At 32.4% G+C, this 43,525-nt stretch carries 44 protein-coding genes; 27 read left to right on the forward strand and 17 right to left on the reverse strand.

The window, feature by feature from the left end; all coding sequences use genetic code 11:
• The first annotated feature begins 53 nt into the window (after nucleotides 1–53).
• From uvrC to B8T70_RS11495, 15 genes are all read left to right on the forward strand, one after another.
• Nucleotides 54–1,853, forward strand: coding sequence for an excinuclease ABC subunit UvrC (gene uvrC / locus B8T70_RS11425; RefSeq protein ID WP_086894929.1), 1,800 nt, complete (start codon nucleotides 54–56; stop codon nucleotides 1,851–1,853).
• Between the two features lie 4 nt (nucleotides 1,854–1,857).
• Complete coding sequence (locus B8T70_RS11430) at nucleotides 1,858–2,358, forward strand: hypothetical protein (protein WP_086894930.1); 501 nt, start codon at nucleotides 1,858–1,860, stop codon at nucleotides 2,356–2,358.
• A gap of 73 nt (nucleotides 2,359–2,431) precedes the next feature.
• A complete protein-coding gene (locus tag B8T70_RS11435; protein WP_086894931.1) occupies nucleotides 2,432–4,801 on the forward strand; it encodes a patatin-like phospholipase family protein in 2,370 nt (789 codons plus the stop codon).
• Between the two features lie 256 nt (nucleotides 4,802–5,057).
• Complete coding sequence (locus B8T70_RS11440; RefSeq protein WP_039113171.1) at nucleotides 5,058–6,215, forward strand: homogentisate 1,2-dioxygenase; 1,158 nt, start codon at nucleotides 5,058–5,060, stop codon at nucleotides 6,213–6,215.
• Between the two features lie 125 nt (nucleotides 6,216–6,340).
• A complete protein-coding gene (locus B8T70_RS11445) occupies nucleotides 6,341–6,703 on the forward strand; it encodes a four helix bundle protein (RefSeq protein WP_039113172.1) in 363 nt (120 codons plus the stop codon).
• Between the two features lie 85 nt (nucleotides 6,704–6,788).
• A complete protein-coding gene (hppD, locus tag B8T70_RS11450; protein WP_039113173.1) occupies nucleotides 6,789–7,949 on the forward strand; it encodes a 4-hydroxyphenylpyruvate dioxygenase in 1,161 nt (386 codons plus the stop codon).
• Nucleotides 7,950–8,241: 292 nt separating this feature from the next.
• Nucleotides 8,242–9,009, forward strand: a complete 768-nt coding sequence (locus B8T70_RS11455) for a DUF3108 domain-containing protein (protein WP_039113174.1) — start codon at nucleotides 8,242–8,244, stop codon at nucleotides 9,007–9,009.
• Entirely contained in the window at nucleotides 9,009–9,950 is a 942-nt protein-coding gene (locus B8T70_RS11460; protein WP_039113175.1) for a tryptophan 2,3-dioxygenase family protein, read from the forward strand. The genes B8T70_RS11455 and B8T70_RS11460 overlap by 1 nt, the downstream gene beginning before the upstream one ends.
• Before the next feature lie 46 nt (nucleotides 9,951–9,996).
• Nucleotides 9,997–11,190, forward strand: a complete 1,194-nt coding sequence (locus B8T70_RS11465) for a peptidoglycan DD-metalloendopeptidase family protein (protein WP_369827398.1) — start codon at nucleotides 9,997–9,999, stop codon at nucleotides 11,188–11,190.
• 35 nt (nucleotides 11,191–11,225) lie between these two features.
• Nucleotides 11,226–11,846: a hypothetical protein gene (locus tag B8T70_RS11470; protein WP_086894932.1), complete on the forward strand. Its 621-nt coding sequence runs from the start codon at nucleotides 11,226–11,228 to the stop codon at nucleotides 11,844–11,846.
• Entirely contained in the window at nucleotides 11,846–12,598 is a 753-nt protein-coding gene (locus B8T70_RS11475) for a hypothetical protein (RefSeq protein WP_086894933.1), read from the forward strand. The genes B8T70_RS11470 and B8T70_RS11475 overlap by 1 nt, the downstream gene beginning before the upstream one ends.
• 134 nt (nucleotides 12,599–12,732) lie before the next feature.
• Nucleotides 12,733–14,376, forward strand: a complete 1,644-nt coding sequence (gene pgi / locus B8T70_RS11480) for a glucose-6-phosphate isomerase (protein WP_086894934.1) — start codon at nucleotides 12,733–12,735, stop codon at nucleotides 14,374–14,376.
• Between the two features lie 320 nt (nucleotides 14,377–14,696).
• On the forward strand, nucleotides 14,697–17,513 hold the full coding sequence (locus B8T70_RS11485) for a TonB-dependent receptor (RefSeq protein ID WP_086894935.1): 2,817 nt from the start codon (nucleotides 14,697–14,699) through the stop codon (nucleotides 17,511–17,513).
• Between the two features lie 105 nt (nucleotides 17,514–17,618).
• Nucleotides 17,619–18,041 (forward strand): hypothetical protein, encoded by a 423-nt coding sequence (locus B8T70_RS11490; RefSeq protein WP_039117962.1) that lies wholly within the window; start codon nucleotides 17,619–17,621, stop codon nucleotides 18,039–18,041.
• A gap of 85 nt (nucleotides 18,042–18,126) precedes the next feature.
• Nucleotides 18,127–18,636 carry a septal ring lytic transglycosylase RlpA family protein gene (locus B8T70_RS11495; RefSeq protein ID WP_039117961.1) on the forward strand — a complete coding sequence of 170 codons (510 nt, stop codon included), beginning with the start codon at nucleotides 18,127–18,129 and terminating at the stop codon, nucleotides 18,634–18,636.
• On the opposite strand, the gene B8T70_RS11500 is transcribed toward B8T70_RS11495, so the two are convergent.
• Nucleotides 18,629–19,084, reverse strand: coding sequence for a DinB family protein (locus B8T70_RS11500; RefSeq protein WP_086894936.1), 456 nt, complete (start codon nucleotides 19,082–19,084; stop codon nucleotides 18,629–18,631). The genes B8T70_RS11495 and B8T70_RS11500 overlap by 8 nt on opposite strands.
• A gap of 75 nt (nucleotides 19,085–19,159) precedes the next feature.
• Between B8T70_RS11500 and B8T70_RS11505 the strand changes: the two genes are divergently transcribed.
• The 5 genes from B8T70_RS11505 (at nucleotide 19,160) to nadD (ending at nucleotide 22,257) form a co-directional block, all read left to right on the forward strand.
• A complete protein-coding gene (locus B8T70_RS11505; protein ID WP_086894937.1) occupies nucleotides 19,160–19,513 on the forward strand; it encodes an arsenate reductase family protein in 354 nt (117 codons plus the stop codon).
• Nucleotides 19,514–19,571: 58 nt separating this feature from the next.
• Nucleotides 19,572–20,432: a YicC/YloC family endoribonuclease gene (locus B8T70_RS11510; protein WP_039113187.1), complete on the forward strand. Its 861-nt coding sequence runs from the start codon at nucleotides 19,572–19,574 to the stop codon at nucleotides 20,430–20,432.
• Between the two features lie 71 nt (nucleotides 20,433–20,503).
• Nucleotides 20,504–21,076: a guanylate kinase gene (gmk, locus tag B8T70_RS11515; protein ID WP_035617693.1), complete on the forward strand. Its 573-nt coding sequence runs from the start codon at nucleotides 20,504–20,506 to the stop codon at nucleotides 21,074–21,076.
• Between the two features lie 61 nt (nucleotides 21,077–21,137).
• Complete coding sequence (locus B8T70_RS11520; protein ID WP_039113188.1) at nucleotides 21,138–21,560, forward strand: DoxX family protein; 423 nt, start codon at nucleotides 21,138–21,140, stop codon at nucleotides 21,558–21,560.
• A 115-nt stretch (nucleotides 21,561–21,675) separates the two neighbouring features.
• A complete protein-coding gene (nadD, locus tag B8T70_RS11525; RefSeq protein ID WP_039113189.1) occupies nucleotides 21,676–22,257 on the forward strand; it encodes a nicotinate (nicotinamide) nucleotide adenylyltransferase in 582 nt (193 codons plus the stop codon).
• 59 nt (nucleotides 22,258–22,316) lie between these two features.
• On the opposite strand, the gene B8T70_RS11530 is transcribed toward nadD, so the two are convergent.
• From B8T70_RS11530 to B8T70_RS11570, 9 genes are all read right to left on the reverse strand, one after another.
• A complete protein-coding gene (locus tag B8T70_RS11530; RefSeq protein WP_086894938.1) occupies nucleotides 22,317–23,786 on the reverse strand; it encodes a nicotinate phosphoribosyltransferase in 1,470 nt (489 codons plus the stop codon).
• A gap of 16 nt (nucleotides 23,787–23,802) precedes the next feature.
• Nucleotides 23,803–24,534 (reverse strand): metallophosphoesterase family protein, encoded by a 732-nt coding sequence (locus tag B8T70_RS11535; RefSeq protein WP_086894939.1) that lies wholly within the window; start codon nucleotides 24,532–24,534, stop codon nucleotides 23,803–23,805.
• Nucleotides 24,535–24,536: 2 nt separating this feature from the next.
• The gene (locus tag B8T70_RS11540) at nucleotides 24,537–25,079 is read right to left on the reverse strand and encodes an RNA 2'-phosphotransferase (protein ID WP_086894940.1); all 543 of its coding nucleotides are present in this window, start codon (nucleotides 25,077–25,079) and stop codon (nucleotides 24,537–24,539) included.
• A gap of 21 nt (nucleotides 25,080–25,100) precedes the next feature.
• Entirely contained in the window at nucleotides 25,101–25,628 is a 528-nt protein-coding gene (locus tag B8T70_RS11545; RefSeq protein ID WP_086894941.1) for an NADAR family protein, read from the reverse strand.
• Nucleotides 25,629–25,631: 3 nt separating this feature from the next.
• A complete protein-coding gene (locus B8T70_RS11550) occupies nucleotides 25,632–26,453 on the reverse strand; it encodes a TIGR02452 family protein (RefSeq protein WP_086894942.1) in 822 nt (273 codons plus the stop codon).
• Nucleotides 26,450–27,277: a ribose-phosphate diphosphokinase gene (gene prs / locus B8T70_RS11555; protein ID WP_086894943.1), complete on the reverse strand. Its 828-nt coding sequence runs from the start codon at nucleotides 27,275–27,277 to the stop codon at nucleotides 26,450–26,452. The genes B8T70_RS11550 and prs overlap by 4 nt, the downstream gene beginning before the upstream one ends.
• Before the next feature lie 73 nt (nucleotides 27,278–27,350).
• Nucleotides 27,351–28,043: an NUDIX domain-containing protein gene (locus B8T70_RS11560; RefSeq protein WP_086894944.1), complete on the reverse strand. Its 693-nt coding sequence runs from the start codon at nucleotides 28,041–28,043 to the stop codon at nucleotides 27,351–27,353.
• 114 nt (nucleotides 28,044–28,157) lie between these two features.
• Entirely contained in the window at nucleotides 28,158–28,502 is a 345-nt protein-coding gene (locus B8T70_RS11565; protein WP_242667455.1) for a PKD domain-containing protein, read from the reverse strand.
• Nucleotides 28,503–28,596: 94 nt separating this feature from the next.
• Nucleotides 28,597–29,502, reverse strand: a complete 906-nt coding sequence (locus B8T70_RS11570) for a LysR family transcriptional regulator (RefSeq protein ID WP_086894945.1) — start codon at nucleotides 29,500–29,502, stop codon at nucleotides 28,597–28,599.
• An 87-nt stretch (nucleotides 29,503–29,589) separates the two neighbouring features.
• On the opposite strand from B8T70_RS11570, the gene B8T70_RS11575 reads away from it, so the two are divergent.
• The 3 genes from B8T70_RS11575 (at nucleotide 29,590) to B8T70_RS11585 (ending at nucleotide 32,970) form a co-directional block, all read left to right on the forward strand.
• Entirely contained in the window at nucleotides 29,590–30,354 is a 765-nt protein-coding gene (locus B8T70_RS11575) for a type 1 glutamine amidotransferase domain-containing protein (protein ID WP_165763206.1), read from the forward strand.
• Nucleotides 30,355–30,468: 114 nt separating this feature from the next.
• Nucleotides 30,469–31,626, forward strand: a complete 1,158-nt coding sequence (locus B8T70_RS11580; RefSeq protein WP_039117950.1) for an iron-containing alcohol dehydrogenase — start codon at nucleotides 30,469–30,471, stop codon at nucleotides 31,624–31,626.
• A 348-nt stretch (nucleotides 31,627–31,974) separates the two neighbouring features.
• Nucleotides 31,975–32,970, forward strand: a complete 996-nt coding sequence (locus B8T70_RS11585) for an NAD(P)H-dependent glycerol-3-phosphate dehydrogenase (RefSeq protein ID WP_086894946.1) — start codon at nucleotides 31,975–31,977, stop codon at nucleotides 32,968–32,970.
• A 226-nt stretch (nucleotides 32,971–33,196) separates the two neighbouring features.
• Here the strand turns inward: B8T70_RS11585 and B8T70_RS11590 are convergent, their stop codons facing one another.
• The 4 genes from B8T70_RS11590 to B8T70_RS11605 form a co-directional block, all read right to left on the reverse strand.
• Nucleotides 33,197–33,604, reverse strand: a complete 408-nt coding sequence (locus B8T70_RS11590; RefSeq protein ID WP_086894947.1) for a hypothetical protein — start codon at nucleotides 33,602–33,604, stop codon at nucleotides 33,197–33,199.
• Between the two features lie 79 nt (nucleotides 33,605–33,683).
• Nucleotides 33,684–34,703 carry a phenylalanine--tRNA ligase subunit alpha gene (pheS, locus tag B8T70_RS11595; protein ID WP_039113263.1) on the reverse strand — a complete coding sequence of 340 codons (1,020 nt, stop codon included), beginning with the start codon at nucleotides 34,701–34,703 and terminating at the stop codon, nucleotides 33,684–33,686.
• A gap of 182 nt (nucleotides 34,704–34,885) precedes the next feature.
• Nucleotides 34,886–35,335: a hypothetical protein gene (locus B8T70_RS11600; protein WP_242667456.1), complete on the reverse strand. Its 450-nt coding sequence runs from the start codon at nucleotides 35,333–35,335 to the stop codon at nucleotides 34,886–34,888.
• 175 nt (nucleotides 35,336–35,510) lie between these two features.
• The gene (locus B8T70_RS11605) at nucleotides 35,511–35,867 is read right to left on the reverse strand and encodes a hypothetical protein (protein ID WP_039113210.1); all 357 of its coding nucleotides are present in this window, start codon (nucleotides 35,865–35,867) and stop codon (nucleotides 35,511–35,513) included.
• A gap of 288 nt (nucleotides 35,868–36,155) precedes the next feature.
• Here B8T70_RS11605 and B8T70_RS11610 point away from each other — a divergent pair, with 288 nt between their 5' ends.
• The 3 genes from B8T70_RS11610 (at nucleotide 36,156) to B8T70_RS11620 (ending at nucleotide 39,608) form a co-directional block, all read left to right on the forward strand.
• Entirely contained in the window at nucleotides 36,156–36,695 is a 540-nt protein-coding gene (locus tag B8T70_RS11610; protein WP_086894949.1) for a CvpA family protein, read from the forward strand.
• A gap of 248 nt (nucleotides 36,696–36,943) precedes the next feature.
• On the forward strand, nucleotides 36,944–38,740 hold the full coding sequence (gene lepA / locus B8T70_RS11615; RefSeq protein WP_039117945.1) for a translation elongation factor 4: 1,797 nt from the start codon (nucleotides 36,944–36,946) through the stop codon (nucleotides 38,738–38,740).
• 253 nt (nucleotides 38,741–38,993) lie between these two features.
• Nucleotides 38,994–39,608 carry an outer membrane beta-barrel protein gene (locus B8T70_RS11620; RefSeq protein WP_086894950.1) on the forward strand — a complete coding sequence of 205 codons (615 nt, stop codon included), beginning with the start codon at nucleotides 38,994–38,996 and terminating at the stop codon, nucleotides 39,606–39,608.
• Nucleotides 39,609–39,790: 182 nt separating this feature from the next.
• On the opposite strand, the gene B8T70_RS11625 is transcribed toward B8T70_RS11620, so the two are convergent.
• Nucleotides 39,791–40,945: a hypothetical protein gene (locus B8T70_RS11625; protein ID WP_086894951.1), complete on the reverse strand. Its 1,155-nt coding sequence runs from the start codon at nucleotides 40,943–40,945 to the stop codon at nucleotides 39,791–39,793.
• 368 nt (nucleotides 40,946–41,313) lie between these two features.
• On the opposite strand from B8T70_RS11625, the gene B8T70_RS11630 reads away from it, so the two are divergent.
• The gene (locus B8T70_RS11630) at nucleotides 41,314–42,273 is read left to right on the forward strand and encodes a YafY family protein (RefSeq protein ID WP_086894952.1); all 960 of its coding nucleotides are present in this window, start codon (nucleotides 41,314–41,316) and stop codon (nucleotides 42,271–42,273) included.
• Between the two features lie 61 nt (nucleotides 42,274–42,334).
• On the opposite strand, the gene B8T70_RS11635 is transcribed toward B8T70_RS11630, so the two are convergent.
• Entirely contained in the window at nucleotides 42,335–42,835 is a 501-nt protein-coding gene (locus B8T70_RS11635; protein ID WP_039113216.1) for a DinB family protein, read from the reverse strand.
• An 83-nt stretch (nucleotides 42,836–42,918) separates the two neighbouring features.
• Nucleotides 42,919–43,398, reverse strand: coding sequence for a DinB family protein (locus B8T70_RS11640; protein WP_039113217.1), 480 nt, complete (start codon nucleotides 43,396–43,398; stop codon nucleotides 42,919–42,921).
• Nucleotides 43,399–43,525 lie beyond the last annotated feature (127 nt).

A 43,525-nucleotide genomic window follows, 5' to 3' on the forward strand; every position in this document is an offset into this window, starting at 1 on the left:
GAAGAAACTCAAAAGAATTATAAAATTCAAACTCAAAAGTTTAAATTTGTTGTATGCAGACTCCTCTCGAACTTCAAATCCAAACTTTACCAGATAATCCTGGCGTATATCAATATTATGATAAAGATGGAAAAATATTATATGTAGGCAAAGCCAAAAATTTAAAGAAAAGAGTTTCTTCTTATTTCAATAAAATTCATGATACTGCCAAAACCAATGTTTTGGTAAAGAAAATTGTAACTATAAAACACATTGTTGTTCCTACCGAAACCGATGCGCTTTTGTTAGAAAACAACCTTATAAAAACCCTACAACCGCGCTACAATGTATTGTTGCGTGATGATAAAAGTTATCCTTGGATTTGCATAAAAAGAGAACCTTTTTCGCGTATTTTTTCTACACGCAGAATGGTCAAAGATGGTTCAGAATATTTTGGCCCATATACCAGTTTTAAAACCGTACATACAATCCTCGATCTTATAAAAGAGCTATATCCGCTTAGAACCTGTAATTTCGATTTAAGCAAATCAAACATTCATAGTGGTAAGTTTAAAGTATGTTTAGAGTATCATATTGGTAATTGCAAAGGACCATGCGAAGGACTACAAACACTAGAAGATTACCAAAAACAAATCGATGCTATTCGCGAAATCCTAAAAGGAAATTTTAAAGAAAGCATGAAAGATTTTAAGCGCCATATGATCCAATTGGCGCAAGATTTACGATTTGAAGAAGCACAAAAAATAAAAGAAAAAATAGAAGTTCTGGAAAATTATCAATCCAGATCGACTATTATAAATCCTAAGATTACCAACATCGATGTGTTCTCGATAGTTTCGGATGAAAGCGCGGCGTATGTCAATTTTCTTCAAATTTCGCATGGCTCGATTATACGTTCCCATACTTTAGAAATCAAGAAAAAACTAGACGAAACCGATGCCGAATTACTAGAACTTGCTATAATTGAGCTGCGTGAGCGTTTCCAATTATTATCCAAAGAAATCATTGTTCCTTTTGAAGTCGATTTGGGAGAAAACATTAAAGTTACCGTTCCACAACTGGGCGATAAAAAACAGATTCTGGATTTATCGATTAGAAACGCTAAGTTTTACCGAATCGAACAACTCAAACAATTACAAATCGTAGATCCCGACCGTCATACCAAGCGTATTATGGCACAAATGCAAAAAGATTTACGCCTGCCAGTTGAGCCACGCCATATAGAATGTTTTGATAACTCCAACATACAAGGAACAAATCCCGTTGCAGCCTGCGTAGTTTTTAAAGATGGAAAACCAAGCAAAAAAGATTATCGTCATTTTAATGTAAAAACCGTCGAAGGTCCAGATGATTTTGCCTCTATGACCGAGATTGTATATCGCCGTTACAAAAGATTATTAGATGAAAATGAACCTCTGCCACAACTTATAATTATCGATGGAGGAAAAGGACAATTATCATCGGCTTTAAAAAGTATAGACGAACTCGGATTACGTGGTAAAATCACAATAATAGGTATTGCCAAACGTCTCGAAGAACTCTTTTATCCCGGAGATTCAATCCCGTTATATCTAGATAAAAGATCAGAGACCTTAAAAATTATTCAACAATTACGAAACGAAGCCCATAGATTCGGAATCACATTTCACCGTGACAAACGTAGCAAAGCAGCTTTAAATTCGTCTATAGAAAGCATTCCGGGAATAGGCGAAAAAACCATGCTTACATTAATACAACATTTTAAAAGTGTAAAGCGATTAAAACTGGCAACCGAAAAAGAAATAGCAGATATTGTAGGTCCATCCAAAGCAAAAAAAATAACAACATTTTACAGTAACACCAATCAAGAATAACCTCATGAAAATAATCCTTTTAAACATCATTCTATTATTTTCATACCATAGTTATAGTCAGAAGAATATTGAAATTAATCAAAAAGATAACATCCAAATAAAAATAAAAGCGGTTAATGATTTCGAAAAATTAGAAATCACCACTTCTAAAAATAATAAAACACAAATTATAGATAGCATAGAAACTTCAATTTCAGACAGAGAAATGCACTTTGCGATTGAAGATTATAATTTTGATGGCTATCAAGACTTTTCTACCTATCATCTAGACGACGGAATGGGAGTTTACACCATATTTCAACTTTTTATTTACGACCCAATAAGCAGTCAGTTTAAACAATTAAAAATGCCTCGAAACTTCGGACCAGAATGCGATGAGTTTTGCGACGTCCAAATAAACAAAAAGAAAAAGACAATTCAATCAAGTTGTCGAGGTGGTGCACGATGGCATACTGACGTTTGGAAATTCGACAAAAACAAAAACCTTATATTATTGAAGAAATAATGTTATTAAAACAAAAATGACATATAAAGTTCGATAATATTTCCGACTTTTACAGAACAAACCAGCTATTTCTATGAGCCTCATCCAGCTGTCCATTACAAATACTCGATTAAAAAACTTTTTTTCTATTGCAAAAAAAGGAGCTTCTTGGGTCGCTCTTTTTCTACAAGAAAAAATAGCTTTTCTTCACTCGCAGTTTTCCATTCCCATCTGGGGCATAAAAACATTAGTTGTTTTAATAACATTAGGTTTCACTCAGAACACATTTGCTCAGGATACTATAAAAAAAGATAAAAATGATCCCACTTATCGTCCAAAAATTGGTTTGGTATTAAGTGGTGGCGGAGCCAAAGGATTTGCTCATATTGGGGTATTAAAAGTTCTGGAAGAAGCAGGAATCAAAATCGATTATATAGGCGGTACCAGTATGGGATCCATCATTGGCGGACTTTATGCGTCTGGTTATAATGCATCTCAAATTGATTCAATTTTTAAGAGAACCAATTTTGATGATTTAATAAATGACTACATTCCAAGATCATCCAAAAACTTTTACGAAAAAAGAAACGACGAATTATACGCTATAATTTTACCTTTTAGCAATTTTAAAATTGGAATTCCCGAAGCACTTTCTAAAGGAATGTACAACTATAATTTACTAAGCAGCCTTACTCGAAACGTAAGACACATTCGCGATTTTAATCAGCTACCAACACCATTTTTATGTATCGCTACCAATATCGAAACTGGCGAAGAAGTATTGCTTAACAAAGGAAATTTGGCGCAAGCCATGATTGCCAGCGCAGCATTCCCTTCCCTATTCTCACCTGTAGAAATAGACGGAAAACTACTAGTAGATGGTGGAGTTGTAAACAATTATCCTATAAAAGAAGTTCGCAATTTAGGCGCAGATATAATCATAGGTGTAGATGTTCAGGATGATTTATTAGATCGCACAAAACTGAAAGATGCTACTCGTATATTAGTACAAATAACCAATCTTCAATCTATCGATAAGATGAAGAGAAAAATAAAAAACACCGATATATATATCAAACCAGATATTAAAGAATATGGTGTAATCTCTTTTGATAAAGGAGAACAAATTATCCGAAGAGGAGAAGATGCAACCTTTGCGACTTACGAAAAAATTAAAGCATTGGTCGAAAAACAAGGTTATTACAAAAAACCTGAGTTAAAAGTAGCTTCAGACACATTGCAAATCGAAGATATAAATTGCAATCACCTGGAAAATTTTACTCACGAATATATTACAAGTAAATTACGCTTTAAAGCAGGATCAAAAATAACTTATAGTGACCTTTTAAAAGGTGTCAATAATATTAATGCCACCCAAAACTTTAGTGCAATTTCCTATTCATTAGATCCAAATGGAACTCGTGATGACTTAAATTTAACTTTAAAAGAAAATCCAACTCAAACCTATCTAAAATTTGGTTTGCATTATGACGGACTTTACAAAAGTGCAATTTTAGTAAATCTTACCCACAGAAAAACGCTCTTTAAAAACGACATTACTTCATTGGATATCATTTTAGGAGATAATTTTAGATACAATCTTGACTATTATATCGAGAACGGATTTAATATAAGCTTTGGATTCAAATCAAGACTAACACAATTTAATCGAAATATAACTCAAGAACTAAGTAGTCCACTTCTTAAAAGTACAGATCCTAATTTAGTTAATGTTGATTTTCTCGACATAACTAATCAAGCCTATTTTCAAACACTTTTTGTCCAAAAATTCCTGATAGGTGGAGGAGTCGAATATAAATATTTAAAAATACACTCAAAGACCTTAGCCGCTATAGATCCAAACATAGACAAAAGCAGTTACTTTAGTTTATTCGGATATATGAATTATGACACCTTCGATAATAAAGATTTTCCTAAAAGAGGATGGGGTTTTTCAGGTAATATTCAGTCTTATCTATTTTCCTCAAATTACACAAGTGTCTTCGAACCTTTCTCTACTGCAAAAGCAGAAATTGGTGTAGCAAAAACCATATTCAATAAGGCAACTGTAGTTTTTAAAGCTAATGCAGGACTTACTTTTGGTCAAACAAGTGTACCATTTTTCAATTATGTTTTAGGAGGATATGGTTATTACAAATTAGATAATTTTAATTATTTCTACGGATATGACTTTTTAAGTCTTGCCGGAAACAGTCTTATAAAAGCCGAAGCAACCTTTGATTACGAAATATTCAAAAAAAATCATATTAATTTCACAGCCAACTTTGCAAACCTTGGAAACAATATTTTTGAAGGAGTCGAGTGGGTTTCAGTACCAAAATACACAGGTTATGCCGTAGGTTATGGCTTAGAGACAATAATAGGTCCTATAGAAATAAAATACTCCTGGTCGCCTGAAAACACCAAAGGCTATACATGGTTTAAAATAGGTTTTGTGTTTTAATTTAGTTTTTTAGAAAAAATTTATGTTATAAATAATATAATATGTAATTTTGATTCATAAAAATTACGACATTTGTTATAATGAAAACAAAATGGACAGGTTTATTAGAGTATCTTCAATTCCTTATCAAGAGAAATCCTGAATAAAACTACCGAATTGAGATAATTAGTCAATTACACAATATTGAGCTAATTATCTGTTCACACAATTCAAATTTTTCGAATTATCTAATTTAAAATTATCTAATAGAAAAGCCATGCCATTATATCATAAACTTGGAGATTTTCCTCAAAAAAGACACACCCAATTCGAAAAACCTAACGGAGGGTTATACTACGAACAATTGTTTGGAACCGAAGGTTTTCACGGACATTCGTCATTGTCTTATCATGTTCACAGACCAACACAAGTAAAAGAAATTTTAAATTCTTATTCGGTTGAACCAAAAATTGCAATCGGAAAAAACATAAAATCATTACTTTTTAAAGGTTTTGAACTTAAACCTGAAAATGATTTTCTTGACAGTCGTAAAGCCATGTTAGTCAATAAAGACTGTATTATAGGTTTAGCAGCTCCAAAAGAATCCCTTAGAAAATATTACTACAAGAATGCCGATGCCGATGAAATGCTTTTCATCCATAAAGGAAAAGGAAAATTAAGAACCATGCTTGGGAATATCCCTTTTGAGTATGGCGATTATTTAATCATTCCGAGAGGTATTATTTATCAAATAGAATTTGAAACCGAAGAAAACCGCCTTTTTTATGTCGAATCCTTCGCTCCTTTTTATACCCCAAAGCGTTATAAAAACCAATCAGGTCAGCATTTAGAGCATTCTCCATTTTGTGAGCGTGATTTTATTTTGCCAAACGAATTGGAAACACATGACGAAAAAGGTGATTTTTTAATTAAAATCAAAAAAGAGGGCATGATTCACGAAGTGGTTTATGCCACACATCCTTTTGATGTTGTGGGTTGGGATGGATATAATTTCCCATACGGATTCTCGATTCATAATTTCGAGCCTATCACTGGTCGTGTACACCAACCGCCACCAGTACATCAAACTTTTGAAACGGCAACTTTTGTCGTTTGCTCATTCTGCCCAAGACTTTACGATTATCACCCGAAAGCAATTCCGGCACCATACAATCACAGCAATATAGATTCTGATGAAGTACTATATTATGTTGATGGTGATTTTATGAGTCGTAATAATATTGAGCAAGGTCATATCACTTTACACCCAAAAGGAATTCCGCATGGTCCAGCACCAGGCGCAATGGAGCGTAGTATTGGTCACAAAGAAACCCATGAATTAGCCGTAATGGTTGATACTTTCCGCCCACTTATGGTCACGGAAGAAGCAATGGGTCTTGATGATGGACAGTATTACAAATCCTGGACGGAATAGTTAGTCAATGTGCCAATTTGATAATTAGATAATTTAATCAATTAGAAAATTTAATTAATTTGCAACTTTAAACCTACAAATTAATTATCTCATTAGCGAATTTTCTAATTATCAAATTAAAACAAATGACTTTCAACGAAAAATATAAAGACAACGCTCTTTTAATTAAAACATTCAATTTCGCATTAAACATAATTGATTACACGACTGAACTTCAAGAACAAAAGAAATTCGTAATTGCAAATCAGTTATTAAAAAGCGGAACATCAATTGGAGCCAATTCAAAAGAATCTCAAAACGCAGAAAGTAAAGCCGATTTTATACATAAATTAAAAATAGCCATTAAGGAAGCAGACGAAGCAGAATATTGGTTGTTCTTATGTGATGCTCATAAAGGTTATCCTGACTGTAAAGGATTATTAAATGAATTATCCGAAATTTTAAAAATTTTAAACAAAATAATATCAACATCTAAGATGAAAAAATGAGATAATTTAAAAAATGTGTCAATTAGAAAATTAATTTAATTAACACGTCAAAAATTATCTAATTTTCTCATTATCAAATTATCTAATTATGAAACAGGTAAAATCAGTAGAATACGGATTAGAAAAAATCTTTGAAGGAGCACAAGATTTCCTTCCGTTATTAGGAACAGATTATGTAGAATTCTACGTAGGAAATGCAAAACAATCGGCACATTATTACAAAACAGCTTTTGGTTACCAATCATTGGCTTATGCAGGATTAGAAACAGGAGTAAGAGATAAAGCATCTTACGTTTTAAAACAAGACAAAATAAGACTTGTTTTAACAACCCCTTTAACACAAGATTCACCAATACACGAACACCTTAAAAAACATGGTGATGGTGTAAAAGTTGCCGCTCTTTGGGTTGAAGATGCAAGAAGCGCTTACGAAGAAACTATGAAACGTGGTGCACGTTCATTTATGGAACCAACTGTCGAAAAAGATGAATTTGGAGAAGTAGTACGTTCTGGAATTTACACTTACGGAGAAACAGTTCATATTTTTGTAGAAAGAAAAAACTATAATGGTGTTTTCTTACCAGGTTATAAAGAATGGAAATCAGACTATAATCCAGAACCAACAGGATTAAAATATATCGACCATATGGTTGGAAATGTGGGATGGAACGAAATGAATACATGGGTAAAATTCTACGAAGACGTTATGGGATTCGTAAATTTCTTATCGTTTGATGACAAACAAATCACAACAGAATATTCGGCCTTGATGAGTAAAGTAATGTCTAACGGAAACGGAAGAATTAAATTCCCAATCAATGAACCAGCCGAAGGAAAGAAAAAATCTCAAATAGAAGAATATTTAGATTTCTATGGCGGACCAGGAATTCAGCATATTGCCATTGCAACCGATGATATCATAAAAACAGTATCGCAATTAAAAGCGCGTGGAGTTGAGTTTTTATCTGCCCCTCCGCACACTTATTACCAGGCAATTCCTGAAAGATTAGGTGTTCATATGGATATGATGAAAGAAGACATCAACGAAATTGAAAAATTAGCAATTATGGTCGACGCTGACGAAGATGGGTATCTATTACAGATTTTCACGAAGCCAGTTCAAGACCGTCCTACCCTATTTTTCGAAATAATTCAAAGAATGGGAGCTAAAGGATTTGGTGCTGGTAACTTTAAAGCACTTTTTGAGTCGATTGAGAGAGAACAAGAATTGCGAGGAACACTGTAAAAACGCATTTTTTATGCATTATGTGAAAAAATCCTCTTTAAACCGATGCTTTTTTTGCAAATGATATGTTAAACTCACTTTTTTACTATTATTTTTAATGTCTTTATATCTATCTTTGCACTCGCAAAACAGGAGGGGGTGGTTTCCTTCCTAAATTGATATAAATTTCATAATTTATAGTTTTTTGGTTAGTTAATAGCATAAAAACTCAGTCATTCCTTGACTGAGTTTTTTTGTTTTAATACATTTGGAATAGAATTTGCATTTATTTTATAAATTGTCAAAGAATCTTATGAAAAAACTAATCCTCTCCATATTCGTAATCCTTACACTTAGCTTCGATACTCAAAAAGAAGACTCATTTGATGTAGGTGAATGGTTCAAATTCAGAATTCATTATGGTATCATAAACGCTGGATATGCAACACTCGAAATAAAAGATGCTACTGTAAACAACAAAAAAGTGTTTCATGCCGTGGGTAAAGGTTACACAACCGGAATGTCACGTTTTTTCTTTAAAGTAGATGATTTATATGAAAGCTATTTTGACAAAGAAACTGGAAACCCATATCAGTTTGTACGAAAAATAGACGAAGGCGGCTATACCAAGAATCAAGAAGGTTTTTTTAACCAAGATGGGCGTGTTCTTGTAAAAGATTACAAACACAAGACAGAGAAAACAATTGTTATTGGTAAAAACGTACAAGATATTATGTCCTCCTTTTACTATTTAAGGAACCATCCTAATATAGACAAACTAAAATCAGGAGAATCGATAACAATTGACATGTTTTTTGACGACGAAACAACAAAATTTAAGTTAAAATTCGTAGGTCGTGAGGATATTACAACTAAATTTGGAACCGTTCCGACAATGATTTTTAAACCATTGGTACAATCAGGACGAGTTTTTAAAGAAAAAGAAAGCGTAACACTCTGGATAACAGATGACGATAACAAATTACCAGTCCGAATAAAAGCAGATCTTGCCGTTGGCTCTATAAAAGCCGATTTGGACGCATTCAAAGGATTAAAAAATCCATTTAAAGTAAAAAAATAATGAATATCACTGATAATTCAGAATCAATTTTAAAAGAAATTGATAAAAAATACCATGCTATTAACCAAAAAACAGACGTACAATTAGAAGGTCTGCTTTGGTCAAAACCTATTACGTATTGGGATTACATCCAAACTGATGCACTTTTAAATCTTCAAATACAAAGAACAACTCTTCCTGACGAAATGGTATTTATTATGTACCATCAGGTAAACGAATTAATCTTCAAGATGATTCTTTGGGAGATTGAGCAAGTTTCGGAAGTAGAAAATATTCAGACTGATTTTTTTAGTGAGCGCCTTTCCAGAATTACACGTTATTTTGATATGCTAACCAATTCATTTAGCATTATGGAAAACGGCATGGAAGTCGAGCAGTATATGAAATTTAGAAATACATTAACTCCTGCAAGTGGTTTTCAGAGCGCACAATATCGATTAGTCGAATTCTCCTCAACAGATGTAATTAATTTAACAGATCGCAGATACAAAGACCGCTTTGACGCAAATACCGACCTAGAAACTAGCTTTGAACATTTATACTGGCAAGCAGCCGGAAAAGATTATCAAACAGGTCAAAAATCATATTTACTTCAAGAATTTGAGAAAAAATACAAATCTCAATTTCTAACACAAATGAAAGAATACAAGACCAAAAATATTTGGCAAAAATTCAAACAACTTCCCGAAGAAGATCAAAAAAACCCAGCATTAGTTCAAGCAATGCGCCATTATGACCACACCGTAAATATTACTTGGGTAATGCAACATTTAAATACTGCCAGAAAATACATTCTTGAAAGCGGAAAAGGAAATGGAGAAGCAACAGGCGGAAGTGATTGGCAAAAATACATGCATCCTAAATACCAACGCAGGATATTTTTTCCAGAATTATGGAGCGCAGAAGAATTGGCCGATTGGGGAAATGAAAAAGAAATATAATTAATAAAAAAAGAAGAGTTTGAAACAAGTATCAGCAATTATAATAATGTTATTTTTAATAATATCATGTAATAAAACAACGGATAAAATTGAAACTAAAATTACCAAACCAAAACCACAAAAAGTTGATTTTGGGTTTAATTATGCTGACTACAATGTGGTTAATGACACTATAGAAAAAGGTGAAACTTTTGGGACTATTATCCAAGGACAAAACATTGGAAGCAAACAAGTCTATAATATTGTAGAACAAATTAAAGATTCATTTAATGTAAGAACCATTAGATACCATAAACCATACACCCTTCTTAGATCAAAAAACAAAACAAACGATTTACAAGTTTTCATATATCAACCCGACGCATTAAGCTACTACGTAGTCGACTTACGCGATAGTATTGCAAAAGCATACAAAAAAGTAAAACCTGTTACTCTTAAACGAAAAATAATAGGTGGAGTTTTAAAAAGCTCCTTATCAGAAACTTTAGGAAATGAAAGTGTAGAAACTGCACTTGCAAGTCGAATCACCAAAGTTTTCTCATGGTCTATCGATTTCTTCAAACTTAAAAAAGGAGATCGCTACGGATTAATTTTCACAGAACGTTTTATAAACGGCAAAACTTATGATGGTGTTGAAGAACTTGAAGCTGCATTTTTTGAATATAAAGGCAAAATTATATATGCCTTTCCATTTGAAAGAGACACAACTTCAGGAAAAGTTGAATATTATGATGACGAAGGAAAAACACTGAAAAACTTCTTCTTAAAAACGCCAATCAAATTTAGCCGAATCACATCTAGATTTACCGCCAACAGGTTTCACCCGGTACAACATACCTGGAAAGCACACAAAGGAACTGATTATGCAGCTCCAACAGGAACTCCTATTTCAACCACAGCTTCTGGAGTTGTAGAAGCTACTGGATATACAGCAGGAAACGGAAATTTTGTAAAAGTAAAACACAACGGTACTTATTCTACTCAATACTTACATATGTCCCGAATATTAGTAAAACGCGGGCAACGTGTAACTCAAGGACAAACTATCGGATTAGTAGGAAGCACCGGACTTGCAACTGGACCTCACGTATGTTATCGTTTCTGGAAAAACGGCGTTCAGGTAGATGCTCTTCGACTTAATTTACCTACTGGAGAATCTCTAACAGGAAATGAGAAAACCCGTTTCATGAAACAAATAGAGCCTTTAAAGAGAGAATTGGATAGTATTGGGAATATATAATTTTTACTGAAACACATTCTCTAAAAACAGGAACAATGAAAAACACTCGTCTTAAAGCAATTTATAATGAAACTTTTTCGGGTTTAAAACTATTTTACAGAGATACAAATTTGCCCGAAAATTTAATCTCAAATTATAAAGTCGGACAGATAATTCAAGAAAAAGGTTTTACTGACATGAGTACCCTTGGCGGTGGTCTTTCAGGAAATTTCAGATATTTAATTGCAAGCGCTAACGCAAAAGATTTGTCAATATTCAATCCTGATTCAGCAAAGATTGGTCACTATCTATTAGATACTATTGCTTATTTTAAAGTATTAGATATTCAGAAAACTGAAGACAAAACACAAGTTTTTCTTTTAAACATTCCAGACAATTCATTAACACTATTTAAAAATTCATCTTCAAACCTGGAAGAAGAAATTACAGAAAAAGCAAGAGAGAAATTTATTACCAAAAGAAACTCGCCGCTAATTCCTGAACTACAAACCAACGATTGGAAAGAAAGAACCAAAACTCCAATTGGAATGAATGACAATGGCGAAATGTTCTTTGATGATTCTAAAATTAAAACAGAATCTCCAAAAAGAATAGAAATCAATACTGCCAAGAAAACAATTGAAGTAAACAAAAAACCTTGGTGGAAGATTTGGTGATGAAAAAACTACTCCTTATAATTATTATTTTAAGCATCACATCTTGTAAAAATGGCGTTGAAAAAACTGGAACAAAAAAAGCATTCCTAGAGCCCAATCAGATTTCTTATGATTGGCAATTATTCGCAGCTAAGAATGGCACATCAAAAGATTCTGTTTTATCAAATGACATTCAATTTATCAACGATTCTATTTTAAAAGGAAAATTCAAATTAGACATTTCTAAATATGAAGCTGAAAGCAAAATAAAAGAATGCTTGCCTTTTAGACTTAAAAAGAAAATGTTTGATGAATATTATAATGAAGGGTTTAATAATCTAGGAGATTTAAATGGTGACAAAAAAGAAGATTATGTTTTTGTTTTACATGCATTGAATTATTGCGAAGAAGGAGATTCTTATTATTTTACAGATAATAGCATTCCCCGAATTTTAACCGACTCTAATTGTTGCCATCCTTCAAGTATTATAAACATTGGAGACATTGATGAAGATGGTAAAAGTGAAATAGCCGAATATTATTCATCATGCGCAAGTAGATACAAAGCAATTACGATATATAGTTTAAAAGATTCTGAGTGGAAAGAAATAAAATCATTCTCTTTTGTTTTAAACGATAAATATTTCATTGACAAAGATTTTAAAAAGCTATTCAGAAAAACATCTAAAAATAATCTTGAATATTACGAAATTAAAGATGTCAATATAGAAGGCAAACTAATTGCATCATGGGAAAAAATTAAAATCCAATAATCATTATGATAGTATTTAGCCACATAAAACGTTTTCGTAACTATTTGTTATATAATCGTGAAGCGTTACACTATTAAAAACTAATTTCAGTATTTTTGTGTTTTAATAACCAAATTTTCAATTAAGACAAAAAAATGGCTTTAAACACAACAAACCCAACTGGGACTGAAGCGTGGAAAAATCTACAAAACCACTATAACGCAATTCACGAAACTACGATACAAGAATTATTTCAACAAGATGCAACTCGTGTTGAAAAATTCAATTTACAATGGAATGACTTTTTACTAGATTATTCTAAAAATAATATTAATCAGGAAACTATCTCTCTTTTATTAGAGCTAGCAAATTCTATTGGATTAAAAGACGCGATCTCTCAATATTTTTGTGGTGAAATAATTAACCAAACCGAAAACAGAGCTGTTTTACATACTGCTTTACGTGCGCCAGAATCTGCTGTAATAAAAGTAGACGGAGAAAATGTAATTCCAGAAGTTTACGAAGTAAAAAACAAAATCAAAAAATTTAGCCATGAAGTAATTTCTGGAGAAAGAAAAGGTTTTACAGGAAAAGCTTTTACTGATATTGTTAATATTGGTATCGGAGGTTCTGACCTTGGACCAGTTATGGCAGTTGAAGCATTACAGTTTTACAAAAATCATTTAACTACGCATTTCGTTTCGAATGTAGATGGTGATCACGTAAATGAAGTTATCAAGAAACTAAACCCTGAAACTACATTATTTGTAATTGTTTCAAAAACTTTTACTACTCAGGAAACATTAACCAATTCTGAAACTATTAAAGAATGGTTTTTAAAATCGGCTTCACAAGAAGATATTGCAAAACATTTTGTTGCTGTATCTACTAACATTCAAAAAGTAACTGAATTCGGAATTAATCCAGACAACGTTTTCCCGATGTGGGATTGGGTTGGTGGACGTTTCTCCTTATGGAGTGCAGTTGGTTTAAGCATTAGCTTAGCAGTTGGTTTTGATAATTACAACCAATTATTAGAAGGTGCTAATGAAACTGACGAGCATTTTAAATCAGCTGAATTTGGCCAAAACTTACCTGTAATTCTAGCTTTATTAAGTGTTTGGTATAATAATTTTTACGGTGCCGAAAGTGAAGCACTAATTCCTTACACTCAATATTTACAAAAATTGGCTCCGTACTTGCAACAAGCAACAATGGAAAGCAACGGAAAAAGTGTAGGTCGTGACGGAAAACCTGTTAACTACCAAACAGGAACTATTATTTGGGGAGAACCTGGAACAAACTCGCAACACGCATTCTTCCAATTAATACACCAAGGGACAAAATTAATCCCAACAGATTTTATTGGATATGTAGAGCCTTTATATGGTAACGAAGATCATCATAATAAATTGATGTCAAACTTCTTTGCACAAACCGAAGCTTTATTACACGGAAAAACGGCAGCACAAGTTCAGGCTGAATTTGACAAACAAGGACTTGCAGCAGACAAAGCCGCATTCTTATTACCTTTTAAAGTATTTACTGGTAACAAACCAACAAATACTATTTTAATACAAAAACTAACTCCAAAATCTCTGGGTTCATTAATTGCCTTATATGAGCACAAAATATTTGTTCAGGGACTTATCTGGAATATATTTAGCTATGACCAATGGGGAGTAGAATTAGGTAAACAATTGGCCAATTCTATATTAGATGAGATCAATACAAAAACAGTAAAAAATCACGATAGTTCAACCTCTTTCTTATTAAATCATTTTTTGAAGAATAAGTAAGAACTAGAAACTTATAGTAAATAATCCTTAAAAAGCTTATTGATTTTAACAATCAATAAGCTTTTTCTTATAATACTAATCCTCAAGTTATTCGCTTTATCTAAAATTAACATACGCTCGCTTTTTATTGATTTTATTTTTTGATATTTTAACAAAAAACCATCCATAAAATTTAAAAAAATGCCATTTTCCTTACTATAAATCAACAAAATCACTTTAATACTCAAGAGATTACGCAAAACGATATTTTCTTAACGTTTTGATAACATTATCCGATTAATTTGTTATAATTTTGCCAAAAACAATTAACTAAATAACAAATGAAGACAATGAAAAATTGGTTACTCACGGGACTATTGTTCATGATGGTTTCAACCGTATTTTCGCAAGGAAAAATCACAGGTACAATTACCGATGGTTCTAATTCTTTACCTGGAGCTAATGCTGTAGTTAAAGGGTCATCAGACGCTGGCTCAAGCGATTTTGATGGTAAATTTTCTATTACAACTTCAGTAGCCTCTGGAGAAGTAGTTGTTTCTTACTTAGGTTACGACTCTAAAACAATTAAATTTTCTGTTTCTAATGGAGGAACTGTTAATTTAGGAGCTATCGTTTTAACATCAAACTCTAACCAACTAGACGAGATTGTTGTAAAAAGTACTGTAGTTGATATCGCTAAGGACAGAAAAACTCCTGTTGCTGTTTCTACTATTAAAGCTTCAGAAATCCAAGCAAAATTAGGAACTCAAGAATTTCCTGAGGTTTTAAGAAATACTCCTTCAGTTTACGCTACAAAAGGTGGTGGTGGATACGGAGACTCAAGAATCAACATTCGTGGATTTGACCAAAAAAACATTGCCGTAATGGTTAATGGTATGCCAATTAATGACATGGAAGGTGGAACTGTTTACTGGAGTAACTGGGCTGGACTTTCTGATGTAACTTCTGCAATGCAGGTACAAAGAGGTTTAGGTTCTTCTAAACTTGCTGTTTCATCTGTAGGGGGAACAATAAACATTGTAACTAAATCTTCTGACATCAAACAAGGAGGTTCATTTTCTTCTGGATTTGGTAATGCAAATTATTTAAAACTACAAGGATCTTACAATACTGGAAAATTAGATAACGGACTTTCTGCTTCTGTATTATTATCTCAAACAATGGGAGACGGATATATTAACGGAACTGAATTTGAAGGAACTAACTACTTCGTAGCTTTAGGATATGCTACAAAAGATAACAAACACGATTTTCAATTTACTGTAACTGGTGCGCCACAATGGCACAACCAAAGATCAACAAACATATCAATTGAAACTTACCAAAAATACGGTTCTCTTGAAAACCCAAATACAAGATACAACGCTGATAATGGGTACTTAAATGGTGAGAGATACAATATCAAAAAAAATTACTACCACAAGCCTGTTGCATCTATCAACTGGGATTATAAAATAAACGAAACTACTAAACTTTCTAGTGTACTTTATGCATCATGGGGACGTGGAGCCGGAGCAAGTGGTGCAGGAGGAATTAGAGGAAAAGTTTATAGCGATGCAGTTGCTTTTAGAGACGCTAACGGTTTAGTAGATTATGATAAAATTGTAGCATACAACTCTGGTCAACCAGTTTTCATCAATGGTTTTACAGGTCCACAAACTAGAGCAAAAATAGACGGAGTTTACCAAAACGGTTTTAGTTCTGGATCCATTGCTCCTGAAGGTGCTAGTACTGGTACTTCTGGAATTTCACAAACTTCTTCTATCAACTCTCATGACTGGTATGGAGCAGTAATCAACTTGAATAAAAAATTAAGCAATACATTAACTTTAGATTTTGGAGTTGATGCTAGAACTTACAAAGGATATCACTATACAGTTGTAAATGACTTATTTGGTGGTGGAGAATTCTTTGATAACAGTGTTGCCGATTTAAAACCAGACGGTAGACACCTTACTTCTACTTACTCAACTGCTGTACAATGGAATCCTTTCCAAAATAAGGATTATGACAAAATCTCATTTAACAGTACTGGAAATGTAAGATGGTACGGAGCTTTTACTCAACTTGAGTACTCTAAAGATAATCTAACTGCATTTATACAAGGAGCAATTTCTCAACAAGGATACCAAAGAGAAGATGATTTCTTATACAAAACTACAGATCCATTATCTTCTACAGATTTTAAAAACATCTTAGGTGGTAACGTAAAAGGTGGTGCAAACTACAACATTAATGAGAAAAACAATGTGTATGTAAATGCAGGTTATTACTCTAAACAACCATTCTTTAATTCAGTTTACCCTAACAATAAATCTATAGTAAACCCTAACCTTATTAACGAAAAGATTATTGGTTTTGAAGCTGGATACGGATTCCGTTCTCGTTTCTTCAATGCTACTGTAAACGTTTACAACACAACTTGGAATGACAGATACTTAAAAGGTAACGCACTTCCAACTTCTGTTGAATTCCCTTCAAATACAACTTATACAGAATATTTAGGACTTAATGAAGTTCACTCTGGAATTGAGTTTGAAGCAAACTCAAACATTACAGATAAATTAAAAGTTAACGCTATGTTCTCTTACGGAATTTGGGAATACAAAGGAAATGCTACTGTAAATGCTTATTGGCAAGCAGATAACACTCCAATTCCAGCATATACAGGCGTTACCGTTTACATGGACAAAGTAAAAGTAGGTGATGCAGCACAAATGACAGCTTCTTTAGGAGCTTCTTACGAAGTATTACCAAGAGTTACTGTTGATGCTAATTACAATTACAATGACAACTTATATGCAGGATTAAGCCCAGTTAACTTTACATCTCCAGACAACAAAGGAGCATTAGAGTTACCTAATTACGGAGTAATGGATGCAGGTTTCTCATACAAAATGCTTGTAGGTAAAGACAAAAACAGATCAATGAACTTTAGATTAAACGTAAACAACGTTTTAGACAAAATTTACATTGCTGAATCTAGAACTAATTATTTTACTGACGATTTTGTTAATGGAAAAAATGGACCTACTTATGCTTCAGCGGGAAAAATATATGACGGTGTAGCAACAGGTAACCAAGTATTCTTTGGTTTCGGAAGAACTTGGAACTTTACTTTACGTTACGATTTCTAAAAAAATCACAACATAATATTTACAAAAACGGCATTGGCTTTTTAGCTTAATGCCGTTTTTTTATGCCATAATTTTGCTTATATTTGTTAAAAAAACTTTAGTTCTATGTACGAATTCATACAAAAATTTCACTCAGGATGGGCCTATATTGCCTTAATCCTTCTATTAGTTGCAGTTATAAATGCAATTATTGGTTTTACCTCAAAAAAAGATTTTACACCAACAGATCGTAAAATTGGTCTTTTTACATTAATCGCTACTCATACGCAATTACTAATCGGATTAATCCTTTATTTCGTTTCTCCTCTTGGAAAAGCTGCTTTCGGACAAATGTCAAACGCAGACCTTAGACTTACATCATTAGAACACCCATTAATCAATATTATAGCTATCATTTTGATAACTATCGGATGGTCAAAACATAAGAACCTGACTACAAGCGAGTCAAAATTCAAAACATTTGCAATTTTTTACGGATTAGGATTAGTACTGATTCTAAGTAGATTACCATGGAAGTTATGGTTCTAAAAACACAAATCAAGCCCTAATTACAGGGCTTTTTTTAATTTCGGCATATTATTTGTGTAAGTATATCCATCTTAAAAATAAAATTATGAGTAATAAAACAACTACCATACTTTCTATCCTTATCATAACTTTCTTGAGTTGTGGTTTTTCATATTTAAACAGTCAAACCAAACCAGTAGTCTCTAAAGTAATCCAGGATAGTTTAAAAAATCAAAAAAATAAAACTGTTGCCTCTCCTACTAATACAGAAAATGACTCTATAACAATAGATAAAAATTCCAGATTAAAACTTTACAAAAAATCTGCACACGCTTCCTATTACTCTGATCGTTTTAATGGTCGAAAAACTGCAAACGGAAGCCGTTTCTACAACAATAAATATACTGCTGCTCACAAAAAACTTCCGTTTGGTACTAAAGTAAAAGTTACAAACGAAGCCAATGGAAAATTTGTAATTGTAGAAATCACAGATAGAGGCCCATTTGTAAGAACACGTGAAATAGACTTATCAAAACGTGCTTTTATGGACATCACTAAACACAAAGGTGCCGGAGCAATGACTGTAACTATCGAAACAATAGAAAAAATTAAATAAATTTTCGAATACTCATCATGATTCCAACATGGAGTGCTTCGTGGTAGTTGTTAAAAGACAATGCATCTTCAATATTTTTAAAGATAAAACCAAGACTTGTTGTTAACTCATTATATGTTTTAAACGCATTAGCATTATAATCTGCTTCAGTTTTCTTTATAGTTTCAAAAAGCAAAGATTTAATTTCTTGAAGCTCTGCTTGTGATACATCACCTTCAGGCTTGGTGTCTTTTCTATATTTTGCAACCAACTCATCCGACACCATCATTGGCAACCCTGATAACTTATAAACCAGAAGCTGCTGTGTAACAACAATATGCGCAACATTCCAAATTATATTATTATTAAATCCCTGAGGAACTTTGTTTAATTGCTCTAATGAATAATTATCTAAAAATTGTAAAATTAAATTTCTGCTTACTCTAGTTGCTTCAAATGCTTGATTCATGATTATGTTTTTTTTTATAAAAATAAACAATTTAAATATTAAATGAATTTTCTTTGCACTCAAAACTTTGATACTATGAACAAAATATACTACCTCGCTTCTTGCGATACTTGTCGTAAAATTATAAAAGGATTACCTAAAGATAATGACTTGGTTTTTCATGACATCAAGCAAAATCCAATTACTGAAACTGAGCTTGAGGAAATGCACCAACTATCTGGTAGTTACGAGGCTTTATTTAGCAAAAAGGCCCAATTATATAAATCTATGGATTTAAAAAACAAATCCCTGACCGAAGCCGATTTTAAGAAATACATATTAGAACATTATACTTTCTTGAGCCGACCTGTCTTTATTATTGACGAAAAAATATACATTGGCAACTCGCAACAAAATATCTTACAGGTAATGAGGGTTTTAACCAAATAACCATCATCAACAATACACCAAATATTTCATTATCTTTGCCCCTCTATATCCAATTTATATGATACAATCCATGACAGGGTTCGGCAAAGCTTCTTTGCAATTACCAACAAAAAAAATTACTGTAGAAGTAAAATCGTTAAACAGTAAAGGTTTAGACCTTAATGTGAGAATGCCTTCACTTTACAGAGAAATGGAGTTGGGTTTACGCAATCAGATTGCACTGAAACTAGAAAGAGGTAAAGTCGATTTTTCTATTTTTATCGAAAGTACTTCCGAACAAACATCTACGAAAGTAAATGTTCCTATCGTGAGAATTTACATCAACCAACTGAAGGAAGTTTATCCTGAAGCTGATGAAACTGAATTAATGAAAATGGCTATTCGTATGCCAGATACATTAAAAACGGAACGTGAAGAAATTGATGAGAATGATTGGGAACAAATTCAAACTGTAATCGAAGAAGCTTTACAAAACATCTTGAATTTTAGAAAAGATGAAGGTGAATCTCTTGAAAAAGAATTTCAATTACGAATAGGTAATATCCGTCAGTACATGACAGATGCTTTAGCATTAGACCCAGAACGTGTTCAGGCTATTAAAGACCGTTTGCAAACTGCAATTTCTGAACTTAAAGTAAATGTTGATGAAAATCGTTTTGAGCAAGAACTTATCTACTATCTAGAAAAACTAGATATAACTGAAGAAAAAGTACGCTTGACCAATCATCTTGATTATTTCCTTCAAACTATCGATGGTACTGAAGCCAATGGTAGAAAATTAGGTTTTATAACTCAAGAAATGGGACGTGAAATCAATACTATGGGTTCTAAGTCTAATCATGCTCAAATGCAAAAATTGGTCGTGATGATGAAAGATGAACTTGAGAAAATTAAAGAGCAGGTTTTGAATGTTTTGTAAAAACTAGAAACCAAAAAAGATATACTAAATAAAAGCTTAAAGCGTAATGCTTAAGGCCAAAAGCATAAGTAATGAAAAAAGGGAAATTAATCGTATTCTCAGCACCTTCCGGTTCAGGAAAAACAACCATCGTTAGACATTTATTAAGTAAAGAAGATTTAAACTTAGAATTTTCTATTTCAGCAGCCTCACGTGAACCTCGCGGAGAGGAAGTTCATGGAACTGATTATTACTTTATTTCATTAGAAGAATTTAAAAAGCATATTAAAGCCGAAGATTTCCTGGAGTGGGAAGAAGTGTATCGTGATAACTTTTACGGGACTTTAAAAAGCGAAATCGAACGCATTTGGGCTTTAGGAAAAAATGTTATTTTTGACATTGATGTTTCTGGAGGATTACGTATTAAACATAAATTTCCTGAAGAAACTCTTGCCGTTTTTGTAAAACCACCAAGTATCGATGAGCTGAAAATTCGTTTGAAAAAACGCTCGACCGAAAGTGAAGACAAAATCAATATGCGTATTGCAAAAGCATCTGTAGAACTTGCAACTGCTCCGCAATTTGATAAAATCATCAAGAACTACGATTTGGATACTGCCAAAGAAGAAGCTTACCAACTGGTAAAAGAGTTTATTAATAAATAAGATCACGCTCTAAAAAGCAATATAAACGCCAATTATTTTAAAAATAAAAAACAGTACTATTATGAACAGATTATTTCAGGTAAAAAGAAGCGAAAACAAAGTCGATTTTATTATTCTTATAATCCGATTATCAATTGCAACATTGATGATTTTTCATGGTTTACCAAAGTTAAATACACTTTTAGCCGGAGGTGAAATTCAATTTCCGGATCCTCTGGGAGTAGGAAGTACGTTTTCTTTAGGTCTTGCTGTTTTTGCCGAAGTTGTTTGTTCATTTCTTATTGCAATAGGTTTAGCAACAAGATTAGCTTCGATTCCTTTAATAATAACAATGTTAGTTGCTGTATTTGTTGTTCACGGAGCTGACCCAATCGATGTTAAAGAAATGGCGATTTTATATCTATTATTTTATTTACTTCTTTTTGTAACAGGAAGTGGTAAATTCTCGATAGACAATTTCATTAGTAAAAAGAGTCGTTTTTAAGCTTAACAGCTATTATTTTAGAACAATTTGAAAGTAAAAAAGACAAAACCTCATCCAGTTAAAATACTGATGTAGTTAAAGCTATTTAATCTATCAAACAAAAATTACCTTTTTTATGAAAATTGGTCTTTATTTCGGAACTTTCAATCCCATACATGTTGGGCATCTTATCATTGCCAATCACATGGCAGAACATGCCGATTTAGACCAGGTTTGGATGGTAGTTACACCACATAACCCTCTTAAAAAGAAGGATACATTACTAGACGATTACCATCGTTTGCAAATGGTTCATTTGGCTACAGATAGTTTTGATAAATTAAAACCTTCGGATATTGAGTTTAAACTCTCTCAGCCTAATTATACTGTAAATACATTAGTTCATTTACAAGAAAGATATCCTAATCATGAATTTTCATTGATTATGGGCGAAGACAATTTGAAAACGCTTCATAAATGGAAAAACTACGAAGTAATTCTACAAGATTATGACATTTATGTTTATCCAAGAATTTCATCTGAAGTAGAAAATTTAGAACTAAAAAATCATCCTAAAATTCATTTAATAGATGCGCCAATTGTAGAAATATCTTCTACTTTTATTCGTAATAATATTAAAGAAGGAAAAAATATTCAGCCACTATTACCCGAGAAAGTCTGGGAATATATTGACCACAATAATTTTTATAAAAAGTAATTTGTAGTAAAAACAAGAAAGCCTAAATGTAAATTTCATTTAGGCTTTTTCTTTGTTAGTTAGCTTATAACAAGCTCTTCTTTTTTTACATTATTTCGAATCTCAGTTAATGAGTGGTCGATTAATAATTTTCCATCCCTAAAGACTTCTTTTAACTCTCCTTTACCCTCTTCTTCCCAAGAAACATTATCTGTTAATTGATATACACCATCTACTAGGTCAATTTTCATTAATCCTTTAGCCGATTTTTTAGTTCCATCATCAGTAATTGGATCTTTAAAGATCGCTCTTCCTTCTCCGTTTACTTCACCATAAGTCGCTTTCATCGCAAAACCAAAAGTATCTCTGGTATTGTATTGATACGTAAACGATCCAATTCCTAAAACCACATTTGTAGAAGCAAAACCTTTGGCTTTTAATCTTTCGCAAATTTGAGTCGCTCTCGCTACAGTAATACTATCACCATATATTGCCCCAATTTGTGGTACTAATTCTTTATATCCTTTGCTATTTGTAGTTCCTCCAAAAACATCCCAGATTAACTCAATAACACCTTTCTTTTCTTGTTCTGTCTTACCGTTTGGGTTACCACAAATAATGTCAACAGGATCTCCACTATCAGGTCTAATTACTACTTTACCTTCTCTAGAAAGAATCTCTTCTTTTAATCGAGGCAAATAATCAGTTAACACTTTCCATAAATCCCAAGTGTCAGAAACGATAGAAACAATTCCTTTAGGATACACTTCGCAAATTAATCTTTTAAAAGTTTCGCATTCTCCCTCAGTAGTTCCCATACACATTACAGAATGTTCTGTTGCAGCTACAGATCCAGCAACTAGTTCAACATCGGAATTAGCGTTATAATATTCCTCTAGAAAATCAATTGCAGGAATTGTGTCAGAACCTGTAAAGCTTAATAAATGTCCCGCAGATGAAGTTACCGCAGCTTCTATTCCTCCCATTCCTCTCATAGAGAAATCATGTCCTTGCCAATCTACAAACTCTGGAACTGATGAAGTTTCTTGTGCGTATTTATCAAGTACAACTCTATATTGTTTAGCAATTGTTGCAGAGTTACAAGGCAACCAAACTACTGCTGAAAGTAATGTTTCAAAATAATTTGTTAACCAAAAAAACTCTGGGATTGTATTATACATCGTAAACATAGGCACACGAACCGGAACGCTTGCTCCTTCTGGCAATGCTTTAAAAACCATCGGTATATATCCTAAATCATGTAAATCCTCAATATGTTTGGTTCCAACTTGGTTTTCGCCTAAATAATTATTGATTCTACGAGAGTATTTTTTTATAACTTCCTCTTTTGGTTGTTTAAAAAAGTATAAATCGAAATCCTGAATAATATATTTTTTGATAAAATATTGTAATCCAAAAAATACAACCTCATCAACTCCTTCGATTCTAGATTTTCTTGGTGTCCAGTTAGAATATACTAATGATGTTCCTGTTGGATATTGTCTTCTGTGGTCAACTTTGTAACCATCTGTTAATAATAGTGGGTTCATGGTTTTATTGTTATTATTATTTATTTCTTCCTTTTTCGTTCGGATATAATTCCTGAACTATATTACTTTGCCAAACTGTTTTTGTCTCAATATCCATACAGGATAATTTCCCGTAAAAAGCAGCTCCTGTATCAATATTCCAAACATTACAGCCTTGCATAGGAACTTGAATATTGTAATTTAATGTTGGTGTATGACCTATGTATATTTCTTCGTAAAGTAATAATCTTTTGGGGTATAAAAGCGAATCTTTTTTTATTCGTTTATCCATTATCAAGGCCATTTCCCATAATGTTCTGTCCCAAGAATAATTACTCGAATAATGTTCCTTTTCTGGGCCGTGCATAGATGAAAATCCTGCGTGAATAAATAAGCGATTTTGCTCATCGACATGATAATCTTTCATACTTCCGAAAAAGGACAAATGCTCCATTATTTTCTCAGTAGCATAATTTTCATAGCTTTTTATAGTCGCCTTTCCTCCGTGTTGCAACCAAATATTATTTGGTCTTCCTGACTGTAACCATTCTTGACACCAAATATCATGATTTCCTTTAATAAATATACAACTATGTGTTTTATTCAATTCGATAAGAAAATCAATTACCGCTGCAGATTCGCTCCAACCATCAACATAATCTCCTAAAAAAATCAACCTATCATTTGCATGGATATTGGTTCGCTCCAAAAGTTGAATTAAAGCTCTTAATCCGCCATGAATATCTCCAATTACCAAAGTCTTTTTCATGATTAAAACTCTATATATTTTGCAGGAACAGCATCTGTTAACCAAACATTATTTTCAGACAAATAAAATTTAAATCCGTCTCTGTGCATGGCACCGCTTCTAACGCTTAGAATCTGCGGGGTTCCTCTTCTTCCCCCCACTTTAATAGCCGTTTCTCTATCCTGGCTAAGATGTACGTGTTGACGACTCATTTTCTGGAGTCCTTCTTTTTTGATACTATCCATAAACTTCCCAACTGTTCCGTGATACAAAAACTCCGAAGGTTCAGCTTCATTCAGGTTTAACTCAACCGAAATTGAATGCCCCTGACTTGCTCTTATTTTAGTTTTATCTTCATTAAAAGCAAATCTTTTCTTATCGTTATTTTCTACTACATAATCCAGAAGTTCTGAATCTAATGTATTTCCGTTTTTCGAACATTTTGCAATCAATTCTTCTACATCTGCCCAACCATTTTCATCTAGTTTTAAATTTATGGTTTCTGGCGAATGTCTGAGTACTAAACTCAGGAATTTGCTAATGCTTTTTGCTATTTTTTCATTCATGATTTCTATGAGATATTATTTTTACTTCAATTCATCTCTAACTTCCATCAAGGCAAAACCCAAAAGATTCAACCCTTTCCATTTCGCAGGATTCATAACATCTTTATGATCACTCGCCATCCCGATTCCCCAAATTGCATCGACAGGACTTGCTTCTACTAAAACTCTGTCTTTTGTATTTAACAGAAAAGTCTTTAATTCCTCATTTTGACTGAATTTATGGTAGTTCCCTTCTTTTACAATTTCAAATCTAGCGGCTAACCAAAGAGTTTCATTATAATTCTTTACTTCTCTTCCCAACTTTTTAGCTTCGGCTGGAGAATTTGCTTTAATAATTTTTGGTAAAACTTCATTGTCTTTAAACAGTTCGGCTTTTTTAGCCATCATCCAATGTTCTGCCGTTTTGTAAACTACTTTATCAACTTCAAAAGAACTTAACCACCACTGACTGAAACACGTTTTAGAGATACTTCCGTCTTTATTGGGCTGATGTCCCCAGAAAAATAAAAACTTACTTTCCGATGTTAGGTTTTCTATAATGTATTTCATGATTTATTTTTTAAAAGTATCCTCAAAACACTTAAAACTTGATTTTTTTTCGGAATTACTAAATATTGCAAAGACTATTTTTTTAAAAGCACCTGCGTATTTTTCAGTAATAATTTCCTTGAACAAATGTGCTACATCTTTGGTTTCATTTCTAAAAACGCCACAACCCCAAGCTCCCAAAATTATTGTATCCCTTTTTTGCTTTAAAGCAATTGCCAAGACTTTATCCATTCTGTTTTTAAAAACCTCTTCTGTTGCAGCAATTTCTTCTTTCCTATTATGTTGCAGCATCGCGCCTTTGTTTGGCGCTGGAGATGTGATAATGTCTGCAACTAATGGTTTTTCAAAATGATTTCCGCTATCATCATTCCAAAACAAGACATTCGGACTATAAATCATGTAATCTGAATATAGAAATGAAGACTCATTTCTATTAAAATCATACATCGCTTTATTTTTGATCTGTGTTTCATAAAGGTTTGAAGATCTCGCCAGACTTTCTTCCTGAGCCGAAGCACCTCCTAAAAATCCACCGCCTGGGTTTTTTGCAGAAGCAAAATTCAAGACGCAAATTTTGCCGTTTTTCTCTTGAACAATTGCTTCAATTGTAGAACAATTTTTCGTTATAATCTCTGTTTCAAACTTATTTTCAATTGGAGTTTTCAAGATTGCATCCCAATCGTTTGGCTCAATTGTAAACGTATTTTCTATAGATTCTTCAAGTTCTTTATCTATGACAATCTTTTCCCCTTTATATTCATAAAAACCATTCTTTATGATTTCTAAAGTTTTATTTGCTATTTCTACTCTATAATTTTTATTCATAATTCTAATTTTATCACTTCAACACTTTCGCCTTCAAAATCTTTGAAAGAGTTTGTTGTGAATATTTTATCGAAACAATCTAAAACTTCAAAGCCTTTATTGAAAATTCCATGGCTTACAGCTAGATATAATTTCCCTGCGTTTTTCTTTTTTAATTCTTCTGCTAATCCTACAAAGGTTCCCCCTCCATCGCAAATATCATCTACAATAAGACAATCCATTCCTTTTAAGTCTTCTTCATAAACTTTAAAACCAGATAATCTTCCAGTTTTTACATCACGACTTTTGCTACATTCAACAACATCTACTCCACCTAAAAATTCTGAAACTTTGTAGATTTTTTTCAAAGCACCACCATCAGGAGAAATCAATTTTACATCGTTTCCTATCGTTTTAATTACTGCTGCTATAAAAGTATGATTCGGAATTACTTCGCAATTGTTTACCAAAGCTGGTGTAACTTCTGAATGTGCATCAAAAACAAATACTTTGTTTAATTGCATTGCGTTTATAATATCTGCGTATACTTTTACAGATAATGGTTCTCCTTTTATCATTACACGATCTTGTCTTGCTGCGGGGAAATAAGGAATAAACAAATCAATAACTTTTACGTCCATTCTTCTTAAAGCATCAACTGTTAGGCATAACAATCCTAAATCGTTGAATGAATTTAATCTATGTGTGATTGTAATTTTTTGATTGACATCAAAATCAGGATTAATTTTGATATGTGGTTCTCCTCCAGAAAAAGTAAAGCTTTTAAAATCTATTTCTTTTTGTCCTGTAAAAGGGCTAAAATTTGGGTCTAAATTAAGTATCATAGTTTTTTATTTTGCGTTAATTATACGCAAATATACATTTAATATTTATACGAACAATTATTTTGTGTAAAATTTACGCAAACTTAATTTCAAAATGGAATCCTTCCTTCAATAAGTCATTGTATTTCTGCTGATTGAACTTAAATAATTTTGCGGGCCTTCCCGTTTTATTAGGCGAAAAATTATCTGTTTCCTGAATAATCCCGTAGCTTAAAATCTTTTTTCTGAAATTTCTTCGGTCTATTTCTTTCTCCAAGATTGTACAATACAAATTCTCCAGTTCTGAAAATAGAAACTCTTTTGGCAACAAATCAAATCCGATTGGTTCGTAAGTAAGTTTTGCTTTTAAACGCTCAATCGCTTTTTTTAGAATTAAATTATGGTCAAACGCCAAAGCAGGAATAGCATCCACTTGAAACCATTGTGCATTATCTGCATCAGAATCGGCTTTAACTTTTAACTTCGAAGGATCTACCAATGCAAAATAAGCAACAGAAATTACCCTGTTTCTCGGATCCCTGAAAACATCATCACCGAAAGTAAATAATTGTTCAAAGTGATTTACCTTAATATTAGTTTCCTCTTTTAACTCACGCTTTACAGCTTGTTCTAGTGATTCATCATTTTTTACTAAACCACCAGGTAAAGCCCAATACGATTCTTTAGTTCCAAATTTTTGCTGAATTAAAAGCACATATAATTGATTGTTCTGGTATCCAAAAACAATCGCATCAACAGCAACTCTAATATTTTGATTTTCTATCATAACTCTAATGCGTAAAATTTACACAAATATAACAAAGAAGAGTCAATTTTATAATTTATGCTATTGCAATAAATTATAAAATTGACTCTTCTAAATATGTTTTCTTCCTACTTTTTAATTTACCGTTATACTTTTCTTTGGGCTTGTAGTACAACTGCCCCCATCTTTGGAAATAGTTACTTCCGCTGTAACTTCAAATGTTCCGGCAGCACTGTAAGTATGTGCTACTGATCCCGTAGTAGTGCTTATAACTTCAGAAGGAGATCCATCTCCAAAAGTCCATTTTACAGAACTTATCGTTTTACTTCCATAATATTCTATAGAATAATTAATTTTCTTTGAATCAGTTTCATCTTCGGAATGTTTTAATTTCATTAAAATTGAATCTCCTAAGCAATCTACTATTGCCTCATCTTCGCTCTTACTGCATGAATTACTCATAAAGACTACAGCAATCATTATTAAAATTATTTTTAAATTATTCATTTTTCAAAAATTAAGTTGTTTAGCCATCAAAATTATTCTTTTAAAAATAAAAAATAAAGGATTACGGCTAAAATATCTTACTAAAAAACAACTTTAATTCTGTAGCAATAATTTCAAAAATCGGACTCAGGTTACTGTTTTTTCCTGATAACAGGAAAACATCAATACTTGGCATTTCCTTACTATCCCATAATAACTGTAGTTTACCTTCCTCAATCAATTCTTTTGCATTGCAATTCCAGGTTATCCCAATTCCGCTATTTTTAGAGAGTACTCTAAGCATTTCACTTTCATTAGGAATAATATAATTAGGAACCATCGAAGGTCTTTTTTTATTAAAAACATGCAGCCAGAATAATTTAACATGAGGAATTCGTGCATCATGACTATACCATTTTTGCTCATTAAGCCATTGTTCTATTTCAGAGGATTCTTTAGTTTTTAACTTCTGCTTAAACTCATTTACCTCAAGTTGTGGGGACGAAACCATAACTAATTTAATTTTTCCAACAACTTCCTGAATAGTATCAAACGTATCAAATTGCTTGGTAATAATTGCAAAATCAAGTTTTTTGGCATCTACTAATTCAAAAAGAGTATCATTATCATTAAAACTAAAATCGATAAAATCAAATTTAGATATTAAGACACTACCTAAGCTAGCAAACAGGTTTTTAGAAATGCCTACAGAAATTAATCGATTTGCATCGGATGCCTTTGCGCGAAACCCATTCTCTACGTTTTCGAGACGGTCAAGCGCATCTATAATCAAATTATTAAGTAACTTAGCGTAATCCGTTGGTTCGACTCCTTTTGATTTTCTGTTAAAGAGTTTATAACCAACGTGTGCTTCTAACATTGATATCTGCTGGCTAACTGCGGGTTGACTAATAAAAAGCTCTTTGGCAGCCAAAGAAAAATTGCCGTTTTTATATACCGATTTAAACGTTCTGTACCATTCTAGACTAACCATGATATAAATATATTTATCACAAACATAATTTATTTTATTTTTACTAATACCTTAATTGCTCTAATTTTGTATCAAATAAAATACATTATGAAGAAAATCGCTCTATTTGTTATTATCGCATTAACTATAAATTGTGCTAAAACTACTGCGCAAAAAGTAAATAAAAAAAATATGAAAAAAGTATTATTTGTTGTTACTAGTCATGATAAGCTGGGTAACACAGGCGAAAAAACCGGATTTTGGACAGAAGAACTTGCAGCGCCTTATTATGCTCTTGCAGATAAAGGAGTTGAGATAACAATAGCAACACCACTAGGAGGGCAACCACCTATAGATCCTAAAAGTGCAGACCCAGCATCGGCAACCGAAGACACTAAACGATTTGATGCAGATAAAGTTTTATTAGAAAAATTAAAACATACCATAAAATTAACCGATGTAAATCCTGCTGATTATGACGCTGTATTTTATCCTGGTGGTCACGGTCCTTTGTGGGATCTAGCCGAAGACAAAAACTCGGCAGAATTAATCTCCGCATTTTACACACAAAATAAACCTGTAAGTTTTGTTTGCCACGCTCCTGGAGTTCTTAAGGATGTTAAGGTAAATGGGGAATTTTTAGTAAAAGGAAAAAAAGTTACTGGCTTTTCTAATGCCGAAGAAGAAGCAGTAGGATTAACAAAAATAGTTCCGTTCTTGCTTGAAGATGCATTACAAAAAGACGGTGCAATTTATTCTAAAGGACCAAACTGGGAACCATACGCAGTTGAAGATGGATTATTAATTACAGGACAAAATCCTGCATCATCAAAATTGGTAGCTGAAAAATTATTACAAAAATTAACTAAATAAGATACTAAGGCACTATCCCGAGGCTTCGGGACTAAGTTGCTAAGACTTAAAAGTCTTTTTTTTTTAACTTAGAACCTCAGATTCTTAGCATCTCAGAAACTTAAAAAACAAACTATGTTAAACTTTGAATTATACAATCCGACAAATCTAGTTTTCGGAAAAGGACAAATTGAAAAACTAAAAGACCTTGTTCCTCAAGGGGCTAAAATATTATTAGCTTACGGAGGTGGAAGCATCTTTAAAAACGGAATTCACGAGCAAGTGATTAATAATCTAAAAGGATTTGATATTGTAGAATTTGGTGGAATTGAACCAAATCCGCATTTTGAAACTTTGATGAAAGCTGTTGCAGTTATTAAAGCCGAAAAAATCGATTTTATCTTAGCTGTTGGTGGTGGATCTGTAATTGATGGAGTTAAATTTATTTCGGCTGCTGTTAATTTTGACGGAAACCCGATTGATATTCTTCAAAAACGTTTATTGATTAAAGAAAATGCAGTACCATTCGGGACAGTTTTAACATTGCCTGCAACGGGAAGCGAAATGAATTCTGGTGCTGTAGTAACTATCGAGTCTACTCAGGAAAAATTGGCTTTTGGTGGTAGTGCTTTGTTTCCTAAATTCTCTATTTGTGACCCAACTGTTATTGCTTCTTTACCAAAAAGACAATTACAAAATGGTGTTGTAGATGCTTATACGCACGTAATGGAGCAATACTTAACTTATCCTCATGAAGGATATTTACAAGATAGAATTGCCGAAGGTATTTTACAAACTTTAATAGAAATTGGTCCAAAAGTAGTTGAAAACCCTACTGATTATGCACTGGCTTCAAACTTTATGTGGAGCTGTACAATGGCGCTTAACGGATTAATACAAAAAGGTGTACCAAGCGATTGGGCAACTCACATGATTGGTCATGAATTAACTGCTTTGTATGGTATTGATCATGCAAGAACATTGGCAATTGTTGGCCCTAGTTTATATCGCGTAATGTTTGAAACTAAAAAAGGAAAACTAGCACAATACGGAAGACGTATTTTTAACCTAACGGGTTCTGATGATGAAGTTGCAAAAGAAGCAATTAACCAAACAGTAGCCTTTTTCCATACTATGGGAATGGATACTAAACTATCTCAATATACAAACGACTATGATAAAACAGCCGATTTTATAGTAAATCGTTTTGAAGAAAGAGGTTGGAAAGGTTTAGGAGAAAACCAATTGGTTACTTTAGATAAAGTGAAATCGATTGTAGAAATGAGCTACTAGTCGCAGTATTTTGTCTTAGTTAAAAACTGAAAACTAAAAAAAGGCGTTCTTAAAACTTATTAAGGACGCCTTTTTACAATACTAAAACAAAACTAACTAACTCAATTCTTTGTAAATTCATTTAACTAAAATTCTAATTCATAAACTACTACAACGTAAGAATCAGCTACTTATTGTATATTTTGTAAAAAAAAATTATTTTTTTCTTATTAGAATTTAAACTAATAAAAAACGAGATAGTTTCTGTATATTTTGATATGTATTTTTCATACCAAAAGCGTTTGTTAGCATGAATTTTTCGTACTATTCGTATAATATTAGTACTTTTGATAAAAATTAATAATTATAATGAGCGAAAATTTAAAATTTGCAGTAATTGGTGGTGGAAGCTGGGCAACCGCCATTGCAAAAATGTTATGTGTAAATCTTTCCGAAATTTCGTGGTACATGCGTAATGACGCTGCTATCGAACACATTAACAAATACAAACACAATCCGAATTACTTAAGTTCGGTAGAGTTTGATACTACTAAATTAAAGCTTACTAATAATATAAATGAAGCCGTAGAATATGCTGATTATATTATTTTTGCTATTCCATCGGCTTTCCTAAATGCCGAATTAGAAAAATTAACAGTTTCACTAGAAAATAAAGTTATTTTCTCGGCTATTAAAGGAATTGTTCCAGAAACAAGTTTAATTGTTGGAGAACATTTTCATATAAAATATGATATCCAGTATTACAACATTGGTGTTATTACAGGACCTTGTCATGCTGAAGAAGTTGCTCTTGAGAGACTATCTTATTTAACAATTGCATGCGGAGATTCTACTAAAGCTAGTGTTGTTGCCAAGAACTTATCTGGAAATTATATAAAAGCCAAGATATCTGATGATATTATAGGTACTGAGTATGCTGCAATGCTTAAAAATATTTATGCAATTGCTGCCGGAATTGCCCATGGCTTAGGTTATGGCGATAATTTTCAATCGGTTATAATGAGTAATGCCATTCGTGAAATGAAAAAATTCATTAAGAAAGTGCATAAAATGAAACGTAACATTAATGACTCTGCTTATCTGGGTGATTTATTAGTTACAGGATATTCTGTTTTTTCTAGAAACCGAATGTTTGGAAATATGATTGGAAAAGGTTACACTGTAAAAAGCGCTATGATGGAAATGAGCATGATTGCCGAAGGGTATTATGCTACCAAAAGTGCCTATAAACTAAACCAAGGTTATGGTGCAAAAACACCAATTATCGATGCCGTTTATGCTATTTTATATGAAGGTAAAGATGCTAAAACTGTTTTCAAGAAACTTACTGATGTATTGGATTAGTATTTAGTTACAGTTTTCAGTTTCTGTTTGCGGTGAAAAATAGTAACAGTAAAAACAGTGGAGGTTTTCAGTCTCAGTTTGTGGTGAAAAATAAAAAATATAGAGTATCTACTACTTTAAAAGAATAAAAAAAGAGTCAAAGCGATTTATTTCGTCTTGACTCTCTTTTTATTTATTTGAACCTCTTTACTGTTTTACTGCAACTGAAAACTGAGACTGAAAACTTCTACTTCACTATAACGCCATCTACAAACAAGATAGGCACTTCTTCACAGAAATCTTCGTGTATGGAATGTGCTTTAAAAATATATTTCTTGTCGTATAATGTGTTTCCGATAAAAAAAGTAACCATAAACTCATTGTTTAAAGCTAATACACTTTTTTCTACCATTTCGATCTTTACTACTGAAACCGATGGAACCTCAACAAAGGCATGACGCAAAAGTGACGTTTTTTTCATTTCGCCATCGATTGTTCCAAAAGCTTTTGAAACGACCATTACACTTTCAATATTAAAATCACTGTCATTGACAAGATAAGCATACCATACTTTCTCCATAAAATCGTCGCTCCATTCCTGAACAACGGCCATAAAAATATTCTCTACTTCTGGAATAATTATATCTTTTTTCATAGTTGTAAAAAGTTATAAAGTCATAAAGTCGAAAGCTTCATGTTTTGAAACTTTCGACTTTACAAATTTTGGACTTAAATTATATGTTTGATTTAAATTGCTCTAAGAATCTAACGTCGTTTTCGTAAAACATACGAATATCACCAATCTGGTATAACAACATTGCGATACGCTCTACTCCCATACCAAATGCAAAACCATTATATTCTTCTGGGTTGATATCACAATTTTTCAATACGTTTGGATCTACCATTCCACATCCTCCAATTTCTAACCAACCTGTTCCTTTGGTGATACGGTAATCGGTTTCGGTTTTTAAACCCCAATAAATATCAATCTCGGCGCTAGGTTCTGTAAACGGAAAATATGACGGACGTAAACGGATTTTTGATTTCCCGAACATTTCTTTAGTAAAATAAAGCAATGTTTGTTTTAAATCGGCAAACGAAACATCTTTATCAATATACAATCCTTCTACCTGATGGAAGATACAGTGTGATCTTGACGAAATAGCTTCGTTACGGAAAACACGTCCTGGAGAAATAGTACGAATAGGCGGTTTATGATTTTCCATATAACGCACCTGAACTGATGATGTATGCGTACGCAACAAAACATCAGGATTTGTTTGTATAAAAAATGTATCCTGCATATCACGTGCCGGATGATATTCCGGAAGGTTTAATGCCGTAAAGTTATGCCAATCGTCTTCGATTTCCGGACCTTCGGAAACGTTAAAACCAATGTTAGCAAAAATATCTATAATTTGGTTTTTCACGATTGATATCGGGTGACGAGAACCAATAATTACTGGCTCGGCAGCACGAGTTAAATCTCCGTAAATACCTTTAATTTCTTCTTTGCTTTCTAAAGCTTCAACTATTGTTTTTACTTTATCTTCCGCAGCTGTTTTTAAAGCGTTTATAACCTGTCCAAATTCCTTTTTCTGGTCATTTGGTACCGTTTTAAATTCAGCAAAAAAATCGTTTAAAACACCTTTTTTTCCAAGAAATTTAATGCGGAATGCTTCTAACTCTTCCTTATTTTCAGTTGAAAAAGCTTGAGCTTCCCCAATATATTCTTTTATCTTATCTATCATTTTCATTCCGTAATTGAGAATACAAATTTACATAATTTGTTTCAAGTTTAAAGTCTAAAGTTTAAAGTTTCCTTTGCAAATCGTAATAATATTAACAAATAAAACGAGTAAGCCTGACAAAAATATAAACTTGATTAAAGTAGTAATCCATTTTCTATTGCAAAAACAAGTTTAATCTATAACTATTTTATCAAACTTATTTTACTTTCAATTTCCTTTACTCTATTTAACCAAAAGGTTATTCCTTCCTGATTCTTAACAATTTCTTTTTTAGAATTAGATGAAACCTTACCTAATTCATGCCAATTTTTTTGATAATCTTTCTCTCTTTCCTGTTTATTGGTAGGCTCTGTTCTTGAACGCCAAAAATTAATATTCTTAAGATAAGTATCTCTTAAGTTTTCAAAATACTCGATTAATTTTTCTTTAGAATTAGGTATATAACCTGGTCCGCTACATCCGCAAGAATGAAATGCAATTCCAACTGAATACAGACTTTTAATATGTTCCCATTTTTTTACATCATCTTTTTTAGGTGATTCAAAATCAAGTCCCATATTAGCCATTAATTCTCCACATTCTGGACACTTTGCTTCCTGAACAGATTTCTCTCCTCTTTCTATATCAGACATCAATCTTCTTTTAAATGTCTTACGACAATCAAAACAAGCGTAATGTGGCTTATAGGAAACCATTGCGTATCTACACATATTTTTTTAGTTTACAGTAGCAGTGTTAAGTGTTCAGTCGCGTTTTACAGTTTAGCACACGCTGAAAACTGAGACTGAACACTGAATACTAATAAAACTACTCTATAAGTTTTCTTTCTAAAAAGTAACTCACAATTGCTTCTTTCATTAAAACCGATTGTTCTCCCGCTTTTAATGGTGGTAATTCTTCTTTTACCTTATAATGTGGCCAACCTTCCTCATCAAAAAACTCAAATTCATAAAAACCATAAGGCTCTAATAACCTACAAATAGCAATATGCATGAGGTTTAATTTTTCGTCTTTTTTAAATTCACGATGTAATTTCCCTAGTTCTTGTACTCCAATTAAATAAATTATGGAATCTAAATCTAGGTTTTCTCCTTGTGAAAATTGATCGGAAAGTATATTTACAAGCTGTTCCCAGCGTTCTTTAAGTTGTGCGTCTCTTGACATTTTTATAGGTGTGAATTATGAATTATGAATTATAAATTCAAAAGTCATAAAATTTAGTTTGCAAAGATACGGACTTCAAATCCAAACACCTTAAAAAATTAAACGTATAGATTCATAGATTTAACGTTCTAAAAAGGATCATTTTGAGACAATGCTTTTGTCTATTGATTCCGAAAAATCAAAAACATCAACATTTAAAACCTCTGAACCTTTGCATCTCTGAACCTCCGAACCTAAAAAACAGATAATTCTTCTATATTTGCGCCTTTATTAAACAAAAACAGGAATATGAGTTTTTTCGATATGATTTTGGGTGTTTTATTGGCATACGGTTTATACCAAGGTATTAAAAACGGGCTTTTTGTAGAAGTTGCTTCTTTTATCTCTTTATTACTTGGGATTTACCTAGCAATAAAATTTTCGTCTTTAATGAAAGAAATCATCATGAAACATGTATCATGGAACCCAAATACAATCCAGATTACAGCTTTTATCCTAACCTTTATTCTAGTAGTTATCGCAGTATATTTATTAGCTAAATTTTTAACCGGAATTGCTGATTTTGCTCAACTGGGATGGCTAAATAAACTAGGCGGAGGTCTTTTTAGAATTCTAAAAACGATTCTTATTTTGAGTATTGTTTTTAGTCTTTTCGAAAAAATAAATTTCAATCATACTTTTGCAAAAAAAGAAACATTAGACAAATCGATATTTTATAATCCGATACAAAAAATAGCTGGTTTTATTTATCCATCTATAGAAAACTGGTATGATACGTTAAAGAAAAGCGAGGCCGAAAAAGAGTCTTCGGCAACTAAAGAATCATAATTATTCTTAGATTATAAAAACACTTGTTTTGCTTTAAACTTAAATTTTAGAATAAACATTCAAGAGTGTAAAAAACAGCCGAATCCATCTTTTATTTCTTAAAGATTCAACAATAATACATCAAGATTCTACAATCCAAAAGTTTGCATTATCTTTGCCGATTAATGACGCGCCTGTATGGCACAGCCATACTATAAAATCACAACAAAAAATACTTAAACTCGTATAGAGAATTGATATAAAAGAAAATGAAAAATATACGTAACTTTTGCATTATTGCACACATTGATCACGGAAAAAGTACACTTGCCGATCGCTTACTAGGCGCAACACAAACCGTTACTGCACGTGAAGAAAAAGCGCAATTGCTTGATAATATGGACTTGGAACGTGAACGCGGAATTACCATAAAGAGTCACGCCATCCAGATGGAATATACTTATAAAGGAGAGGAATATATCCTGAATTTAATTGATACTCCCGGACACGTTGACTTTTCATACGAAGTTTCACGATCAATTGCTGCCTGCGAAGGGGCACTTTTAATTGTTGATGCTGCACAAAGTATACAAGCTCAAACAATTTCAAATTTATATTTGGCTCTGGAAAACGATTTGGAAATTATTCCAATCTTAAACAAAGTCGATTTACCAAGCGCAAATCCTGAAGAAGTTAGCGATGATATCGTAGATTTATTAGGATGTAAACTAGAAGAAATTATTCATGCCTCTGGTAAAACAGGTTTAGGTGTCGAAAATATATTAGCAGCAATTATCGAAAGAATTCCTCCTCCAAAAGGAGAAATCGATGAGCCTTTACAAGCTTTGATTTTTGACTCTCACTACAATCCATTTAGAGGAATTGAAGTTATTTTCCGTGTAAAAAACGGACAAATTAAAAAAGGGCAAAAAATTAAATTCATGGCCACAGGTAATGAATATTTTGCTGATGAAATTGGAACTTTAAAATTAAATCAAGTTCCAAAAAGTGTTATTTCCGCAGGTGATGTTGGTTATTTAATTTCTGGTATTAAAGAAGCTAAAGAAGTAAAAGTTGGGGATACCTTAACGGATGCGAAAAACCCAACAACTAATATGATTACTGGTTTTGAGGATGTAAAACCAATGGTATTTGCTGGGATTTATCCTGTAGATACAGAAGATTACGAGGAGTTACGTAACTCGATGGAAAAACTACAATTGAACGATGCTTCATTAGTATTTTTACCTGAAAGTTCTGCGGCTTTAGGATTCGGTTTCCGTTGTGGATTCTTAGGAATGTTACACATGGAGATTATTCAGGAAAGATTAGAACGTGAGTTTAATATGACTGTAATTACTACAGTTCCTAACGTTTCTTACTTGGCTTATACCAAAAAAGAACCTACTGTAGGATTTGTGGTAAACAATCCTTCTGATTTACCAGAACCATCAAAATTAGATCACGTAGAAGAACCTTATATCAAAGCAACAATTATCACCAAATCTGATTTCGTAGGTAATGTTATGTCTTTGTGTATAGAAAAACGTGGTTTAATTACCAACCAAACATATTTAACTACCGAAAGAGTTGAGTTGACTTTTGATATGCCTCTTGCCGAAATTGTATTTGATTTTTATGATCGTCTTAAAACGGTTTCAAAAGGATATGCTTCGTTTGATTACGCACCAATTGGAATGCGAACTTCAAGCTTAGTAAAAGTTGATATTTTATTAAATGCTACAATTGTCGATGCTTTATCTTCTTTAATTCACGTAGATAATGCTTACCACATTGGTAAAAAAATGTGTGAAAAACTAAAAGAATTAATTCCACGTCAGCAGTTTGATATTCCGATTCAGGCAGCAATTGGAGTAAAAGTGATTTCTCGTGAAACTATAAAAGCATTACGTAAAGACGTTACTGCAAAATGTTATGGTGGAGATATTTCGCGTAAGCGTAAATTACTTGAAAAACAGAAAAAAGGTAAAAAACGTATGCGTCAGGTAGGAAACGTTGAGATTCCTCAAGAAGCATTTATGGCTGTTTTAAAATTGAACGACTAGTTTTTTTATTTTAGATAAAAGAAGAAAGAGAATAGAATATAGATGAACCCAATAACTAACGTTATTGGGTTTTTTTATGCTCTTTTAAATCCCTACGGCCCACAAAACCTAAATAAACCACTACATATCAACGCATTGTTAATTAAATAATGGATAAAATCTCACTTTATTAAGTATTTATTTGTAAGTTTTTAATTATTTTTACATATATGAATTAATCAGATTTTATTTAAACAATTTAAAAGCAATGATTATGAAAACAAAAATCACAACACTTGTAGCGTTATTTACATTTTGTTTTGCAAACGCACAACAGAAAGAAGTAGAAGAAGAAGTAAAAACAGCAAAAGGAGTTCAGTTCGAAAAAGGAAACATGTTTATTGAGGGTTCAATTAAAATCAACACTGGAGGTCAAGCCGATTTTTACGGTTTCAGTCCAAAATTCGGGTACTTCTTAGATGACAAAATAGCTATTGGAGCTAAATTAAATTATTCTGACAACAAGATTAAAACACCCGAATCAAAAACTACTGTCTTTGGAATTGGTGCTTTTGCCAGATACTATTTTTTACAATTAGATTCTAAACGTTTCAAAGCATATGGTGAAGCTGGACTTGGATATGGTCGTAACAGAGTAGAGACTCCTTTAATTGATGATACAAGCAATAGTATTACTGCAGATATTAATGTAGGACTAAACTATTTTGTTACAAGAAACATAGCTGTAACTTTTACATTAGCAAATGTTCTATCTTACAACAGTGTTTCACCTGAAAACGGACCTTCTTCAAACACATTCCAGTTAAACATTAACTTATTTGAGAATGTTTTCGACCAACCTCAATTTGGATTACTTTATAAATTTTAAATAAATAATCCGATTAACGAAATAAAGGCAACCTTATAAGGTTGCCTTTATTATTTTATCATTTCTGATTTTTTTTTTAATCCCACAATCTTCAAAGGGCAGTTATGTTGTTATAAAATTGAATAACTTGATTTTTTTTTTAAATAAACTGCACAGAAGCTTACTGCTCAACTATTCAAATTTCAATAAATAAATGGTGAATTTACCTTACCGTCTCTTATTGACCATACGGTCCATCCACGACGATCTCTTACTTCTAAGCCTCCTAGATTAGTCAGAGTTATATAAGAACCTACAGACCCCGTTTTACCTGTTGTTTCTGTACTCCATAATGCCTTCGTTCCACCAAAATAAGTTGCGAAATTACCGTCAGTCTGCATATCAACATGTGCAATATCCCCTATACCCCCTGTTCCAATTCTATTTGTTTGCCAAATTATTATCCCTCTCTCTTCAAGCACAAGATTTCCATTTTTCTTTAATGTTAATGTATACCAATAATTATTAGAAATAAGAAACTCTCCCGCTTTTAAACTTTGGCCTGAGGCCAATCTGTCAGTAATAATAGAAGTCGGGGCGGGATATAATGTTGCCGCTGATACTTTATCTTCATTCGATAAAACATTATTCCAAGAAGAAGAATATCCATTAAAGGTCAAAAAGCTTGGAAAAGAGTAAAGCATAATCGATTTCTCATCAAAATTAGTATAGTCTACTGTAGAAGTTGAAAATTTATTTAGAATATTATGGTCAACTTCTGCCTTATCCCAACCTGCCAACGCATAATAATTATATGCTGCAGCTGCATTCCATTGGATTGGTGCTGTAGGATTTTGATGCTCATGCGCAAATCCTAAGGCATGTCCAAATTCATGAATGATAACACGACTAAATTCCTCTTCAGAAGTACTATTATCAAACCATCCAAAGTTCATTGATGGTGAATTCTGTGCGGTGTTATAACATCCAACGCCAATGCTAGACCAAGATCCCTGATCACCATTCCATTTGAAACTAATTTTAATTGCAGCATCACCAAATGTCACCCATTCATACTTTAGATTTGCATGTTGTAGCCATACACTAGCATATTGCTTCACTTTATTCTGTAAATAAGTATCTCCATTCAAAAACTTGATTCTTATAGTCTGCCCTGGCATCCAGTAAGAGCCTTTATAGGAAACTCTTCCTGTGGGACTTACATCAAAATCAGGTTCTATTGTTGTACAAGATCTAAAAGGAGTTATTCCTAGTTCATCATTTGAAAATGATTCTAAAGATTCACTATTGCAGGAAACTAATATTGCCAAAAACAATAAGATAAGATACTTTTTCATAATAATTTAATTTTTAAAATTAAGTATAAATATAAGTAAATATTTACACATGTTAAAAAATTAACAAAAAAAAACACCTTAACGTACAATAATACAAATCCTGAAAACGGATCTTCATCTAGTAGTTTTGAGCTAAACATCAACCTATTTAATAATATTTTTGCACAACCTAAATTTGGATTACTTTATAAATTTTAATACTAGTTTAGAAATCTACTCTAGGTTTTAGAAAATAAAGTACAGCATATAGAAAAGCCCAATAACTTTCGTTATTGGGTTTTTTAGTTTAACAGTTTTATAATTTAAAGCAATAAAAACGAAACCTTTGTATCTTTGAACCTCTGTACCTATAAAAACTCAAAAGAAAAATGCTCGATGAATCCCCAAAACGATTTGACCGAATTGTTGCAATTCTTATTCAGCTACAATCTAAAAAGATTGTAAAAGCACAAGAACTAGCCAATCGTTTCGAAGTAAGTTTAAGAACAATTTACCGTGACATTCGCACTCTAGAAGCATCTGGCGTTCCTATTTATAGCGAAGCTGGTGTTGGTTATGCTTTGATGGATGGTTATCGATTACCGCCAGTTATGTTTACCCGAGAAGAAGCTAGTAGTTTTATTGCTGCTGAAAAATTGATGCAAAAATTTACTGATACTACTTTGGGAAATCATTATGCTTCGGCAATGTATAAATTAAAATCTGTGCTTAAAAGCGACGATAAAGATTGGGTTTCTACAATTGAATCGAGTGTTTTAATGCAATCTACCGAGAAACTTTTTAACGATAAATCTCCAAATACACTCACTTTACTTTTTGAAAGTATTGCCGAAAAGAAACAAGTTATTCTTTCTTATCAAGCTTTTACTTCAGACGGAATTACAGAAAGAAATATTGAACCAGTTGGCATTTTTCATGATCACAATAATTGGTATGTTATAGGATATTGCCATTTGCGCACCGATTATCGCCAGTTTAGAACAGACCGTGTACATAGCATAAAAAAAACAGAAAAAGATTTTACATTAGAACATGATTCTCTTGAAACTTATTTGAATAAAAATGAAACTATCCCAACTACCAAAGTGCGCATTCTGATTGATAAAAAGATAGCAAGATATTTATCGCACGAACGAAAATACCATGGTTTCATCTCCGAAAAAGAAATCGATGGGAATATCGAGATGACTTTTATGAGCCGAGATATTGAAAGTGGCTTTCCGCGTTGGTTCTTAATGTTTGGAGATTACGCTACAATTCTGGAACCTGAGCGATTAAAAACACGAACTTTAGAGTTATTAGAAATTAACAGACAAAGACTTTTATAAAAAAACTCCTAAAATGAGATTTCATTTTAGGAGTTTTTTCTATATCAAATATTCGTAATTTTTATTGCTGAGCATGAACAACATTATAAAAATTATAATCTGTATTTGATGCATCTGTAATACCAATATTACGACCAATTGTAACTATCTGCCCTCGATGATACGTACCATGGTTTACAACCTGCAATAAATAATCACATATTGGCAACTCACATTGAAACCAAGGACTTTCAATTTTAATTTTTCTGGATAATTCTTCTTCTGAAAGTGATTTGATATATTCAGACAAACGAGCTGATCTATTTACTAATCCTTCAAATATTTCCTTAGTTATCAATTCTGTGTTTTCTCTTTTATCAAATTCAGAAGTCTCTGCTATTATCGAATACCAATATTCTTCGGTTGCCCAAATATGATTGAGTGTTTTAATAATACTAGAATAACTCGAAGCTACTTCTTTATGAAGCAGTTCGTCTGATTTTACAGAAAGCCAATTAACAAATTGCTGATTTACCCATAAATTATAGTCTGCATAATTTGTCATTATTTTTTTTAAGCTCATGATAATTTATTTTAGTTTTTCTGAATAAGAATTGATTTGAAAATATAATTTGATTGATGATTGAAAGGATTATTTAATTCTAATTATCTTTCCCAGAAAAAAGGAGGCTCAATACCTAATGCTCTTAGATAAACATACCCTTGTCCGCGGTGGTGCACTTCATTATCGATAAAATATAAGATATTCTGAACGATCGGAAATTCATATTGTCCAAACAAATTAAAATTTTCACTAAAATCTTCTATCTTTAATTGCTCCCAATATTTATTAATCTCATCGGTAGATTCATCCCATTTTTCAAGGTATTGCGCTTTAAAAATTAATTTCTCTTCTCCTTCTTTAAAAGGCTGACTGTCTCGATTTACGATACTTTTTAAGGCTGGTGCCGCAATCGCCAAAAGTTCATCTGTCAATTTTGAAAAAGGACGCATTCCGCCAATAGAAAATTCAAAGAAATCTTTTTCAGGAAAAGCTTCAATTACATGACGTGTCAATGCGCGATGACCTTGCCAATGTTTTAATAAATCTTCTGGAGTAATAACTTGTGCTGCTAGTGTTTTCATAATTTTAAAGTTTTGATTTTTTATTACTTCAAAAGTAAATCGAGTCGGTGACAACAGTTTGTCAGTAGTGATTTTATTTTTTAAAATTATTTCAAAAATAAAACATAAACAACTAATAATCAAACAT

This window comes from Flavobacterium sp. AJR (assembly GCF_002156885.1).
In the GTDB taxonomy this organism is placed as follows: Bacteria; Bacteroidota; Bacteroidia; order Flavobacteriales; family Flavobacteriaceae; genus Flavobacterium.

Excerpts from the sequence above, each read along its gene's own strand:
- B8T70_RS11500 (WP_086894936.1), bottom strand. The coding sequence starts at position 19,084 with ATGAATCAAGCATTTGAAGCAACTAGAGTAAGCAGAAATTTAATTTTA.
- gmk (WP_035617693.1), top strand. The coding sequence starts at position 20,504 with ATGAAAAAAGGGAAATTAATCGTATTCTCAGCACCTTCCGGTTCAGGA.
- B8T70_RS11505 (WP_086894937.1), top strand. The coding sequence starts at position 19,160 with ATGAACAAAATATACTACCTCGCTTCTTGCGATACTTGTCGTAAAATT.
- B8T70_RS11495 (WP_039117961.1), top strand. The coding sequence starts at position 18,127 with ATGAGTAATAAAACAACTACCATACTTTCTATCCTTATCATAACTTTC.
- lepA (WP_039117945.1), top strand. The coding sequence starts at position 36,944 with ATGAAAAATATACGTAACTTTTGCATTATTGCACACATTGATCACGGA.
- B8T70_RS11470 (WP_086894932.1), top strand. The coding sequence starts at position 11,226 with ATGAAAAACACTCGTCTTAAAGCAATTTATAATGAAACTTTTTCGGGT.
- B8T70_RS11485 (WP_086894935.1), top strand. The coding sequence starts at position 14,697 with ATGAAGACAATGAAAAATTGGTTACTCACGGGACTATTGTTCATGATG.
- B8T70_RS11575 (WP_165763206.1), top strand. The coding sequence starts at position 29,590 with ATGAAGAAAATCGCTCTATTTGTTATTATCGCATTAACTATAAATTGT.
- B8T70_RS11510 (WP_039113187.1), top strand. The coding sequence starts at position 19,572 with ATGATACAATCCATGACAGGGTTCGGCAAAGCTTCTTTGCAATTACCA.
- pheS (WP_039113263.1), bottom strand. The coding sequence starts at position 34,703 with ATGATAGATAAGATAAAAGAATATATTGGGGAAGCTCAAGCTTTTTCA.
- B8T70_RS11600 (WP_242667456.1), bottom strand. The coding sequence starts at position 35,335 with ATGTCTGATATAGAAAGAGGAGAGAAATCTGTTCAGGAAGCAAAGTGT.
- B8T70_RS11620 (WP_086894950.1), top strand. The coding sequence starts at position 38,994 with ATGAAAACAAAAATCACAACACTTGTAGCGTTATTTACATTTTGTTTT.
- B8T70_RS11590 (WP_086894947.1), bottom strand. The coding sequence starts at position 33,604 with ATGAAAAAAGATATAATTATTCCAGAAGTAGAGAATATTTTTATGGCC.
- B8T70_RS11460 (WP_039113175.1), top strand. The coding sequence starts at position 9,009 with ATGAATATCACTGATAATTCAGAATCAATTTTAAAAGAAATTGATAAA.
- B8T70_RS11640 (WP_039113217.1), bottom strand. The coding sequence starts at position 43,398 with ATGAAAACACTAGCAGCACAAGTTATTACTCCAGAAGATTTATTAAAA.
- B8T70_RS11430 (WP_086894930.1), top strand. The coding sequence starts at position 1,858 with ATGAAAATAATCCTTTTAAACATCATTCTATTATTTTCATACCATAGT.
- B8T70_RS11580 (WP_039117950.1), top strand. The coding sequence starts at position 30,469 with ATGTTAAACTTTGAATTATACAATCCGACAAATCTAGTTTTCGGAAAA.
- B8T70_RS11540 (WP_086894940.1), bottom strand. The coding sequence starts at position 25,079 with ATGAATGAAAAAATAGCAAAAAGCATTAGCAAATTCCTGAGTTTAGTA.
- B8T70_RS11545 (WP_086894941.1), bottom strand. The coding sequence starts at position 25,628 with ATGAAATACATTATAGAAAACCTAACATCGGAAAGTAAGTTTTTATTT.
- B8T70_RS11445 (WP_039113172.1), top strand. The coding sequence starts at position 6,341 with ATGACTTTCAACGAAAAATATAAAGACAACGCTCTTTTAATTAAAACA.
- prs (WP_086894943.1), bottom strand. The coding sequence starts at position 27,277 with ATGATACTTAATTTAGACCCAAATTTTAGCCCTTTTACAGGACAAAAA.
- B8T70_RS11455 (WP_039113174.1), top strand. The coding sequence starts at position 8,242 with ATGAAAAAACTAATCCTCTCCATATTCGTAATCCTTACACTTAGCTTC.
- B8T70_RS11560 (WP_086894944.1), bottom strand. The coding sequence starts at position 28,043 with ATGATAGAAAATCAAAATATTAGAGTTGCTGTTGATGCGATTGTTTTT.
- B8T70_RS11530 (WP_086894938.1), bottom strand. The coding sequence starts at position 23,786 with ATGAACCCACTATTATTAACAGATGGTTACAAAGTTGACCACAGAAGA.
- B8T70_RS11520 (WP_039113188.1), top strand. The coding sequence starts at position 21,138 with ATGAACAGATTATTTCAGGTAAAAAGAAGCGAAAACAAAGTCGATTTT.
- B8T70_RS11490 (WP_039117962.1), top strand. The coding sequence starts at position 17,619 with ATGTACGAATTCATACAAAAATTTCACTCAGGATGGGCCTATATTGCC.
- B8T70_RS11630 (WP_086894952.1), top strand. The coding sequence starts at position 41,314 with ATGCTCGATGAATCCCCAAAACGATTTGACCGAATTGTTGCAATTCTT.
- B8T70_RS11570 (WP_086894945.1), bottom strand. The coding sequence starts at position 29,502 with ATGGTTAGTCTAGAATGGTACAGAACGTTTAAATCGGTATATAAAAAC.
- B8T70_RS11635 (WP_039113216.1), bottom strand. The coding sequence starts at position 42,835 with ATGAGCTTAAAAAAAATAATGACAAATTATGCAGACTATAATTTATGG.
- B8T70_RS11535 (WP_086894939.1), bottom strand. The coding sequence starts at position 24,534 with ATGAAAAAGACTTTGGTAATTGGAGATATTCATGGCGGATTAAGAGCT.
- B8T70_RS11565 (WP_242667455.1), bottom strand. The coding sequence starts at position 28,502 with ATGATTGCTGTAGTCTTTATGAGTAATTCATGCAGTAAGAGCGAAGAT.
- nadD (WP_039113189.1), top strand. The coding sequence starts at position 21,676 with ATGAAAATTGGTCTTTATTTCGGAACTTTCAATCCCATACATGTTGGG.
- B8T70_RS11465 (WP_369827398.1), top strand. The coding sequence starts at position 9,997 with ATGTTATTTTTAATAATATCATGTAATAAAACAACGGATAAAATTGAA.
- B8T70_RS11550 (WP_086894942.1), bottom strand. The coding sequence starts at position 26,453 with ATGAATAAAAATTATAGAGTAGAAATAGCAAATAAAACTTTAGAAATC.
- B8T70_RS11625 (WP_086894951.1), bottom strand. The coding sequence starts at position 40,945 with ATGAAAAAGTATCTTATCTTATTGTTTTTGGCAATATTAGTTTCCTGC.
- B8T70_RS11585 (WP_086894946.1), top strand. The coding sequence starts at position 31,975 with ATGAGCGAAAATTTAAAATTTGCAGTAATTGGTGGTGGAAGCTGGGCA.
- B8T70_RS11435 (WP_086894931.1), top strand. The coding sequence starts at position 2,432 with ATGAGCCTCATCCAGCTGTCCATTACAAATACTCGATTAAAAAACTTT.
- pgi (WP_086894934.1), top strand. The coding sequence starts at position 12,733 with ATGGCTTTAAACACAACAAACCCAACTGGGACTGAAGCGTGGAAAAAT.
- B8T70_RS11605 (WP_039113210.1), bottom strand. The coding sequence starts at position 35,867 with ATGTCAAGAGACGCACAACTTAAAGAACGCTGGGAACAGCTTGTAAAT.
- B8T70_RS11440 (WP_039113171.1), top strand. The coding sequence starts at position 5,058 with ATGCCATTATATCATAAACTTGGAGATTTTCCTCAAAAAAGACACACC.
- uvrC (WP_086894929.1), top strand. The coding sequence starts at position 54 with ATGCAGACTCCTCTCGAACTTCAAATCCAAACTTTACCAGATAATCCT.
- B8T70_RS11610 (WP_086894949.1), top strand. The coding sequence starts at position 36,156 with ATGAGTTTTTTCGATATGATTTTGGGTGTTTTATTGGCATACGGTTTA.
- B8T70_RS11475 (WP_086894933.1), top strand. The coding sequence starts at position 11,846 with ATGAAAAAACTACTCCTTATAATTATTATTTTAAGCATCACATCTTGT.